The following is a 57038-nucleotide window of genomic DNA, read 5'->3' as shown; positions in this document are numbered from 1 at the left end:
CGCGCTGCGCATCCCCGCCCGCGGCGCCCCCGAGGGGCGGCCCGTCATCGTCGGCCTGCGCCCCGAGCATATCGAGATCGGCCCCCCCGAGCCCGGCCGCGACGGCTGGGAGGCCGAGGTCCGCGTGGTCGAGCCCACGGGCTCCGAAACCCACCTCGTCGCCGAGGCCGGCGGGCACGAGATCGTCGCCGTCTCGCGCGACCGGCTCTCGGTCCGGCCCGGCGACCGCGTGCCGCTGCGCGCCGACCCCTCCCGCGCGCATCTCTTCGACGCCGCCACGGGCGAGCGGATCAACTGACCGAAAGGGAATGCCTCCATGCTCAAGGGGATCGACAACCGGCTCAACGCGGACGTGCTCTATGCCCTGCGCGCGATGGGCCACGGCGACCTGCTCGTGATCGCCGACACGAACTTTCCGGCCGATTCGATCGCCCGCGACACCGTCCTGGGCGAGCTTCTCAAGATGGAGAACCTCTCCGCGGCCGAGGCCGTCGAGGCGATCCTGTCCGTCCTGCCGCTCGACACCTTTGTGGACGACTTCGCCTGCCGCATGGAGATCGTGGGCCATCCCGAGGAGGTGCCCCCCGTCCAGATGGAGGTGCAGCACGTCATCGACCGCGCCGACGGGCGCGAGGCACGCATGGTCGGCGTCGAGCGCTTTGCCTTCTACGACAAGGCGCGCACCGCCTATGCCGTGATCCAGACGGGCGAGCGGCGCTTCTACGGCTGCTTCATGTTCCGCAAGGGCGTGATCCCGCCCGACGCCTGAATCCCCCATCCTCGCCGGAGCCGTCCCGTGACCGCCAAGCCCATCGTCGTCCTCGGCGTGTTCGTCGCCGACACCGCCTATCGCGCCCCGCGCCAGCCCCGTCTGGGCGAGACGATCCTGGGCGAATCTTTCGCCCTCGGTCCCGGCGGCAAGGGCTCGAACCAGGCGGTCGCCGCGGCGCGGGCGGGGGGGCGCGTGCACATGCTCACGCGGCTGGCGCGCGATGCCTTCGGCGACCTCGCCCGCCGCACCTGGGAGGAGGCGGGGGTCCTGCCCGCCGTGATCGAATCCGACGCGGGCTACACGGGCGCTGCCTTCATCTTCCTCGAGGCGGGGACGGGCCAGAACGCCATCATCGTCTGTCCCGGCGTGGCCGGCGACATCGCGCCCGCCGACATCGACGCCCGGGCCGACCTGATCCGCGGCGCGGGCGTGTTCGTGACCCAGCTCGAACAGCCGATCCCGGCTGCGCAGCACGCGCTTGCGCTCGCGCGCGGGGCAGGGGTGACGACCGTGCTCAACCCCGCCCCCGCCGCGACCCTGCCCGAGGGGATGGTGGCCCTTTGCGACTGGATCACCCCCAACGAGAGCGAGGCCGAGGGCGTCACCGGCCAGCCCGTCACCGACCCCGCCTCGGCCGAGCGCGCGGCCCGCATCCTGTCCGACATGGGCGCGCGCCACGTCGTCGTCACGCTGGGCGGGCAGGGGGCGCTCCTGCTGTCGGGGGGCCGCGCCACCCATGTCCCCGCTCTCGACGCAGGTCCGGTGGTCGAGACGACGGGCGCAGGCGACGCCTTCAACGGCGGTCTCGCCGTCGCGCTCTCCGAGGGCATGGGCCCGGAGGAGGCCGTGCGCTTCGCCACCGCCACCGCCGCCATCTCCGTCACCCGCCCCGGCACCGCCCCCTCCATGCCGTCGCGGGCCGAGATCGACGCGCTCCTTGCCCGGACCCGCGCCGCCTGACGCGCCCGTCCCCGCGGCCCGGCCGGTCACGAGGCTCCCGCGGCCCTGCCCGTGGTCTCCGGCACGCGCTCCCCCGCTCGCCGCGGCGCCGCCGCCCCCCTCGCTGCAGCGCGGCGCAACACCACCGCGCGGTGGTGTAACGCTTTCTTAACCTCTCCGTGGCAGGGTGCCCCCACGCGCCCGATCCTTCCGTCCCGGCGGACCGGAGGGGCGGCGCGGACGACCGGGGCGGGACCTGCAACGATCAGGCGGCCGCCCGTGCTCTTTGCAGGGGTGGGGCGCCACGGACGCGCCCGAGGTTCCGCCGCATCCCACCGGGCCGCTTGGCTGCGCAGGTGCTCGTCCACGGCGCGGAGGCGGAGATCCCCGGCCGCCGCGCGTCGCAACGCGCCCGCCGCCCCCGGAGCGGCACCCTCAGGCCCCGCAGGGGGAGGACGGCTTGTCCTCTGCCCGGCGGTCGGGCCCTGTCGCTTGCCTTTCTGCCCGGCGGCCGTCTTGATCGGCCGGAGCGGGAGTCGGCCATGCCCTTCGGTCACAGCCTCATCGACACCCTGGTGGCGGGGTTCGCCCTGGCCTTCGGGCTGGGGCTTCTCGCCAACCGGCTGCGGCTGTCGCCGCTTCTGGGCTACATCCTCGCGGGTCTCGCCGTGGGGCCTCACACGCCGGGCTTCGTCGCCGACATCGAACTGGCTCCCCAGCTTGCCGAGATCGGCGTCATCCTCCTGATGTTCGGCACGGGGCTGCACTTCGCCCCGCGCGACCTGATGGCCGTCCGCTCCGTCGCCCTGCCGGGCGCGCTGGCGCAGATCGCGGTGGCGACCCTTCTGGGCTGGGTGCTGGGAGAGGCGCTGGGCCTCGGCCATGGCGAGGCGCTGCTGATGGGCTTCTCGGTCTCGGTGGCCTCCACCGTGGTCCTGGTCCGCGCGCTGGACGAGCGGCGCCAGATCCGCAGCCCCGCCGGCCGGCTCGCCGTCGGCTGGCTGCTGGTGGAGGACCTGGTGATGATCCTGGCCCTGGTGCTGCTGCCGCTGCTGGCGGCCGGGGCAGAGGCCCGCGGCTCCGCCGGCCTTGCCGCCCAGATGGGCTTCGTCCTGCTCAAGGTGGCGGCCTTCATCGGGCTCATGGCGGTTCTCGGCACGCGGCTGCTGCCCCGGGTCCTCATCCTCATCGCCCACGAACGCTCGCGCGAGCTGTTCACGCTCGGCGTGCTCGCCATCGCCCTCGGCATCGCATGGCTCGCCTATACGGTGTTCGATGCCTCCTTCGCGCTCGGGGCCTTCGTGGCGGGGCTGGTCCTCGCCGCCTCGCCGCTGGGCCAGACGGCGGCCGAGCGGTCGCTGCCGCTGCGCGATGCCTTCTCGGTGCTGTTCTTCGTGTCGGTCGGGATGCTGTTCAACCCTGCGGTCCTGATCGAGCGCCCGCTGGCGGTCGCGGGTCTCCTCGGCATCGTCATCGTCGGCAAGTCGCTCGCGGCGCTCGCCATCACCGCCGCCTTCGGACAGGATCGCGTCACCGGCCTGACCATCGCCGCAAGCCTCGCCCAGGCGGGCGAATTCACCTTCATCCTCGCCGGGCTGGGCCTCGCGCTCGGATTGCTGTCCCCGGGCACCCACGACCTCGTGCTGGCGGCCGCGCTTCTGTCCATCGCGACCAACCCCTGGATCTTCCGCCTCGCCGACCGCTGGGCGGGCCCCCGAGATGCGAGTCGTTCGCAATACCCTTGACGAGATGAGAACGAGTCGCAATATCCCGGCGGCTGGTCGAGGAGATCTCATGATGGTTCGGGCCCTGTCGCGCCGCACGGTTCTCGGGCTTCTCGCTCTCGGCCCGGTCCTGCCCGCCCGAGCCGCCTCCCCCGGAAGCGTGAACGTGGTCGCCACCACCGGCATGATCGCCGACACGGCGCGGACGCTCGGCGGGGAGGGTGCGACGGTGCGGGCGCTGATGCCGCCCGGCTCGGACCCGCACGCCTTCCGCCAGACCCGCTCCGACCTGGCGGCCCTGCTCGGGGCCGACCTCGTCCTCTGGAACGGTCTCGGGCTCGAGGCGCAGATGGAGCGGCTTCTCACGGATCTGGCCGCGCGCCGCCCGGTGGTGGCGGTGGCCGAGGCGATCCCCGCCGACTGGCTTCTCGAGGACGAGGATTACGGCCGCCCCGATCCCCATGTCTGGCTCGATCCCGCCCTCTGGTCCGAGGCATCCGTCGCGATCGCGGCCGCGCTGGAGGAGGCGGGTCTCCCGGCCGCCGGGGCCCTGCCCGCCTGGCAGGAGGAGCTGGCCGCGCTGCGCGACTATGCCGACGAGGTGCTCGCCACCGTGCCCGAGGAGTCGCGCATCCTCGTGACCGCCCATGACGCCTTCCGCTACTGGGGCCGTGCGCATGGCTGGGAGGTCGAGGGCATCCAGGGCATCTCGACCGAATCCGAGGCGGGGATCGCCCGCATCGAGGAGCTGGTCTCCCTTCTGGTCGAGCGGCGCATCGGTGCCGTCTTCGTCGAGAGTTCCGTTCCCGACCGCAACCTGCGCGCGCTGATCGAGGGTGCCGCCGCGCGGGGGCACGAGGTGGTGCTGGGCGGCACGCTCCTGTCGGACGCGATGGGCCCCGAAGGCACCTACGAGGGAACCTATCCCGGGATGATCGACCACAACGCCACCACCATCGCCCGCGCTCTCGGCGGCGAGGCGCCCGAGCGGGGCCGGCTGGGCCGGCTCGGGTCGTGAACGCGCCCGGCGCCTTTCCCGAGGTCGATCTGCGCGACAGCCCGCTGGCGCTGCGCGGCCTGACGGCTGGCTATGGCGGGCAGCCCGTCCTGCTCGGCGCGGACCTGACGGTGCCGCCGGGAACGATGACCGCGATCCTCGGGCCGAACGGGGCCGGCAAGTCCACCCTGCTGCGCGCCGCGCTGGGCCTTCTGCGCCCGGAGGCGGGCCGGGCGTTCTTCTGGGGCGGGGATCTGGACCGGATGCGCGGCCGCGTCGCCTATGTCCCGCAGCGGGCGAGCGTGGACTGGGACTTCCCCGCCACCATCGAGGATGTGGCGCTGATGGGACTTCAGCGCGAGCTGGGCCTGCTGGGACGGGTCCGCCCCCGCCATCGCGACCGCGCCCGCGCCGCCCTCGACCGGGTGGGGCTTCTGCCGCTGGCGGACCGTCCGATCGGCGCCCTGTCCGGCGGTCAGCAGCAACGGGTGTTCCTCGCGCGTGCCCTCGCGCAGGGGGCGGACCTGTTCCTTCTGGACGAACCCCTGGCCGGTGTGGACGCAGCGAGCGAGGAGTCCATCCTCCGGGTTCTCCGCGAGCTGCGCGACGAAGGTCGCACCGTCGTCGCCGTTCACCACGACCTCGGCACCGTCCTGCGCCGCTTCGACCGGGCGGTCCTGCTCAACCGGCGCGTGCTGGCCGAGGGGCCGGTGGCGCTCGCGCTGACGGCGCGGACCCTTCAGGCGACCTATGGCGGGCGGCTCGACCCGCTCGCCCTCGCCGGTCTGGACGGATGACGGCGCTTCTTCAGGCGATCGTGCTCCAGGCCGGTCACAACGCGGCCAGCGTCGTGCTGGGGGCGGCGCTCCTGGGCCTTGCGGCCGGGGCGGCAGGCAGCGTCATGGTGCTGCGCCGCCGGGCCCTCGTGTCGGACGCCATGGCCCATGCGGCCCTGCCGGGCCTGGCGGCGGCCTTTCTCCTGATGGCGGGCCTCGGGGGCAGCGGACGGTGGTTGCCGGGCCTCATGGCGGGGGCGGCGCTCACGGCCGGCCTCGCCCTTCTCGCCGTCGAGGCGCTCGCGGCGCGCACGCGGCTTCCGGCGGATGCCGCCATCGCGACGACCCTCTCGGTCGCCTTCGGCCTCGGTCTCGTGCTGCTCACCCTGATCCAGGGGCTGCGCTGGGGCGAACCGGCCGGGCTGGAGGGCTTCCTGGTGGGCTCGACGGCCGGGATGCTGCGCGCGGACGTGGCGGCCGTCGCGGCGGTGGCAGCCCTGGTGCTGGCGGCGGTCGCGCTTCTCCGGCGCCCCCTGGCCCTGCTCGCCTTCGACGAGGGTCATGCCGCCGCCTCCGGCCTGCCGGTCCGCCTGCTCGACCGGATGGCGATGCTCCTCGTCCTGCTGGTGGTGATCGCCGGCATCCGGCTGGTGGGCGTCGTCCTCGTCGTTGCCCTTCTCATCCTGCCCGCGCTGGCGGCGCGGGCCTGGACGCGGCGGGCGGGGCCGATGATGGCGCTTGCGGCCGTCCTGGGCGGGGCTGCCGGTTGGGTCGGCGCGGCCCTGTCCGCTGCCGCACCCGGCCTGCCTGCGGGTCCCCTCGTGGTTCTCTGCGCCGCCCTCCTGGCCGGGCTGTCGCTGCTCCTGCGCGGGCCGACCGCCCGCCGCCGACCCGATCGCCGTCCCCTGATCGACGCGGCCGAGGGGGCGCTCTGGACACGCCTGCGCCTGAAGGAGCCCCGATCGCCGCTGCTCGAGCGCGACGACGGCCGCACGCCCCTGGGCGCTGTCCTGCCGGCCGAGACGCTCGAGGCTCTCCGGCAGGGGCGCAGCTAGGATGGGGGCCGAGTTCGTCATCCTGACGCTACCGCCCCTGACGGCGGCCGTGCTGGCCGCGCTGGCCTGCGCGCTGCCGGGCAACTGGCTGCTGCTGCGGCGGCAGGCCATGCTGGGCGATGCCGTGGCCCATTCGGTCCTGCCCGGGCTCGTGGTGGCCTTTGTCCTGACGGGGACGCTGAGCCCGGTGCCGCTCGCCCTCGGCGCCCTGGCGGCGGCCCTGGTCGCGGTCGGGCTGGTCGAGGCGATCCGACGCCGGGGCCGGGTCGATCCGGGCACCGCCATGGGCGCGGCCTTTACCACGCTCTTCGCGCTGGGCGTGCTGCTTCTGGAGCTCTCGGGAGCTGCCCGGGTCCATCTGGACGTGGAGCACGCGCTGATGGGCAATCTCGAATCCCTCGTCTGGCTGGATGCCACGGGCTGGTCCTCGCTGCTCGACGGGGCGGCGCTTCGGGGCCTTCCGCCGCAGATCGGCGTCCTGGCCGCGACCCTTCTCGGCGTGGCGTCGGTCCTGTGGCTTCTCCGGCGTCCGCTGTTCGCCTCCACCTTCGACGAGGATCACGCGCGCGTCACCGGCCAGCGGCCGGCCCTGACGGGCCTGGCCCTCGTTGCGGCCACGGCGACCGCGGCGGTGGCGGCGTTCCAGGCCGTGGGCGCCATCGTCGTCATTGCGATGCTCACCGTGCCGCCAGCCGCGGCACGGCTCCTCACGGACCGCTTCGAGACCCAGCTGCGCCTGTCGCTCCTCTTGGCCGCCGGCTGCGCGGCCGGAGGCACGATCCTCGGCGGCTACGGGCCGCTCTGGCTGGGCGCGCCGGCCTCGGTCAGCGCCGCCGGAACCATCGCGGTGCTCGGCGGCCTCGCTCTCGCCCTGGCGGCAGGGTTCGGACCCCGGCGGCGTCCCGCCGCTGCAGGCCGCCCCGGTGCCGCGGCGTTGGACGGGCCATCCGGAGAGGCGTAAGTCTCGTCCGGCGGAGGAGAGAGCCATGGACCGCATCGTCGGGGGAGTTCCGAGGGACGACCGGAGGCTGGAGACCCTGATCGCCTGCCCCGAATGCGACGCCCTCTACCGGTCGGCCGAGATCCGCCCCGGCAGCCGCGCGTTGTGCGGCCGCTGCCACACCGTCCTCATCTCGCCGCGCCGCCATGCCGGCATGGCGATCATCTCCTTCGCGCTCGCCGCGACAGTTCTGGTGATGGGAGCCCTGTGGTTTCCGTTCCTGCGCATCGACATCCGCGGCCTGAGCCGCGAGGCGACGCTGTGGGAGGTCGCCACCAGCTTCACCGGCGGGCCGATGCTCCTCGTCTCGTTTGCGGTCGTGGCAGCGATCGTGCTTCTGCCGCTGGCGCGGGCAGCCCTGATCCTCTACACGCTCGTTCCCGTGGTCTTTGATCGTCCCCCCGCCCGCCACGCGCCCGCGGCCTTCCGTCTCGCCGAGGCCATGAGGCCGTGGTCCATGGCGGAGATCTTCGCGCTGGGCTGTGCCGTCAGCCTGGTCAAGATCGCCGATCTGGCCACGGTGTCCCTGGGTCCCGCCTTCTGGATGTTCGCGGCTCTTGTCGTGGTGACGATCGCGCAGGACCGGCTGGTATGCCGGTGGTCGGTGTGGAAGAGCCTCGAGCGACGCTGACGCCGCTGGCGGCCCTGACGGCGCGCGAGGCGGGCCTCGTCGCCTGCCGCCGCTGCACCCGCGTCTGGCCGGCCGGAGCCACGCTGTGCGGCCGCTGCGGGGCGCGCCTCGTGTCGCGCGACCCGCGGTCGCTCTCGCGGGTCTGGGCCTGGTGGGTCGCGGGCCTCATGGCCTACATCCCCTCGCTCGTCTGGCCGATGCTGCTGACGCGGACGCTCTTTGTCACCGAGGAGGCCACCATTGTCGGGGGCGCCATCCAGTTGTGGATATCGGGCAGCGCCGGCGTGGCGCTCATCGTCATCGTCGCCTCCGTGGGCATCCCGATCGCCAAGTTCCTCGCCATCGCCTTTCTGGCGCTGTCCGTCAGTCGCGCGTCCCGCGTCTCGGCGAGCCTGCGGATGCGCCTCTACGAGATCGTGGATTACATCGGGCGCTGGTCCATGATCGACGTGTTCGTGGTTGCGATCCTGGTCTCGCTCGTGCAACTCAACGTGGTCGCGTCCATCAATCCCGGACCTGCGGCGCTCGCCTTTGCCCTGTCGGTGATCTTCACGATGCTGTCTGCCCAAGCCTTCGACCCGCGTCTGATCTGGGACGGCATCGAACGCGAGGCGCTGCGCGAGACGGCGCCCCGGCCCTCGGGTGGTCGCCCCGCGGCATGAGCGAGCCTGACCCCCCTCCGATCCCCGTGACCTCGATGCGGCGCAGCATCTGGGATCGCGTCTCGGTCGTGTGGCTCGTGCCGCTCGCCGCCCTCCTGATCGCACTGGGTCTGGCCTGGCAGAACTTCCGCAGCGCCGGTCCCGTGATCCAGATCGCCTTCGACTCGGCCGCGGGCGTCACCCCGCGCGAGACGGAGCTGCGGTTCCGGGACGTCACGGTGGGTCTGGTCGAGCGGGTCCAGTTCACCGAGGGGCTGGGCCAAGTCCTCGTCTCCGTGCGGCTCGACCCCGAAGTGGCGCCCTATGTGGACGAGGATGCCCAGTTCTGGGTGGTCCGCCCCGTCATCTCCACCCAGGGGATCTCGGGGATCGAGACGGTCCTGTCGGGCGTGTTCATCGAGGGCGTCTGGGACGACGTGCCCGGCGAGCCGCTGGACCTCTACCAGGGACAGGCGACCCAGCCGCTGCTCTCGGCGGGCCAGCAGGGCCTGCGGCTGACGCTGCGGGCGACCGAGGGTCTTCTGACGGCCGCGGTGCCCCTTCTCTACAAGGGCGTAGAGGTGGGCCGCGTCGGCGATCCGCGCGTGGCCGAGGACGGGCTCTCGGTCGAGGCCGATGCGGTGGTCTATGCGCCCTACGACCGGCTGGTGACCCCGTTCACGCGGTTCTGGGATGCCTCGGGCTTCACCCTGTCGCTGGGTGCGGCAGGGGCGGAGGTCAACTTCGCCTCGCTTTCCTCGCTGATCGTCGGCGGCCTCACCTTCGACACCTTTGTGGCCTCGGGCGAGCCGGTCGAGGATGGCGCGGTGTTCTTCGTGCACTGGGACGAAGCCGCGGCACGCGCCTCCATCTTCGCCGAGCCGCAGGGTCCCACCCTCACGCTGATGGCCGAATTCGAGGGGTCGGGGACGGGTCTCGCCGCCGGGGCCCCGGTCGAACTCGAGGGATTGCGCGTGGGCGAGGTCACGGGAGTCTCCGGTGTCGTGGACGCCGAGCGGTTCGGCGATGCACGCGTCCGCGTTCAGGCGGTCCTGTCGATCCGTCCCAGCCGCTTCGGGCTGAGCGGCACGGAGGACGAGGCGCTGGCCTGGTTCGCCGAGCGCGTGGCCGAGGGCCTCCGCGCCCGACTCGCCACCGGAAACATCCTGACGGGGGGTCTGAAGATCCAGCTTGTGGATGTGGCCGACGCGCCGCCGGCCCGCCTCGATCCCGAGGCTCAGCCCTATCCCCTCCTGCCCACGACGGACCCCGACGTGACCGACGTGGCCGCGAGTGCGCAGAGCACCCTGGCGCGGATCGACGCGCTGCCCATCGAGCAACTGCTGGCCTCGGCGGTGGGCTTTCTCGACAACGCCTCCCGCCTCGTGGGCTCAGCCGAGACGCAGGCCATTCCCGGCGATCTGCGGGGCGTCCTGGCCGACATGCGCACGATCACCGCCGCTCCTGCGACCCAGGCGCTCCCCGCCGACCTGTCGCGGGCCCTGGCCGAGGTGGAGGGCGCCACCGCCGACCTGCGGGCGCTTCTGCTCCGGCTGGAGGAGGTCGATGCCGCGGGCCGCCTGGCTGCCGCACTCGACTCGGCCGCGACGGCAGCAGACCGCATCGCCGTGGCCTCGGACGGTCTGCCGGATCTGGTCTCGCGCCTGTCGGGCGTCGCCGCGCGGGTGGAGGCGCTCGACCCCGAGACCCTGCTGGCCGAACTGACGGGCGTGGCCCGGGATGCGCGCGCGCTGCTGGCGCAGCCGGGGGTTCAGGACTTCCCCCAGCGTCTGGCCGGCATCGGTGCCGAAGCCGAGGCTGCCGTGGCCGAAGCGCGCGCCGGTCTGGCCGACCTGCGTGCGTCGCTGGATCAGGTGGATGCCGCCGCGCTGGCCGCGCGGCTCGATGCCACACTGGCTTCGGCCGAGGCCGCTGCAGCCTCGGTCCGGTCGGCGGCCGAGGGCCTGCCGGGCATCGTCGCCCGGCTCGACAGCCTCGCCGCGCGCGCCGACGCGCTGCCCCTCGAGGAGGTGGCCGAGGAGGTCCGCGCGCTGGCGGCTGCGGCCAACGCGCTCGTGGGCTCTCCGGCCGCCCAGGCGCTGCCCGGCGATCTCTCGGCTGCCCTGAGCGAAGCGGAGGCCCTGCTGCGCGAGGTGCGGGAAGGGGGACTCGTGGCGAATGCCAACGCCACGCTCGCCTCCGCCCAGGCGGCGGCAGCATCCATCGAGACGGCGGCGCAGGGCCTGCCCGGCATCGTCGCCCGGCTTGACAGCCTCGCCGCGCGCGCCGACGCGCTGCCCCTCGAGGAGGTGGCCGAGGAGGTCCGCGCGCTGGCGGCTGCGGCCAACGCGCTCGTGGGCTCTCCGGCCGCCCAGGCGCTGCCCGGCGATCTCTCGGCTGCCCTGAGCGAAGCGGAGGCCCTGCTGCGCGAGGTGCGGGAAGGGGGACTCGTGGCGAATGCCAACGCCACGCTCGCCTCCGCCCAGGCGGCGGCAGCATCCATCGAGACGGCGGCGCAGGGCCTGCCCGGCATCGTCGCCCGGCTTGACAGCCTCGCCGCGCGCGCCGACGCGCTGCCCCTCGAGGAGGTGGCCGAGGAGGTCCGCGCGCTGGCGGCTGCGGCCAACGCGCTCGTGGGCTCTCCGGCCGCCCAGGCGCTGCCCGGCGATCTCTCGGCCGCCCTGAGCGAAGCGGAAGCCCTGCTGCGCGAGGCCCGCGAAGGAGGGGTGATCGCCAATGCCAATGCGGCGCTGGCGTCCCTCCGGGCGGCGGCCGACAGCCTGCCCGCCCTGATCGGCCGCACGGGCGGCCTTCTGGATCAGGCCGGCCTGGCCATCGAGGGCCTGACGGGCACCGCCGGCATCGTGCGCGAGGCCCAGATCGCCATCGGCGAGGTCGGCGCCGCCGCCCGCGCGGTCGCCGATCTGGCCCGCGCCATCGAGCGCAACCCCAATTCGCTCATCTTCGGGAGGTGACATGACGCTCCGCCTTGGTCTCGCGGCCGCCCTGGGCCTCCTTCTCGCCGGCTGCGGCACACCGCCGCTCCGCACCGCGGTCCCCGTTCTGGCGGCGGGCGAGCGCATCCCCTCGGCCTTCGCCTCGGTCGAGGTGCTCGAGGTCTCGCTGCCCGAATACGCCAACGAGGATGCCGTCTTCGTGCAGGGCGAAGGCGGCGCCATCGCACCCTTGGCCGGAACGCGCTGGGCCGACCGGCCATCGCGCGCCTTCACCCTGGACCTGACCCAGGCGCTGGCCGAACTGACCGGCGCCACGGTGGCCCCCGCCCGCTGGCCCTTCGACACCCCGCCCGAAGCGCAGGTGGACGTGCGCCTGGCCGAGGCGGTGGCCGATCTGGTCCGGGGCGAGTACGTCCTGCGCGGCCAGACCTTTGTCGCGGCCCGCGACGGGTCCGGTCGGGACCGCTCGCGCGCGTTCCGCGTGGCGGTGCCGCTTCCCCCCGAGGGTGGCGTCAATGCCATCGCCGCAGCGCGGGCGCAGGCTACCGTGCTTCTGGCGCGCGAGATCGCGGCGACGGGCCTGCGCTGACCGTCACGGCCGGCTGACGAGCCGATAGCCGGGCGCATGGCCGAGACGCACGGCCGTCACCCCCGTCGCGCCGAGCCGCGTGACGCGGTCGAGGACAAGGATGGCGGCGCCCGGTTCGCAGCCCAGCGCATCGGCCGTCCGGCCCTCCGCGGCCTCGGCCGACAGGGTCACCTCGGCGGTGGTGAAGGGAACATGGGTCACCAGCCATTCGTTGGCGCTGACGGCGGCGAAGTCCACATCCTCCACTCCCGGCGCGGCGGCGGGGTTGATCCAGCGGTCCTCGTGCGCCCAGGGTCGTCCGTCGGCCAGGTGCAGCGCCTCCAGCCGCAGCACGAGCGGCACAGCCCTGAGCCCCAGCCGCAAGGCTACCTCGGCCGGCGGAGGGCACAGCTCGCGGTCGAGCAGTCGGTAGCCATAGACCGCGCCGGAGGCCGATACCTCGTCCCGCACGAGCGGCAGGGCAAAGGTCGCGCGGCGCGTCGGACGGGCGGTCACGCGGCTGCCGGCGCGCCGGCGCCGGTCGATCAACCCTTCCTCGGCCAGCGCGCGCAGCGCCCGGTTGACTGTCGCCCGCGACACGCCGAACTCGCGCGCGAGAGCCGCCTCGGTCGGGATCGCCCCGCCGGCCGCCCAGTCGCGCGCGAGGATGCGCGCGCGCGCGATCTCGGCCACGTCCCGCCAGCCCAGAGAGCGGAGCGCCTCCCTCATCAGAGCGCTGCCCGCATTCTGCCCGCGACCGCGCGATAGGTCCGCAGGATCGCCTCCCGCCGCACATGGCGCCCGCCCGTCACGACATGGCGGCCTGCCGACCACAGGTCCGCGACCATGCCGCACCCCCCGGCCATGGCGAAGCTGTCCAGGATCGTGTCGCCCTCGAGACCCGCCAGATCCGGGTGTTCGTCGTCCAGGACCACGAGGTCGGCCCAGAGCCCCGGCGCAAGTGCTCCCGAATGCCGGCCAGCCGCCTGCGCGCCGCCGCGCGCGGCCTCCTCCCACAGGCGCCGGCCCGTGGACCGGCTGGCGGTGGCCAGCGCGGCACGGCTTCGGTCCCGCAGGCGCTGGGACGTCTCCAGCATCCGCATCTCCTCGGCCAGCGAGATGCGGATGCACGAATCCGATCCCAGGCCGAACCGTCCGTCCGCGGCGGCAAGGCGGACCGCGTCGAAGATCCCATCGCCCAGATTGGCCTCCGTGAGAGGACACAGCCCGATCACGGCACCCGTTGCGGCCAGGGCAAGCGTCTCCTCCGGCAGGGCTTGCGTGCAGTGGACCAGGCACCAGTCCGGTCCGACCGGGGCCTGCTCGAGAAGCCACCCGATCGGCCGTGCGCCCGTGGCCGCCACCACCTCCTCCACCTCGCCCACGGTCTCGGCCAGGTGCATGTGGACGGGCGCGATCCCCAGGCTCAGAAGGTCCTTCAGCCCCTCCGCCGATACGGCCCGGAGCGAGTGCGGCGCGACGCCCAGAACGGAATCCTCGGGCAGGTCGCGGACCACCGCCTGCGCGGCGGAGACGAGCCGTGCGAAGCCTTCGGAGTCGGTGCCGAAGCGGATCTGGCCCGGCCCGAGACCGCGGCGGTCGAGGCCTCCGAACCGGTAGTGGACCGGCAGCAGCGTGAGCCCGATTCCCGTCCTCTCGGCCGCGGCCGCGATCCGGCTCATCATCTCCGCCGGATCGTCGTAGGGTGTGCCGCCCGGAGCATGGTGGAGATAGTGGAACTCGGCCACGCAGGCCCAGCCCGCTTCCAGCATCTCCATGAAGGCAAGCGCGGCGATCGCCTCCACCTCCTCGGGTCCCAGCCGGTCGAGGAAGCGGAACATGAGATCCCGCCAGCTCCAGAAGCTGTCCACGGCCCCGGGGCTGCGGCGTTCGGACAGGCCGGCCATGGCCCTCTGGAAGCTGTGGGAGTGCAGGTTGGCAGGCGCAGGCAGGAGGATGCCGACGGCGCGGCCCCTCTCTGCCCGGTCGTCTGCAGGCCGGACGTCCACGATCCGTCCCCGCTCCACCTGCAGGACGACGTCGTTGGCCCATCCCGATGGCAGAAGGGCTGTCCGGGCGCGAAGGGTGAAGGAGGGCGAAGCATCCATGCAGGGCAGCATAGACAACCCTGCTCGATATGTATAGACATAACGCAGAATGCGAGGACCCCGGATGGACGTGGAGCAGTCGTTCGTCATCGTCGGATGCCGTCTGGCCGCCATGGTACCGGAGGCGGAGCCCCTTCTCCCCGATGCGGCGGTGGTGGTGGCGGACGGCAGGATCGGCTGGAGCGGTCGGCAGGAAGACCTGCCGGAGGCCTTCGCGCACCTCGAGCGCCGGCCCGTTCACGGACGACTGGTCACACCGGCCCTGATCGACTGTCACACGCATCTGGTCCACGGCGGCCATCGCGCGGCCGAGTGGGAGGCGCGGCTGCGCGGCGACGATTACGCTGCCATCGCCCGGCGGGGTGGCGGCATCCTGTCCACCGTCGCCGCCACCCGGGCCGCCGACGAAGACGCGCTTGTGGCCTCTGCTCTGCGCCGGCTCGATGCGCTGCTGGCCGACGGGGTGGCGACGGTGGAGGTGAAGTCGGGCTACGGGCTCGATCGCGAGACGGAGCTGCGCATGCTGCGCGCGGCGCGGCGGCTGGAAAGGGAACGGACCGTGACGGTGCGGACGACCTTTCTCGGCGCCCATGCCGTGCCGCCCACCCATGCTCATCGCCCCATGGACTACATCGCCGAGATCGCCGTTCCCGCCCTGCGCGCGGCCCATGCCGAGGGGCTGGCCGACGCGGTGGACGGCTTCTGCGAAGGGATCGCCTTCGGCCCGGCCGAGATCGCCCGCCTGTTCGCCGAGGCGCGGGCGCTGGGACTGCCGGTCAAGCTCCATGCCGAGCAGCTGTCGCATACCGGGGGGGCGCGGCTGGCGGCGGCGCACGGGGCGCTGTCTGCGGACCATCTGGAACATGCCACCGAGGAGGATGCCGAGGCGATGGCGCGGGCGGGCACGGTGGCGGTCCTCCTGCCCGGCGCGGCCTTCACGCTGCGCGAGACCAAGGCCCCGCCGGTCGAGGCGTTCCGCGCCCGCGGCGTGCCGATGGCGGTGGCGACCGACTGCAACCCCGGCTCCTCGCCGCTGGCCTCGCTGCGGCTGGCCATGACGATGGCCTGCACGCTCTGGGGCCTGTCGGCCGAGGAGGCGCTGGCGGGCGCGACCTGTCACGCGGCGCGGGCGCTGGGCCTGTCGGATCGCGGAGCGGTGGCGCCGGGCCTGCGGGCCGACCTTGCGATCTGGGACGCCGAGGAGCCGGCCGAGCTGCCCTACCGGATGGGCCAGCCCCTCCTGCACGGGCGGATCGTGGGGGGCGTGCCGTGCTGATCCTGCGCCCGGGCGAAGCCGCGCTGCCCGACCTCGAGCGGCTCTGGCGCGAGGGGCTGCCGGCCCGACTCGACCCCTCTGCGGCGCCCCTGATCGCCACCTCGGCCCGCCGGGTCGAGGAGGCGGCGCGCGGCGCGGCGGCGGTCTATGGGGTCAACACCGGCTTCGGCAAGCTCGCCTCCGTGCGGATCGCGGCCGAGGACACCGAGACGCTTCAGCGCAACCTGATCCTCTCCCACTGCGCGGGCGTGGGCGAGCCGATGGACCGGGCCACCGTCCGGCTGATGATGGCGCTCAAGCTCCTGTCGCTGGGCCGGGGCGCCTCGGGCGTCAGGCCCGGGACGGTGGCGCTACTCGAGGCGATGCTGGAGCGGGACGTGATCCCGCGCGTGCCGCTGCAGGGGTCGGTCGGGGCCTCGGGCGACCTCGCGCCGCTTGCGCACATGACGGCGGTGATGATCGGCGAGGGCGAGACGCTGGACGGCCTGACAGGGGCCGAGGCGCTGCGGCGCGCGGGCCTCTCGCCTGTGCGGCTGGGGCCCAAGGAGGGGCTCGCGCTCATCAACGGGACCCAGTTCTCGACCGCCTGCGCGCTGGCCGCGCTGTGGGAGGGCGAGCGGCTCGCGCTGGCCTCGGCCGTGACGGCGGCGCTCTCGACGGATGCGATCATGGGCTCGGACGCGCCCTTTGCGGAGGAGATCCACGCGCTGCGCGGCCATCCGGGCCAGATCCGCGTGGCCGCGATCCTGCGCGGGCTCCTCGCCGGATCGGCCATCCGCGACAGCCACCGCGAGGGCGACCGGCGCGTGCAGGACCCCTATTGCATCCGCTGCCAGCCGCAGGTGACGGGCGCGGCGCTCGACCTTCTGGCCCATGCCGGCCGCACGCTGGAGATCGAGGCCAACGCGGTCACCGACAACCCCCTCGTGCTCGAGGAGGGGATCGTCTCGGGCGGCAACTTCCACGCCGAGCCCGTGGCCTTTGCCGCCGACCTGATCGCGCTGGCGCTGGCCGAGATCGGGGCGATCGCGCAGCGGCGCGTCGCGCTGATGGTGGACCCGACGCTGAGCTTCGACCTGCCGCCCTTTCTGACGCCGGAGCCGGGGCTGAACTCGGGCTTCATGATCGCCGAGGTGACGACCGCCGCGCTGATGAGCGAGAACAAGCACCTCGCGCATCCCTGCTCGACCGATTCCACGCCGACCTCGGCCAACCAGGAGGACCATGTGAGCATGGCCGCGCACGGGGCGGTGCGGCTGGGGCGCATGGTGCGCAACCTGTCGGTGATCCTCGGCGTGGAGGCGCTGTGCGCCGCGCAGGGCATCGGGTTCCGCGCGCCGCTGCGAACCTCGGCCCGGCTGGAGGCGGTCGTGGCCCGCCTGCGCGAGGCCGTCCCGCCGCTGGGCCCGGACCGCCCGGTGGCGCCCGACCTGGAGGCCGCCGCCGCCCTGATCCGGGACGGATCGCTCATCCGGGCCGCCGGCCTGACCAGTACGGGAGACCTCGCATGACCTTTGACCGCCGCAATGCCCGCGAGGTGCGGCCCCCCACGGGACCCGAGCGGACCTGCCGGTCCTGGGGGACCGAGGCGGCGCTCCGGATGCTGATGAACAACCTGCATCCCGACGTGGCCGAGAACCCCGAGGAGCTGGTCGTCTATGGCGGGATCGGGCGCGCGGCGCGGTCGTGGGAGGCGTTCGACCGCATCGTGGCCACCTTGCGCGACCTCGGGGACGACGAGACGCTGCTGGTCCAGTCGGGCAAGCCGGTGGGCGTCTTTCGCACCCACCCCGACGCGCCGCGGGTGCTGATCGCGAACTCGAACCTCGTGGCGCGCTGGGCGACCTGGGAGCACTTTGCCGAACTCGACCGCAAGGGACTGATGATGTACGGCCAGATGACGGCCGGCTCGTGGATCTATATCGGCACGCAAGGGATCGTGCAGGGCACCTTCGAGACCTTTGCCGAGGCCGGGCGGCAGCATTACGGGGGCGACCTGTCCGGGCGCTGGGTCCTGACCGGGGGCCTGGGCGGGATGGGGGGCGCGCAGCCGCTGGCCGCAGTGATGGCCGGTGCCTCGTGCCTCGCCGTCGAGGTGGACGAGAGCCGCATCGATTTCCGCCTGCGCACCCGCTACCTCGACGCCAGGACGCGAAGCCTCGACGAGGCGCTGGAGATGATCCGGCGCTGGACCGCCGCGCGGGAGGCAAGGTCCGTGGGCCTTGTGGGCAACGCGGCCGAGGTGCTGCCCGAACTCCTGCGCCGCGGCGTGCGGCCCGACATCGTGACCGACCAGACCTCGGCCCACGATCCGGTCCATGGCTACTGCCCCGCGGGCTGGACCGTGGCCGAGTGGCGCGCCCGGCAGGAGACCGACCCCGCAGGGGTCGAGCGCGCCGCCCGCGCCTCGATGCGGGCGCATGTGGAGGCGATGGTGGGCTTTCACGACCGCGGTGTGCCGGTCCTCGATTACGGCAACAACATCCGGCAGGTGGCGCTGGACGAGGGGTTCGAGAGGGCCTTCGCCTTTCCGGGTTTCGTGCCGGCCTATGTGCGGCCGCTGTTCTGCCGCGGGATCGGGCCGTTCCGCTGGGCCGCGCTGTCGGGCGACCCCGAGGACATCCGCCGCACGGACGCGGCGATGAAGCGGCTCTTTCCCGACAATGTCCGCCTGCACCGCTGGCTCGACATGGCGGGCGAGCGGATCGCGTTCCAGGGCCTGCCCGCGCGCATCTGCTGGATCGGTCTGGGCGAGCGGCACCGGGCGGGGCTGATGTTCAACGAGATGGTCGCCTCGGGCGAGCTGTCCGCGCCGGTGGTGATCGGGCGCGACCACCTCGATTCGGGGTCCGTCGCCTCTCCCAACCGCGAGACCGAGGCCATGCGCGACGGGTCGGACGCGGTGGCGGACTGGCCGCTGCTCAATGCGCTGCTCAACACGGCGTCGGGGGCGACCTGGGTCTCGGTCCATCACGGAGGCGGCGTGGGCATGGGCTATTCCCAGCATGCGGGCGTGGTGATCGTGGCCGACGGCACCCCCGAGGCGGCGCGGCGGCTGGAGCGGGTGCTGTGGAACGACCCGGCGACCGGGGTGATGCGGCACGCCGATGCGGGCTACGAGGACGCGCTGGAGGCGGCGCGGCAGCACGGCCTGCGCCTGCCGGCGATCCTGTAGGGACGGCAGGCGCCGCCGCAACTCCGCCACAATTCGGCGTCACATCCCGCCCGAGGCAGGATTCCGGCACAAGCCGGGCGGAATACAGGCAATGGCAGTCCTTTACGGCGGCAGCGGCAACGATTCGCTCGTCGGCACCAATGGCGACGACACCATCTTCGGCAATGCCGGCAACGACCGGCTCTATGGCGGCCGAGGGAGGGACACGCTTCTCGGCGGATCGGGCGACGACACCCTGTTCGGCGGGGATGGCGACGACGTCCTGGAAGGCGGCACGGGGGCCGACTCGCTGGTCGGCGGCGGCGGCATCGACACCGCCGCCTACGAGTTCTCGTCCGCCGGCGTGACGGTGAACCTCGCCACGGGAACGGGGTCGGGCGGCGATGCCGAGGGGGACCGGCTCACCCAGATCACCAACATCTGGGGCTCGGCCCATGGCGATCGCCTGACGGGGGACTCGGCCGCCAACACGCTCTGGGGCAATGGCGGAGACGACACGCTCGACGGCGGGGCGGGCAACGACACGCTCTTCGGCGGCACGGGAGCCGATCACCTGATCGGCGGCGCGGGCAACGACACGCTCTTCGGCGAGGATGGCGACGACACGCTCGACGGCGGCGCGGGGGCGGACCGTCTCGACGGCGGGGCCGGCAGCGACTGGGTGGATTACGGCAGTTCGGGGGCCGGCGTCAGCGTCAACCTCGGCTCGGGCAGCGCCTCGGGAGGGGACGCGGCCGGCGATGTCCTCGTGTCGATCGAGAACCTGCGCGGCTCGGCCTTTGCCGACACCCTGACGGGAGATGGCGGGATCAACATCCTCGAAGGCGGCGCCGGCAACGACACGCTGTTCGGCGGCGGAGGCGACGACACGCTGCGGGGCGGAACGGGCAACGACACCCTCTACGGGGGGGACGGCCACGACCTGATCGAGGGCGGGGACGGCAACGACACGCTGTTCGGCGGCAACGGGGACGACATCCTGGTCGGGGGGGCGGGGGCCGATCGCATCGACGGTGGCGCCGGCCTCGACATCGTGGACTATTCGGCGTCCAATGCCGGGATTCACGTCAACCTGGCCACGGGCCATGCCTCGGGCGGCCATGCCCAGGGCGACACGTTCAGCGGCGTTGACGGGGTCATCGGCAGCGCCTTTGCCGACACGATCATCGGCTTCGACCATCAGGGCCTGGTCGGGGACGTGTACACCAACGTGTTCTGGGGCGGGGCCGGGAACGACTATCTGGACGGCGCCGGCGGAGCCGACACGCTGTATGGCGGCGACGACAACGACACGGTCCTGGGCGGGGGCGGCGACGACCTGCTCTCCGGCGATGCGGGCGACGACCTGCTCTATGGCGGCGCCGGCAACGATACCGTCTTCGGAGGAACGGGAGACGATCGGGCCTTCGGCGGGGACGGCAACGACAGCCTGTCCGGCGGCGGAGGCAACGACACCCTCTGGGGCGAGGCCGGCAACGACACGCTGGCCGGCGATGCGGGCAGCGACCTGCTCTATGGCGGCGCCGGCAACGATACCGTCTTCGGAGGAACGGGAGACGATCGGGCCTTCGGCGGGGACGGCAACGACACGCTCTGGGGCGGGACGGGCAACGATACTCTCTGGGGCGGAGCGGGCGACGACGTGCTGCACGCCGAGGCGGGGGACAACCGGCTCGAGGGCGGCGCGGGCAACGACATCCTCCATGGGGGGACCGGGCGCGACACGCTGATCGGCGGGGCGGGCAACGACATCATCTATGCCGGCGCCGGGGCGGTCGTGGACGGCTCGGAGAACGACGGCGACTGGGACGTGCTGGACCTGCGCGGCCGGGGACCCCTGCGGGTGCGCCACGATCCTGCCAACCCCGAGATAGGCATCGTCGAGTTCCTCGATGCCGAGGGCCGCGTGACAGGGACGTTGACCTTCGCCAACATCGAGCAGGTCGTGCCCTGCTTCACGCCCGGCGCCCGTGTTGTCACCGAACGCGGGCCGGTGCCGGTCGAGACCCTGCGGGCGGGAGACCGCGTCCTGACGCGCGACGACGGCTATCAGGAGCTGGCCTGGACCGGACGCGCTGCGATCGGCGCCGCGCGAATGACGGCCGATCCGCGCCTGCGCCCCGTGCTGATCCGCGCCGGGGCGCTGGGGCCGGGCGTGCCCGCGCGCGATCTGCTCGTCTCGCGCCAGCACCGGGTCCTGATCCGCGGGCCGCGCGCCGCCCTCCTGTTCGGCGAGTCCGAGGTTCTGGTACGGGCGGCGCATCTCCTCGGCCGTCCCGGCATCGCGGAAGGCCCCGCCGGTCCGGTCGAGTATGTCCATCTCCTGTTCGAGCGGCACCACATCGTGCTGACCGACGGCCTGTGGTCGGAGAGCTTCCAGCCCGGCGAGCGCACGCTCGGCCCGGCTGCACAGGCCGTGCGGGACGAGATCGTCCGGCTCTTTCCGGCCCTCGCCACGGTCGAAGGGCTGCGCGGCTATGGCAGCGCCCGGCCCACGCTCCGGTCGCACGAGGCGCGGCTTCTGGTGGCCTGACCGCGCGCCTTGTGGCCCGGCCGCCATAGGCGGACCCTTGCCGAGCGAGGCGCCCTTGGTGGGTGCGGACCTTCGCGTCTAAGCAGGGGCGGGCGGGGGCCCATGGGGAACAATGCGCATCATGTGGCTCTGGCTCTGCGTCTTTCTGGCGACCGTCACCCTTGCCGCCCCGGCCCCGGCCCAGACCTGGGCGGACCGCACCACGCTGGGGATCGGACGGCTCTTCTCGAACGACTTCTTCGGCGACGGCGGCGACCGCTGGCGCACCGGCTCCTATGCCGTCTCCGTGATGCGGGGCGACGGCTGGGACGGATCGCCGCCGGGCTGGGGAGAGGGGCCGCTCCTCGAATGGCGGTTCCGCTCGGAGATCATCGCGCCCCGCTCCCTCTCGGGCCCGCGCGCCGACGACAGGCCCTATGCCGCCTCCTTCGCGTTCGGGCTCCATTCGCACTGGTCCCTCGGCCCGGGCGAAGTGGCAGCCGGGGCGGATCTGGTGACGACCGGCCCCCAGACGGGCCTCGGCCGCCTGATGGCCAACCTGCACGAGCGGTTCGATCTGCCGCGCATCGACGACTCGGTGCTGCGCAGCCAGATCGGGGACGGGGTCCACCCCCATGTCTCCGTGGCCTATGCCCAGCCCGTCCGCATCGCCTCCTCGGTCACCCTGCGGCCCTTCGCCGAGGCACAGGCGGGTGTCGAGGATCTGGCGCGCCTGGGCGCCGATGTGATCGTCGGCGGCGCGGTGGACGGCTCTCTGTGGCTGCGGGACATTCCGTCCGGCCAGCTCTACCGCGGGATCGAGGGCCCCGGCCGGGGCGCGGCGCTGACCTTCGGGGCGGACTGGGCTTCGGTCGGAGGGTCGATCTGGCTGCCCGAGTCGCGCGGCATCCTTGCGGAGCCGGAACGCTGGCGCGCCCGGGCCGGGGTCCACTGGCAGGTCGCGCCGGACACGTCGTTCTTCTACGGCCTGTCCTGGCTCTCGCCCGAGGTCGTCGGACAGGGAGCGGGCCAGCTCACGGGGCAACTGAAGCTGAATTTCAACTTCTGACCGGAATCTTGTCGTCCGAAGCTGATCGCGCTTGAGCGATTCGCCGCCCAAGTCCACAACACGGCTGCAAATCCTGCGCGGCAGACGCGGGAAGCAGGCAGGACGGAACACGGCAGGACGGGCATGGACACGGGCTTTGGCACGTTTGTCCTCTCCTGGTCGCAGGTCGAGCTGGACGGGGAACGGGGCGCTGCCCTGTCCGCGATCCGGCGCGGCGCAACCTGGACATGGACAGGCGAGGCGGTGCGGCTGGCTGGGTCGCGGGGCGCCCTCGATCTGGGCGGGACGGAGGATCTGCGCGGGCATGCGGTGCCCCTGGCGCGGCGGCTTCCGGCCGCGACCGGTGTCGCACCGGCCGCGGGCGAAGCGGGCGAGCCCGACCGGCCGGGGGAGATCCGGCTGACGGACGGGCACCGGTGCTGGACCCTCGCCGTCCTGCCCCTCGGCGGGCGGCGGCAGCCCCTTGTCGTGGTGCAGGGGAGCCTGCCTCCGCGCGACACCGAGTGCTGGATCGTCTCGCACGGACCCCTGCCGGTCGGCCGCGAGGACCCGGAGGGCGGCGTGATCTGCTTCACTCCCGGCACCTGCCTTCTGACGCCCGACGGTCCGCGGCCGGTCGAATCGCTGCGCGAGGGGGACCGGGTGCAGACGGTGGACGACGGCCCGGCCGAGATCCTGTGGATCGGGCGGCGCCGCGTGACGGGCGCGCGGATGCAGGTGATGCCTCGTCTCGCGCCGATCCGTCTGCGGGAGGGAGCGCTCGACCGCGGCGTGCCGGATGCGGGGCTTCTCGTCTCGCCGGACCACCGGCTGGTCCTGAGGGGACCGCGCGCGCGCGACCTGTTCGGCGCGGAGGAGATCCTGGTCCGGGCGTGCGATCTGCTCGACGGCCGGCAGGTCCGCACGGAGCAGGTGCGGGACGTCACCTATATCCACCTTCTCCTGCCGCAGCACGGGATCGTGCTGGCCAACGGCGTGGAAACGGAGAGCTTCCATCCCGCCTCGGCGGCTCTGGCTTCGCTCGGGCCCGAGGACCGCGAGCGCCTCCTGCGCCGGCTGCCGACAGGATCGGACCCGCGCGCCTACGGACCCTTCGCCCGGCGTCTTCTCGATCCACGCGAGGCGGCGATCCTGCGCGCTGCCTGAGCGGGGTTGACCTCGGCCCGCCCCGGGGATAGGAGCGCGACCCTGGTGTTGGCGGGCCCCGCGAGGGGATCCCTGTCGCCCCCGGACAGGGGGAGAGGACAACGCCCTTCCACCCGGCCGCGCGCCCCGCGGCCCCCAGCGAAGGAGATCAGCGCGTGACCAAACGCACGGCTGCCAAGTACAAGCTCGACCGCCGGATGGGCGAGAACGTCTTCGGGCGTCCCAAGTCCCCCGTCAACCGCCGCGAATACGGCCCCGGCCAGCACGGCCAGCGCCGCAAGAACAAGCTGTCGGACTTCGGCACCCAGCTGCGCGCCAAGCAGAAGCTCAAGGGCTATTACGGCGACCTGACCGAGAAGCAGTTCAAGCGCATCTACGCCGAGGCCGCGCGGGTCAAGGGCGACACGGGCGAGAACCTGATCGGCCTGCTGGAGCGGCGGCTGGACGCGGTGGTGTTCCGCGCCAAGTTCGTCCCCACCATCTGGGCCGCCCGGCAGTTCGTCAACCACGCCCATGTCCTGGTCAACGGCAAGTCGGTCAACATCCCCTCCTACCGCGTCAAGGAAGGCGACGTGATCGAGGTGCGGCCCAAGTCCAAGCAGCTGGGCATGGTGCTCGAGGCCGTCAGCCTCGCCGAGCGGGACGTGCCCGACTACCTCGAGGTCGATCACCAGAAGATGACCGCAACCTTCGTGCGCACGCCCAAGCTCGGCGATGTGCCCTATCCGGTCATCATGGAGCCGAACCTGGTCGTCGAGTTCTACGCCAAGAACGGCTGACGCCACACCATCCGATGCCGGGGGGTCGCGCGGCGCCGGCCGTGCGGCCCCCCTGTCGTTTCGGGGGGCGGCTTGAAGATCCGCCCCGCCCCGCCAGACTCTGCGGCGGAGGCCGTCTCTGCCGCCTCAGGCCACAGGAAGGAACAGCATGGTCCAGACCGCCCCGCGCGGCCGCTCCGCGCCCAGCCACCCCGTGCATGCCCGCATCGACGGCTCGATTGTGCTGATCGGCTTCGGCTCGATCGGGATGGGAACCTATCCCCTGATCGAGCGGCATTTCGAGTACGACGCGTCGCGGCTGACGGTGATCGACCCGGACCCGGACATCGTGAACTTCCTGCGTCAGCACCGGATCAACCATCGCCACCTGGCCATCACGCGCGACAATTACCGCGAGGTGCTGGGCGAGCTGTTCGGAGACGGGGGCGGGTTCTGCGTGAACCTGTCGGTGGACACCTCCTCGCTCGACCTGATGCGGTTCTGCCGCGAGATCGGGGTTCTCTACATCGACACGGTGGTGGAGCCCTGGGCGGGCTTCTACTTCGAGACGCAGGACAATGCGGCCCGGACCAACTATGCCCTGCGCGAGGCGGTGCGCGAGGAGAAGCGGCGCAACCCCGGCGGGCCCACGGCCGTGTCCTGCTGCGGCGCCAATCCCGGCATGGTGTCGTGGTTCGTCAAGGAGGCGCTGCTGACACTGGCGCGCGACACGGGGCGCGAGGTCGAGGCGCCTGCCACGCGCGAGGGCTGGGCGCGGCTGATGCGGGACCTGGGCGTGCAGGGGCTGCACATCGCCGAGCGCGACACGCAGGCCCGGCCGCGGCCCCGGCCGCGAGGCACCTTCGTCAACACCTGGTCGGTGGAGGGCTTCATCGCCGAGGGCTTCCAGCCGGCCGAGCTGGGTTGGGGCACGTTCGAGCCGTGGTTCCCCGAGAACGGCCACAGGCACGGGCACGGCTGCAAGGCGGCGATCTGGCTGGAGCGGCCGGGCGCGATCACGCGCGTCCATTCCTGGTGCCCGACGCCGGGGCCGCAATTCGGGTTCCTGGTCACCCATAACGAGGCCATCTCGATCAGCGACTATTATACGATCGGGGAGGGGGACTCGCCCGAATACCGCCCCACCTGCCATTACGCCTATCACCCCTGCGACGAGGCGGTGCTGTCGCTGCACGAGATGTTCGGATCGGGCCGCCAGCAGACCCGCCACGAGATCCTGGGCCCGGACGACATCACCGAAGGCATCGACGAGCTGGGCGTGCTGCTCTACGGGCACGAGCGCAACGCGCTGTGGTACGGATCGCGCCTGTCCAACGAGGAGGCAAGGCAGCTCGCGCCCTGGCAGAACGCGACCGGGTTGCAGGTCTCCTCGGCGGTGATCGCGGGGATGGTCTGGGCGCTCGAGAACCCGGAGGCCGGGATCGTCGAGACCGACGAGATGGACCATGCCCGCTGCCTGGAGATCCAGAGGCCCTATCTGGGCCCGGTGGAGGCGCATTACACGGACTGGACCCCGCTGAGGGACCGCTGGGAGCATTTTCCCGAGGACATCGACGAATCGGTGCCCTGGGCGTTCCGCAACGTTCTGGCCACCTGAGGGGCGCGCGGGGGCGGGTCCGGGAGAGCCACCCCCGGCGTGCGGGGGGCGGGCGCGTTGCGACGCGCGGCGGCCGGGGATGTCCGCCTCCGCGCCGTGAACGAGCACCTGCGCAGCCAAGCGGCCCGGTGGGATGCGGCGGAACCTCGGGCGCGTCCGTGGCGCCCCACCCCTGCAAAGAGCACGGGCGGCCGCCTGATCGTTGCAGGTCCCGCCCCGGTCGTCCGCGCCGCCCCTCCGGTCCGCCGGGACGGAAGGATCGGGCGCGTGGGGGCACCTTGGCACGGAGAGGTTAACGAAGCGTTACACCACCGCGCGGTGGTGTTGCGCCGCGCTGCGGCGTCAGCGGGCGGCGCCGCGGGACAGGGCGGCCACGCCGGTGCGCGCAAGTTCCTGCAGGCCGAGCGGCCGCATGAGGTCGGCGAAGGCGTCCACCTTCTCGGGCGTGCCGGTGATCTCGAACACGAAGCTCTGGAGCGTGGAATCCACCACCTTGGCGCGGAAGATGTCGGCCAGCCGCAACGCCTCCACCCGGTGTTCGCCCGTTCCCGCGACCTTGAGCAGCGCGAGTTCGCGTTCGACCGCCGGCCCCTCCATCGTCAGGTCGTGCACCTCGCGCACCTGGACGATCCGGCCGAGCTGCGCCTCGATCTGGTCGATGATCTGGGGCGTGCCGGAGGTGACGAGGGTGATCCGGCTCACATGGCCCTGATGGTCGGTCTCGGCCACGGTTAGCGATTCGATGTTGTAGCCGCGCCCCGAGAACAGGCCGATGACGCGGGCGAGCACGCCGGGCTCGTTGTCCACGAGCACGGCGAGGACGTGGCGCTCCACCGTCTCGGCATAGCCCGAGCGGAGGTTGTAGGCGGAATGGCTGCTCGAGCCCTTGGCGATGTTGAGCGTCATCAGACCAGCACCGCGCCGCCGGCCTGGATCGCGCCCTCCGTGCTCGCCTCGCCCAGCAGCATCTCGTTGTGGGGCTTGCCCGAGGGGATCATGGGGAAGCAGTTCTCGTGCTTCTCCACGAGGCAGTCGAAGATGACGGGGCCGGGATGGGCGATCATCTCGCGGATGGCGTCGTCGAGGTCGGCCGGGTCCTCGCAGCGGATGCCCTTGGCGCCGAAGGCCTCGGCCAGCTTGACGAAGTCGGGCAGCGCCTCGGACCAGGACTGGGAATAGCGCTCGCCGTGAAGAAGCTGCTGCCACTGGCGGACCATGCCAAGGCGTTCGTTGTTGAGGATGAACTGCTTGACCGGCAGGCGGTACTGCACGGCGGTGCCCATCTCCTGCATGTTCATGAGCCAGGACGCCTCGCCCGCGACGTTGATGACGAGCGCGTCGGGATGGGCGAGCTGGACGCCGATGGAGGCGGGAAAGCCGTAGCCCATCGTGCCGAGGCCGCCGGAGGTCATCCAGCGGTTCGGCGCCTCGAAGCCCATGAACTGGGCGGCCCACATCTGGTGCTGGCCCACCTCGGTGCAGATGTAGCGGTCGTGGTCCTTGGTCAGCGCCTCGAGCCGCTGGAGGGCGTATTGCGGCTTGATCGTGGTGGCCGAAGGGCGGTAGCGCAGGCAGTCCACCGCGCGCCATTCGGCGATCTGCGCCTGCCAGCGGGCCAGCCCCTCGCGGTTCGTGCGCCGGCCGCGGGCGGTCCAGGCCCCGAGGATCGCGCGCAGCGCCTCGGCGCAGTCGGCGACGATGGGGACATCGACCCGGACGACCTTGTTGATGGAGGACGGGTCGATGTCGATATGCGCCTTGCGCGAACGGGGCGAGAAGGCGTCGATGCGGCCCGTGATGCGGTCGTCGAAGCGGGCGCCGACGGCGATCAGCAGGTCGCAGCCGTGCATCGCCATGTTGGCCTCGTAGAGGCCGTGCATCCCCAGCATCCCTAGCCAGTTCGGCCCCGAAGCCGGATAGGCCCCGAGGCCCATGAGCGTGGAGGTGACGGGAAAGCCGGTCGCATCGGCCAGCTCGCGCAGCAGGCGCGACGCCTCGGGGCCCGCATTGATGACGCCGCCGCCGGTATAGAGGACGGGCCGCTCGGCGCGCTCCATCAGATCGACCAGCGCCTCGACGGCGGCAGGGTCGGGATGGCGGCGGGGATTGTAGCGGGGGCGGTGCTCCTCGGGGCTCTCGTAGGCGGCGGTGGCGAACTGCACGTCCTTGGGGATGTCCACGAGGACGGGGCCGGGCCGGCCCGACCGGGCGACGTGGAACGCCTCGTGCAGCGTCCGGGCGAGGCGGTCGGTCTCCTTGACCAGCCAGTTGGCCTTGGTGCAGGGGCGGGTGATGCCGACCGTGTCGGCCTCCTGGAAGGCGTCCGAGCCGATCATGAAGGTCGGCACCTGGCCCGTCAGCACGACGAGCGGGATCGAATCCATCAGGGCGTCGGTCAGCCCGGTGACCGCATTGGTCGCGCCGGGTCCCGAGGTGACGAGGGCCACGCCGACCTTGCCCGAGGACCGGGCATAGCCCTCGGCCGCGTGAACGGCGCCCTGTTCGTGCCGCACGAGGATGTGGCGGATGTCGGCCTGCTGGAACAGCTCGTCATAGATCGGCAGGACGGCGCCGCCCGGATAGCCGAACACGGTGTCCACGCCCTGGTCGCGCAGCGCCTGCACCACCATGCGTGCGCCGGTCATCTCGCGCGTCCGGGTCTCGGTTGTTCCGTCCATTCTCCGCCTCCGCCGCCTCCGGCACGAAAAGGCCCCCGGGATCGTCTCCTCGGGGGCGCATGGGGACCGCAACCGGTCTGCCGTCACCGGCCCATGCGCCGCTCCGCTACGATGGCTGCTCCGAGGGTCATGCCGCCGCTCCCGCCAGGTGGGCGGGTTATGCCTGCCCGAGGCGGGACGGTCAACAGGGATGGCGGAGAAAAATGTCTCCCCGGCCGGGTTCGGCGCAAGATCGTTACTCGGGCGCGCCCGGCGTGACGGCCTTGGCGGTCTCGACGGGGGCAGTATCGGGGGGGCTTTCCTCCACGTCCTGGCGGGCGATCTCGTCGTTGAGCTCGGCCCCCATGAGGACGATGTAGGCCGACAGCCACAGCCAGGTGAGCAGGATGATGACCCCGCCCAGCGCGCCGAAGGAGGCATTGTAGTCGGTGAAGTTCGCCACATAGAGCGAGAACAGCCAGGTGCCGATCAGCCACAGGATGCAGGCCACGACCGCGCCGGGGCTGATCCAGTGCCAGGGCACGTCGCCGCGATCGGGCCCGTAGCGGTAGAGGACCGCAAGGCCCAGCGCGAGGATCACGAGCACGAGCGGCCAGCGCAGGAAGCGCAGGGCGGCATCCCCGAAGGGGCCGAGCGGCAGGGCGGCGATGACCACCGGCAGCACGGCCAGCACCGCGACGATGAGCAGGAAGCCCAGGATCACGCCCAGCGTCAGGGCGAACAGGGTCGCGTAGTAGCGCACGAGGCCGCGTGTCTCGCGCACCTCGTAGGCCACGTTGAGCCCCTCCATCAGCGAGGCCACCCCTCGCGAGGCCGAGTAGAGGGCGATCAGCAGACCGAGGATCGCGGCCAGACCCAGCCCCGTCTCGGTTCCGCCGGCCACCTCCACCGCCTGGTCGGTGATGATGACCGCCGCCTCGTCCGGCAGGACCTCGGCGAGGTTCTGGAACTGGGCCTGAACCGTGGCGGGGTCCACGAACAGCCCCGCGATGGCCATGGTCAGAAGCACCGTCGGAAAGATCGCCGCCAGCCCGTAGAAGGCCACGCCGGCCGCGAGCAGGCTGATGCGGTCCTCCGTCATCTCCTTGTAGACGTTGACCGCAAGGCTCCACCATCCCCGGCCCGAACGCTTGCGCTGGCCCAGGGGGCGGGGTTCGGAGGCGTCGGTCATCGGCGGTTCCTCGCTCAGGCTGGCGGCGCCCCAACGCGGCATCTCCCGTCGGCGTTCCCCGAGCGGTCACGCGGACGCGAGGGCATCCGCGTCCTGTCACCCAACTGTCACGCGAGGAGGGTAGCGCCGGGCGCGCAGAGCTTTGCGAGGGGAGCCAGCCATGCATCACGACCGCAGCCGATTCCTGATCGACTGGGATGCGCGCGACGAGCAGATCCGTCCCGCCCCCGAGACGGTGGATTTCGACCGCGTGGTGGAGGAGGCCATCTCGCGCCGCGGGTTCCTGGGGGGCGTGATCGCCTTCGGGTCCGGCGCGGCGGCGATGGGTCTGCTCGGCACGACCTCGGCCCAGGCGCAGACCGTGTCGCGCTTCGGCTTCACGCCCATTCCGATCGCAACCGATTTCGAGGTCCATGTCCCCGAAGGCTACACGCATCAGGTGCTGCTGCGCTGGGGCGATCCGCTGTTCTCGGACGCGCCGGCCTTCGACCACGCGACCGGCGGCACCGCCGAATCGACGCGCCGCGCGGTGGGCGACAACACCGACGGGATGGAGATGTTCACCATCGGCGAGCATCAGGTCCTGTGCGTGAACCACGAATACACCAACCTCGACACGCTGCTGCCCGAGACGGCCGCCCGTCTGGCCGCCGAGGCCGAGGCCAAGGCCGCGGCCGCGACCACCGAGGAGGAGCGCGCGGCGGCGCTCGACTACCGCATCCTGCCTGCCTCGGCCGAGGAGGTGGCCAAGGCGCAGGCGGTGCAGGGCGTCAGCGTCGTGGAACTGGCCGAGGGGCCGGACGGCTGGGCGATCGTGGTGGACAGCCCCTTCAACCGCCGCATCGACCACAACACGCCCATGCGCCTGAGCGGGCCGGCCGCCGGGCACGAGCTGCTGCGCACCGAGGCCGATCCCGAAGGGCTCAACGTGCTGGGCACGCTCAACAATTGCGGCTCGGGCCGGACGCCCTGGGGCACCTATCTGACCTGCGAGGAGAATTTCAACGGCTATTTCGGCTCCTCCGACCCCGACCTGACGCTGCCCGAGGGCTTCGACCGCTACGGGATCGGCACGAGCTCGGGCTACGGCTACGAGATGTTCGACCCGCGATTCGACATCGCCAAGAATCCCAACGAGCCCAACCGCCACGGCTATGTCGTGGAGATCGACCCGTCCAAGCCCGATTCGGTTCCTGTCAAGCGCACCGCGCTGGGCCGCATCAAGCACGAGAACGCGGCTCTGGTGATCGCGCGCGACGGACGGGTGGTCGTCTATCTGGGCGACGACGAGCGGGGCGAGTTCCTCTACAAGTACGTCTCGCGCGATCCCTATGTGCCCGGCGGGAACACCGACACGCTGCTCGACGAGGGCCAGCTCTATGTGGCGCGCTTCGACCCCGACGGGACGGGAACCTGGCTTGCGCTCACGCCGGAGGCGACGGGGATGGACCGGGCGCTGATCCACATCTGGACCCGTCAGGCCGCCTCGGCCGTGGGGGCGACGACGATGGACCGGCCCGAATGGGTCGCGGTCAACCCGCTGGCGGCCGAGGCCTATTGCTGCCTGACCAACAACAGCCGCCGCAAGCCCGGCGCCACCAACCGCGGCGGCGACCCGATGGAGGCCGTCGAGAACAGCCCCAACCCGCGGGACGAGAACCTCTACGGCCAGATCGTCCGCTGGTATCCCGACGGGCAGGACCATGCGGCCGAGGGCTTCACCTGGGATCTCTACGTGATGGCGGGCAATCCCGAGGTCCATCCCGACAGCCCCTATGCCGGCAGCCCCAATGTCACGCCGGGCAACATGTTCAACTCGCCCGACGGGATGATGTTCGACAGCAAGGGCCTGGTCTGGATCCAGACCGACGGCGAGGACAGCAACGAGGGCGACTATGCCGGCATGGGCAACAACCAGATGCTGGTGGGCGACCCGGCGACGGGCGAGATCGCGCGCTTCCTGACCGGGCCGAACGGGTGCGAGGTGACGGGGATGGCCTTCTCGGCCGACCGCCGCACGATCTTTGCGGGCATCCAGCATCCGGGCGGCCACTGGCCCGACGGGCACGGCCTGCCGCGCTCGGCCATCGTGGCGATCAAGCGCGCCGACAATGCCGTGATCGCCTGACGGCAGGCGGACGGATCGGCAGGGGCGGTCCGGCGCCGGGCCGCCCCCTTTTTCGTCCGCGCGACGCGTGACGCGAGGGCAGCACGCCACGCCGCGCTTGCGGGGTGACGGACCGCCGCTAAGGTGGCGCCACGGTTGCCCCCCCGCAGAGGGGGGCGTTCAGGGAGGTGTTCTCGATGGATCGTCGCAAGTTCCTCACCCGCGCGGGGCTGGGGGCGGCGGGGGCCGCCGCGCTGGCCGCGCCGGCGGTGGCGCAGTCCAATCCCGCCATCCGCTGGCGGCTGACCTCGTCGTTCCCCAATTCGCTCGACACGATCTATGGCGGCGCGGTGACGCTGTCGCGGATGCTGCGCGAGGCGACGGACGGGGCCTTCGACCTGCAGGTGTTCGCGGCCGGAGAGCTGGTCCCCGGCCTGCAGGCGGCCGATGCGGTGATGGAAGGCACGGTGGAGGCCTGCCACACCGTCTCCTACTACTACTGGGGCAAGGACCCGGCCTGGGCGGTCCCGGCGGCGATCCCGTTCTCGCTCAATGCGCGGGGGATGAACGCCTGGCACTACCACGGCGGCGGGATCGACCTGACCAACGAGTTCTACGCCAAGCAGGGGCTGATCGGCTTTCCGGGCGGCAACACGGGCGTCCAGATGGGCGGCTGGTTCCGGCGCGAGGTGAACACGCTCGACGACATCAACGGGCTGAAGATCCGCATCGGCGGCTTTGCCGGCAAGGTCATGGAGCGGCTGGGCGCGGTGCCCCAGCAGATCGCCGGGGGCGAGATCTATTCCTCGCTCGAGCGCGGGACGATCGACGCGGCCGAATGGGTCGGTCCCTATGACGACGCCAAGCTGGGCTTCGTGCAGGTCGCGCCCTACTACTACTATCCCGGCTGGTGGGAAGGGGGGCCGACGGTCCACTTCATGTTCAGCCGCGCCGCCTGGGACGAGCTGCCCGCGCATTACCGGTCGCTGCTGCGCACGGCCTGTCAGGCGGCGGATGCCAACATGCTCGCGCAGTACGACTACCTGAACCCGACGGCGATCCGCGAACTCGTGGCGCAGGGCGCGCAGCTGCGCACCTTCTCGCCCGAGATCCTGGAAGCCTGCTTCGAGGCCGCCAACACGGTCTATGCCGAGATGGAAGCCCAGTATCCCGAGTTCAAGACGCTGTGGGACTCGGTCAAGGCGTTCCGCGGCCCGCACTACACCTGGGCGCAGGTGGCCGAATACAATTACGACACGTTCCTGATGGTGAAGGCCAACGCCGGCGCGCTCTGACGCGCGCCGCGACCGCCGTGCGACCGCCCCCCCGGAGGCCCCGCCTCCGGGGGATTGCCGTTCAGGGCGGGGGGGCCAGAAGGGCGGGCGGCTGCCCCAGCGCTCCCGGTGCCGGGGCTGCCGCGGGGGGCTGACCGAAGGAGGGTTGCCCGAGCGCAGGCTGGCCCGGCCCCGCGCCCGGCTGGAGGGCCGCGCCCGGCGCCGCCAGGCCCGGCGGCGCGCCCAGTCCCGGCGGCGCCCCCAGACCGGGCGGTGCCCCGAGGCCGCCGCCGGGGGCGAAGCCGGGCACCTCGATGCGCACGTCGTCGAGGTTGATGCGCGGCGCCTGGGACAGGTTGCCGGTCACGAGACCCGGCCAGAAGATCACGATGACCACCAGAGCGAGCTGCATCCCCAGCCAGGGCAGCGCCCCGAGATAGATCTGCGAGGTGCGCACCTCGGGCGGGGTGATGGAGCGCAGGTAGAACAGGGCGAAGCCGAAGGGCGGGTGCATAAAGGCCGTCTGCATGTTCACGCAGAGCAGCACCCCGAACCAGATCAGGTCGATCCCGAGGCTCTGGGCCACCGGCGCGAGCAGCGGCACGACGATGAAGGCGATCTCGAAGAAGTCGAGAAAGAAGGCCAGGAAGAAGATGAAGACGTTGACGAAGATCAGGAACCCGAGCTGGCCGCCGGGCAGGTGCGACAGGAGGTGCTCGATCCAGCGGCCGCCGTCCATGCCCTGGAAGACCAGCGTGAAGATGGAGGCGCCGATCAGGATGAACACGACCATCGCCGTGATCCGGGCGGTCGTGGCCATCGCCTGGGACACGAGCGGCCAGGAGAGCCGCCGGTTCATCGCCGCGAGCACGAGCGCGCCGACCACGCCCAGCGCGCCCGACTCGGTCGGCGTGGCCAGCCCGAGGAAGATCGTCCCCAGCACGAGGAAGATCAGCACGAGCGGCGGCACGATCCCCCACAGGACCCGCAGCACGAGGGCGAAGGTCAGGTCCCCCCGCACCTCCGGCGGCAAGGGCGGCACGAGGTTGGGGCGGACCAACGAGACCGCCAGCACGAAGAGCAGGAACAGCAGGACCTGCATCCCCGCGGGCCCGAAGGCGCCCAGATACATCTGCCCCACCGGCTTGCCGAGCTGGTCGGCGAGGATGATGAGCACGAGCGAGGGCGGGATGAGCTGCGCGATCGTCCCCGAGGCTGCGATCACTCCGGTGGCGAGCTTCTGCGAGTAGCCGTAGCGCAGCATGATCGGCAGCGAGATCACGCCCATCGTCAGCACCGAGGCCGCGACGGTCCCCGTCATCGCCCCCAGGATCGCGCCCACCAGGATGACCGCATAGGCAAGCCCGCCGGGAATGCGCCCGAAGAGCTTGCCGGTGCCCTCGAGCAGGTCCTCGGCGAGGCCCGCGCGCTCGAGGATCGCACCCATGAAGGTGAAGAAGGGAATGGCGAGCAGGATGTCGTTGGAGACGATCCCGAACACCCGGTGGGGGAGCGCGTTGAGGAAGGTCGGCGCGAAATGGTCCGTGGCGATGCCGATCAGCCCGAAGGTCAGCCCCACCGCGCCGAGGGAAAAGGCCACCGGGAAGCCGTAGAGCATGAAGGCGACCATGCTCAGGAACATCAGCGGCGGCAGGGGGCCGTACTCGAACATCGGGGGACCCTTACTGCTGGGGCTTTTCGTAGGAGAGATCGAGCCGGATCGTGCCGCGCAGGGCCGCGATCCGCTTGATGAGCTCGGAGACGCCCTGCACGGCGACCAGCGTGAAGCCCAGCGCGATGATCGTGCGAACCGGCCAGCGGATCAGCCCGCCCGAGTTCGACGACATCTCGCCCCGCTGGAACGCACCCCACGCCACGGGCCAGCACAGCCAGGCCAGGAAGATCGAGAAGGGCAGAAGAAAGACGAGGATGCCGACGATGTCGATCCAGAGGCGCTTGCGCTCGGAGATGTTGGAATAGATGAGGTCCACGCGCACATGGCCGTTCTGGCGCAGCGTCTCGGCCGCGGCGAGCATGATGATGCCGCCGAACAGGTACCACTGGATCTCCAGCCAGGCGTTGGAGCTGAGCGCGAACAGGTAGCGCGAGGTGGCGTTGCCCGCGCTGATCAGCGCGGCGGCCAGCACGAGGACTGCCGCGATGCGTCCCAGCGCGATGGTGACGCGGTCGATCCCGCGCGAGAGTGCCAGAAGCGCGCCCAAGTCCCCCTCCCTCCGACCGCGGCGGATCTGCGCGCCAGTGTCATGCGGGGGCGCGAGGCGTCAACAGCAGCGTAGAACCCTTGTCGCAAGGTCAGGAAGGGGCGCGGTCAGCGGCGGGGGGCGCGGCCGTCGGGAAGCTGGATCCGGGCCACCTGCTCGGCGATGGGATCGACGGAGAGGGGGTGGATGCTGGTGGCATAGGAGGCCGGGTCGCCGATCGGCTGCCAGCGCCCGGCCTTGTACACCTCGAGCGCCCCGAAGCGCGACTTGTAGCCCATCTTGGCGCTGCCGGGCACCCAGTAGCCCAGATAGACGAAGGGAAGGTCGAGCTCGCGCGCGAGGCTGACATGGTCGAGGATGATGAAGGTTCCCGGCGAGTCCCGTTCGAGGTCCGGGTCGAAGAACGAATAGACCATGGACAGCCCGTCATCGAGCACGTCCGTGAGGCAGACCGCGCGCAGGACGCCGCTGCCGTCGCGGTATTCCACCAGCCGCGTGCGCACGGGCGTCTCCTCGATCATGGCGGCGAATTCGAAGATGTCCATGTCGGCCATGCCGCCGGTGGCGTGGCGGCTGTCGAGATAGCGCCGGAAGAGGGCGAACTGCTCCTCGGTGGCCCAGGGGGAGACGGCGCGGCGGCGCAGCCCGGCATTGCGGCGCAGCACGCGCGCCTGCGAGCGCGAGGGGGCGAAGTCGGCGGCGCGGATGCGGGCCGAATAGCAGGCCTGGCAATCGGCGCAGGAGGGCCGGTAGAGGACGTTCTGGCTGCGGCGGAAGCCCTGCTTGGAGAGCGCGTCGTTGAGCCGTTCGGCCCCGTCGCCGCCCAGCGCCGTAAAGAGCTTGCGCTCCATGCGGTTGTCGAGATAGGGGCAGGGCTGCGGTGCCGTGACGTAGAATTGCGGCGCGAGAGGGAGCGAGTGGCGCATCGGGCGTCGGGCGTTCCGGGACCGGCTGTGTCGGGGGCGTCCGGGGGATGCTAGCGCGCCCCCGGCGGTCCGCCAAGGGGCAGCCGGGGGTCTCTGCCCGTCCGCGCTCAGGCCGGGCGGTTGATTGCTGCCGTCCCCAGCACGAGGTCGGTCAGGCCCTGTCCGCGGCCGAGCCCCACCATCAGCGCGGCCGACAGGATCTGGAGCGGCACCAGCGCCACAGAGACCGTATAGCCGAGCGTGTGCAGGAAGGCCGTGACGGGGTCGAGCCGGGCCCCGTCCGGCCCGCGGATCGTGATCGCCATCACGCGCATGCCCCAGGTGGCCGACCCGGAGGAGAGCGTCGCCCAGCGATAGAGAAAGCCCACGATCATCCACAGCACGGGCCACCAGAACAGCGCCGTGAAGGCGGTCAAGGGCAGCACGAGCAGGCAGAGCCCGAAGGTGATCGTGGCATCCACGACCCAGGCGAGCGCGCGCTTGGCGGCGACGCCCCGGTAGAAGTCGGGCTCGCGGACCGGATCGGGCAGGCCGAGAAGAGTGGCGGACATGGCGGCTCCTGGGCGGCTCCTGGGGACGCGAAGGCCCCGGCCGGCGGCCGGGGCTGGCTCAGGTGGGGCCGGGGACCCGCCCGCGCAAGGGGCGGGGCGCCGGGGATCGCGGAAGGTCAGGCCGCGTCGGGCCGGTCGTCCTCGGGGCGCGGGTCGGCCTCGCGCGCGCGGCGGGCGCGGTCCTCCATGAACTGGTCGAACTCGGCCTTGTCCTTGGCCTCGCGCAGGCGGGCGAGGAATTCCTCGAAGGCGCGCTGCTCCTCCTCGAGCCGGCGCAGCGTCTCGGCCTTGTAGGCATCGAAGGCGGCATTGCCGGAGGGGCGCAGGGCGGTCCGGGCCATCTCCCAGGCCTCCTGGCGGCTCCGGCGCGAGGCGCACCCGTTGCGGCGGCGGTCGAGGGCGGTGGACGAGGGTCCGAACATGCGCTTGCTCCAGATCATGTAGGCGAGAACGGCCAGACCGATCGGCCAGAAGACCACAAAGCCGACGATCATCAGGACGAGCCAGGCCCAGCGGCCGCGCGCATCCAGCCAGTCCACCCCCTGGAGGAACCAGGCGGGACCGGACAGGTCGCGCCGCACGACGGCGGCGGAGGAGAGGTCGGTGGTGCTCATGCGGCGGTCTCCTTCGGGGCGGGGTTGATGTGAATGTCCTTCACATCACGCAACTGGGATGCCGGGACGAGCCTTTCAAGACGGCATGTGAAGGTTTTTGACATGCGGGCGGTCCGACGCCGGTGCGCCTGACGTTGACCCTGCGCGAGGGCCCCTCCAATCTCGCGCCCATGGCCCGTCCGCTCGCCGCCCGCGCCACGCGCGCCCCGCGTCCCTTCGATGCCGCGCTCGGGCGCGAGGCGCTGCTGCGTCTGCCCGCGCTGGACGGGGCCGTGGCGGAGATCGTCCGCGGCGCGGCCGGCTCCAGCCCGCATCTGGCGCAGCTCCTGCTGCGGGAGGGGGACTGGATCGCCGTCGCGCTCGACGACCCCGAGGGAGCGCTGGAGGCCGCGCTGGCCGAGGCGGGGGCGGCAGAGGGGCGGGCGCTCGGCCCCGCGCTGCGGCAGGCCAAGCGGCGTGTCGGCCTGCTGACGGCGCTGATGGATCTGGGCGGAGGCTGGAGCCTGGGGGAGGCGACGGGCGCGCTGACGCGGCTGGCCGACCTCGCGGTGGACCGCAGCCTGCGGCTGCTGGTCGCGGAGGTGGCGGGCCGGGGGCGGCTGCCCGTCCGGCCGGAGGCCGAGGCCGGGGGGATGGTCGCGCTCGCCATGGGCAAGATGGGGGCGTTCGAACTCAACTATTCGAGCGACATCGACCTCGTGCTGCTGTTCGACGAGGCGGCGGTGCGGGAGGACGACTTCGCCGCCGCGCGGGCGGGCTTCGTCCGCGTCGCCCGCGCGCTCTGCGCGCTGCTGCAGGACCGCACGGCAGAGGGCTATGTCTTTCGCGTGGACCTGCGGCTCCGGCCCGACGCGGCGGTGACGCCCGTCTGCCTCGGCATGGCCGCGGCCGAATCCTACTACGAGAGCCTGGGCCGCACCTGGGAGCGCGCGGCCTATATCAAGGCGCGGCCCTGCGGGGGCGACCGCGCGGCCGGCGACCGGTTCCTCGATGCGCTGCGCCCCTTCGTCTGGCGGCGCCACCTCGACTTTGCCGCCATCCGGGACGCGCACGACATCCGGCTGCGCATCCGCGACCATCGCGGGCTGCACGGGCCGCTCGCGCTCGACGGGCACGACCTGAAGCTGGGCCGCGGCGGCATCCGCGAGATCGAGTTCTTCGCCCAGACGCGCCAGCTCATCGCGGGCGGGCGCGACCCCTCGCTGCGCGTGCGCGGCACCCTCGAGGCGCTGCGGCGGCTCTCGGCGGCGGGCTGGGTGCCCGAAGGGGTGACGCAGACGCTCTCGGCCCATTACGCGCGGCTGCGCGAGATGGAGCACCGCGTCCAGATGATCGCGGATGCCCAGACCCATCAGCTTCCCGCCGCGCCCGAGGGCTGGGCGCGCCTGGCCGCGCTGGCGGGCGAGGAGGAGGGGGCGCTCCGGCGCGACCTGCGCGCGCGCCTCGAGGAGGTGGATGCGCTCACCGAAGGGTTCTTCGCACCCGGCCCTGCGGCGCCGGCCGCGGCGGAGGACGACTGGGGCGCCGAGGTGACGGCGCGCTGGCCGCGCTATGCGGCCCTGCGCTCGCAGCGGGCGGTCGAGATCTTCGGCCGCCTGCGCCCCGAGATCCTGCGCCGCCTGCGCGAGGCCGCCCGCCCCGAGGAGGCACTGGCGAGCTTCGACGGCTTTCTCGCCGGTCTGCCGGCGGGGGTGCAGCTCTTTGCGCTGTTCGAGGCCAACCCGGACCTGCTGCGCCTGATCGCCGAGATCGCCGCGACCTCGCCTGCGCTCGCGCGCTATCTCTCGCGCAATGCCGGGGTCCTCGACGCCGTGATCGGCGGGGGCTTCTGGGAGCCGTGGCCGGGGCGGGAGGCGCTCGAGACCGCGCTGGGCCGGGTGGTGGGGGAGGCCGCGGACTACGAGGCCGCGCTGGTCGCGGCACGGCGCTGGAGCAAGGAATGGTGGTTCCGCGTGGGCGTCCACCACCTTCAGGGCCTGATCGATGCCGAGGAGGCGGGACGCCTCTATGCCGACCTGGCGGGCGCCGTGCTGGGCCGCATCCTGCCGCTGGTCGCCGCCGATTTCGCGCGCCGCCACGGCGGGGGGCCGGGCTGGGCGGCCGTGGCGCTGGGGATGGGGTCGCTGGGCGCCGAGCGGCTCAACGCGGCCTCAGACCTCGATCTCATCCTGATCTACGACGCGCCCGGAGAGGCGTCGGACGGGCCGCGCCCGCTGCCGCCGCGGACCTATTTCGCGCGCCTCACGCAGGCGCTGGTGACGGCGCTCTCCGCGCAGATGGCCGAGGGGCGGCTCTATGCGGTGGACATGCGGCTGCGCCCCTCCGGGCGGCAGGGGCCGGTGGCCACCTCCTGGACCGCCTTCCGCGATTACCAGCGCCACGAGGCCTGGACCTGGGAGCACCTGGCGCTGACGCGCGCGCGCGTGGTGGCGGGGACGGGCGAGTGGGAGGAGTTGGGCATGGCAGTCGAGGCGTTCCGGCAGGACCTGATCGCGGGCCGGCGCGGCGACCGGCGCGTGCTGCCGGACGTGGCCGCGATGCGCGCCCGCCTCGCCGCGCATGGGGGGGCGGAGGGCGCCTGGGACGCCAAGGTGGGCCCGGGACGGCTGCGCGACGTGGACCTGTTCGCCCAGGGTCTCGCGCTGCGGGCGGGCTCGGCCGAGCGGAGCACGGCCGGGCAGGTCCGGGCCGGGGTGGAGGCGGGGCTGCTGCCCCCGGCCGAGGCGGAGCGGCTGCTCGCCTCCGAACGGCTGCTCTGGCGCGTGCAGGCGGCGGCGCGGCTGCTGACCCCGGACGCTCTCGACCCCGACCGCATTGGCGAGGGGGGGCGGCGCTTCCTGCTGCGCGAGACGGGGGCGGAGAGCCTCGGGGATCTGGCGGACCGCCTCGCGGAGGCGACGGCGGCGGCCGACCGCGTGATCGGCGGAGTTCTGGCGGAGGCGGCGGCATGAGTGGGACGGAAAGGGCGCGCGATCCCCACGACCCCAAGGGCCTCGTCCGGGAAGCCTATGCGATCGAGGGGATCACGGCGCCGGAATGCCGGTCGATCTTCCTGGACTGGGCCCTGTCGCTGCCGGAGGGCACGGCGGTGGAGGCGGCGGCGCGCGCCTGCCTCGCTCGGCACGGGCGCGAAGGCCATCCGATGACCGCCGTCCTGTCGGAGGCCGCCGCGCCCGCGCCCGCGCCGGGCCGGCGGGGCGGGCGGCGCGCGCGGCTCGGCCCGGCGGGCGGCGCGCCGGAGGGTGGAGGCGCCCCCCCTTGACCCTCGCGCCGTCCGGCGCGACAGGCGGCGCATGATCCCCGAAGACCGTCTGTCCGCCGTTGCCGAGCGGTTCGCCTTTCTGGAAGCCCGCATGCAGGAGCCCCTGCCGGCGGCCGAGATCGCGGCCGTCTCGCGCGAGTGGTCGGCGCTGCGGCCCGTGGTGGAGGCCGCCGCCGCCTGGCGCGCGCTCGGCTCCGAGATCGCGGCGGCCGAGGCCATGCTGGCGGACCCCGAGATGCGCCCGCTGGCCGAGGAGGAGCTGCCCGCCCTGCGCGCCCGGCTGGAGGAGGCCGAGCGGCGCCTCCGGCTGGAACTGCTGCCCAAGGACGCGGCCGATGCCCGGCCCGCGATGCTCGAGATCCGGCCCGGCACCGGGGGCGAGGAGGCCGCGCTGTTCGCCGCCGACCTCGCGCGGATGTACCAGCGCTATGCCGAGCGGCGGGGCTGGTCCTGGGACGTGATCGAGGAGCAGCCGACCGATCTGGGCGGTCTGCGCGAGCTGGTCGTGCGCGTCGCCGGCGAGGGGGTGTTCGCGCGCCTCAAGTACGAATCCGGCGTCCACCGCGTCCAGCGCGTCCCCGAGACCGAGTCGGGCGGGCGCATCCACACCTCGGCCGCCACGGTCGCGGTGCTGCCCGAGGCCGAGGAGGTCGAGGTGGCCATCGACCCGGCCGACCTGCGCATCGACACGATGCGCTCCTCTGGGGCGGGGGGGCAGCACGTCAACACGACCGACTCGGCCGTGCGGATCACCCACCTGCCTACCGGGATCGTGGTCACCTCCTCGCAGAAGTCCCAGCACCGCAACCGCGACCTCGCCATGCAGGTGCTGCGCGCGCGGCTGTTCGAGATGGAGCGCGCCCGCGCCGAGGGGGCGCGGGCGGCGGACCGGCGCGCGCAGGTGGGATCGGGCGACCGCAGCGAGCGCATCCGCACCTACAACGTGCCGCAGGGCCGTCTGACCGACCACCGCATCGGGCTCACGCTCTATCGGCTGGGCGAGGTGCTGGACGGCGATCTGGACGAGGTCATCGACGCGCTCTCGGCCGCGGCGCAGGCCGAGGCGCTGGCGGGGCTCTCGGGATGACCGACGGGGCGGCCCTGCTGGCCGAGGGCGCGGCCCGGCTGCGCGCGGCCGGGGTGGACTCGGCCGCGGGCGATGCGCGCCGTCTGCTGGCCGCCGCGCTGGGGGTCGAGCCCGGCCGCCTGACGCTGCGCCTGGCCGATCCGGTGGATGCCGTGGCGGCTTCGGCCTTTGCGGCGCTGCTCGACCGCCGGACCCGGCGCCAGCCGATGGGCCAGATCCTGGGCGAGCGGCTGTTCTGGGGGCGGCCGTTCCGCGTCACGCCGGACGTGCTGGACCCTCGTCCCGAGACGGAAACGCTGGTCGCCGCGGCGCTGGAGGCGCCCTTTGTCCGGCTGGCGGATCTGGGAACGGGAAGCGGGTGCCTGCTCGTGACGCTCCTGGCGGAGCGTCCGGCGACGACGGGCCTGGGCACGGACCTGTCGGAGGCGGCCCTGGAGGTGGCGCGCGGCAATGCGGACCGGCACGGCGTCCGGGTCCGTGCGACCTTTCGCCGGGCGGACTGGTGGGAGGGGGTGGAGGGGCCCTTCGATCTGGTCGTCTCGAACCCGCCCTATATCCCGGCGGCCGATCTGCCCGCCCTTGCGCCCGAGGTGCGCGAGTGGGAGCCGACGCTCGCGCTGACCGACGGAGGCGACGGGCTGGGGGCCTACCGCGCGATCCTGGCCGGAGCGGCCGGGCGGCTGGCGCCGGGAGGGCGGCTTCTGCTCGAGATCGGATCGGGGCAGGCGGAGGCGGTGGCGGCCCTGGCGCGACGGGCCGGGCTGCGGGACGAGGGGGTGCGCCGCGATCTGGACGGCCGCGCGCGGGTGTGCCTGTTCCGCCGCGCCTGAGCCCGGCCGCGCGCGGCGCGGCGGGGGCCTGCGATTTGCCCTTGCCCTCCGCGGCACGCCGTGCTTAGTGGCGCGCGTCGGACGGGCTGCGGGCGGCGATGGATGTCCTGCCCCTTATCGGTGCCCGCTCCAGCACGGTCATCACACTCTGGCCGATCCGCCGGGTCTGGGCGCCCCCGAAGCGTGATCGGACCCCGAGCGTTCCGACTCGAACCGAACAGGCAGGCCCCGGATCCCTCATGCGATCTTCCAAGCAGCGGCAGCGCAACAAGCAGAACCGCCAGAACCGTCCCTCGGGCGGCAACATCATCAATCGCGTCTTCGACAGTTCGGGGCCCGAAGGAAAGGTCCGCGGCACCCCTGCGCAGATCATCGAGAAGTATCTCCAGCTTCACCGTGACGCGCAGCTGGCGGGCGACCGGGTGGGCGCGGAGAACTTCGCCCAGCATGCCGAGCATTACACCCGCCTTCTCGCCGAGGCGCAGCGCGACATCGAGCGCGCGCGCGAGGAGCAGGAGCAGTGGCACCGCGAGCGTCAGGCCGAGCGCGAACGCCAGTTCGAGGCCAGCCGCGAAGCCCTTCAGCGCGATCGCGGCGAGCGCGACCCCTTTGCGGAGCGCCGTCCCGAGGAGCGGCGCGCCGACGACCGTCGTCCGGACGAGCGGCGCGAGGAGCGGCGGGACCGGCGCGGGCGTCACCGCGAGGCGGCGCCCGACGGGTTCGGGGCCGGATTTCTCGCCCAGCCCCTGTTTCCGGTGATGGTGGCCGAGCCCGAGGACGATCAGCCCGCCGCAGCCCTGGTCGAGACGCCGGAGGACCGGGGACACCGCCCCGACGATCAGCCCGCCCCGGCGCCGGCCGCCCCGTCCGAGGCGGCCACGCCCGGGACGGCCGCCGAGGCCGCCCCCGAGCCGGCCGATCTGTCCGCGCCCGCCGCCAAGCCGGCGCGTCGTCCTCGTCGCCCCCGGACCCCCAAGGCGGCGCCCGCGCCGGAACAGGACGCCGCCGAATAGCGCGTCCGCTCAGCCGGGCTGCGGCGCGTCGGCATCGAGGCTGCGGCTGAGCGCGCAGAACCCCTCGAGGCTCACGCGCTCGGCCCGCTCGGTCGGCGGGATGCCCGCCCGCGCAAGGTGGTCCTCGATGTCGGGCGCAAGGCCGCGCAGACTCGAACGCAGCATCTTGCGCCGCTGGTTGAAGGCCGCGGCGACCACACGCGACAGCGTGGCGGCCCGGGCCGGAAAGCGCGGCTCCGGCAGCGCCTCGATGTGGACGACCGAGGACGAGACCTTGGGCGGCGGCACGAAGGCGCCGGGCGGCAGGTCCAGCACGATCCGGGGGCTGGCCCGCCACTGCGCGAGGATGGCAAGGCGCCCGTAGGCGTCCTCTCCCGGCCGGGCGACGATCCTCTGGGCGACCTCGCGCTGGAACATCAGCGTGAGCGAGGTCCAGAAGGGTGGCCAGTCGGGCGGGGTGAGCCAGCGGACGAGCAGTTCGGTCCCCACGTTGTAGGGCAGGTTGGCCACCACGCGCACGGGCGGGCGCAGCAGGCCCGTGACGTCGGCCTCGAGCGCGTCGCCGTGGACGACCTCGAGCCGTCCCGGCCAGTGCGCGGCGATCTGCGCGAGCGCGGGCAGGGCGCGCGCATCCTTTTCCACCGCGACGACGCGCCGGGCGCCCTCCGACAGCAGCGCGCGGGTGAGGCCGCCGGGGCCGGGCCCCACCTCGAGCACGTCGCAGGCCGACAGGTCGCCCGCCGCGCGCGCGATCCGCGCGGTGAGGGTCAGGTCGAGGATGAAGTTCTGCCCCAGCGCCTTGCGCGCCGACAGCCCGTGCGCCGCGATCACCTCGCGCAGGGGAGGCAGGCCGTCCGCGCTCAACCCCGCCACGGCACCCCCCGGCGACGCGACAGCTCGTCCGCGAGCCGGAGCGCCGCCACGGTCGAGGACGGGTCCGCCACCCCGCGCCCGGCGAGGCCGAACGCCGTGCCGTGATCGGGCGAGGTGCGCACGAAGGGCAGGCCCAGCGTGACGTTGACCCCGCCCGCGAAGTCCAGCGTCTTGGCCGGGATCAGCGCCTGGTCGTGGAACATGCAGATCGCGGTGTCATAGCCCGCGCGCGCCTCCGGATGAAACAGCGTGTCGGCGGACAGGGGGCCGCGCAGGTCCATACCCCCGGCACGCAGGCGTTCGAGGACGGGAGCGATGGTGTCGATCTCCTCGCGCCCCATCCGCCCGTCCTCGCCCGCATGGGGGTTGAGTCCCGCGACGGCAAGGCGCGGGGCCGCGATGGCCCAGTCGTCGCGCAGCGCCGCATGCACGATGCGGATCGTCTCCTCCAGCAGCGCCGGGGTCAGGTGGCGCGCCACCTCGGCCAGCGGAATGTGCACGGTGACGGGGACGACGCGCAGGACGGCCGAGGCGATCATCATCACCGCGCGCGTTCCCCCCGCGAGGTGCGAGAGATACTCGGTATGGCCGGGAAAGGCGAAGCCCGCCCCCTCCATCAGGGCGGCCTTGGAGATCGGCGCCGTGCAGAGCGCGCGCGCGCGCCCGTCGCGGATCAGGTCCACCCCCTCGGCGATGGCGGCGACGATCCCCGGCGCATGGGCCGGGTCCGGGCGGCCGGGCCGGGCAGGGGAGCCGAAATCGCGCACGAGGACCGGCAGCGCGCGGGGAGCGATGGCGGCCGCCTCCTCGGGCATCGCCTCGGCCCAGGGGGTGCGGGGAGGCAGGTGGCGCGGGTCCCCGATCCAAAGGACCGGCAGGCGCGTCAGGTCCCAGGCCCGCGCGGCGACCTCGGGCCCGATCCCGGCGGGCTCGCCGCAGGAGATGGCGATGGGCCGGGTGTCGCTCACTCTCCGACGATGACCGCCTGCGCCCTGAGGCCGGCCAGGATGGCATCGGCCTGCGACTGGAGGCGCTCGCCCCGGATGACGTTGGCGACGGTCTCGCGGTCGGGGGCCCCTTCCGGCAGGGGGTAGGTCCGCGCGCAGAGCATCACGAACAGAAGCGTCGCCCCTCCGTCCGCGGTGAGGCCCCAGGTCGCCTCGTTGCGGTCGAGCGAGGCGAGCGCGAGGGCGATGTCCGACGGGATCGCGGCCGGGGCGCGGGTCTCGCGCAGCAGCCGGTCGGCAGGCAGGCGCAGGCCATAGAGGTCGTCGCAGGTGTCGGTGCGCGCGGCGATGCGCTGCGCCTCGGCCAGCGCCTCGGGCGAGAGACCGCCGGGGATGCGCAGCACGGCATAGTCGATCTCCGTGGGCTCGGCCGCGGGCACGGCCCCCTCGCGCAGGCCGCGGAACTGGATCACCGCCACCGCGCCGGTCAGCTGCAGGGGCGGCGTCGTCTCGCCGGGCGAGAGGGTCAGGAACAGGTTCTGCAGCGCCGCCGGATATTGCGACAGCGGCTGCCATCCCAGTCGCCCCCCCTGCTCGCGCGAGGGGACGGCCGAATATTCGCGCGCCGCCGCCTCGAAGGCCGCCTCCGAGCGGATCGTGGCGAACTGGCGCGCCAGCGCCTGGGTCTGGTTGGAGATGTCGGGCCGCTCGGGCGGCGAGGGCATGATGATCTCGGCCAGGTTGACCTCGAGCCCGGCCGCCTGCGTCTGCTCCTGGGCGAGGCGCTGGTCGATGTCGGCCTCCGTCACCTCGACGCGCGCGGCAAAGCGGGCGCGGATGTAGTCGCGCCAGGTCGCGCTGACCGCCACGAAGTCGCGCAGCGTCTCGGGGGCGACGCCCTGGCTGGCCAGTCGTGCCTCGAACTCGGGCAGGGTGGTGCCGGCGCGGGCGGCGAAATCCTCGAGCGCGCGGGCCAGCCCCTCGGGCGGCAGCGACAGGCCGACGCGGTCCAGCTCCTGCTGACGCAGCCGGTCCTCGACGAGCTGGGTGCGGGCGATCCGGTCCAGATCGCCGGGCGTGTTGAACGCCGCGAGCAGGCGGCGGCGCTGGTCGATCTCCCAGCCGGTCACCGCCTGATCGTTGACCACGATGGCCGGGGAGAACAGGTCCTGCGCCGGCACCGGCACGGGCGCGAGGCCCAGACCCACGGCGGCGCAGACGGCGCCCAGCCAGACCCTCGTCATGGTCGTGTCCCTCCTTCAGCCCGGACAGGCGCCGGGACGGGCGCCCCGACTGCCGGCCGAGAAGCCCAACAGGTTCACCGCAAGGCCGAAATCCGTCGAAGGCTCCATCGCCTCGGACGTGGTGTAGCGGCGCGTCGCCGAAACGTCCACCTCGACGCATTCGTTGCGCCAGCCGATGCCGACGCTCGCCCGTTCGGGCCGGTCGGCCGCGAGGTCGTAGCGTGCCCCCGCGCGCAGCGTCCAGCGGTCGGTCGGCCGCCAGACGCCATCGAGCGTCCACTCGGCCGCGCGGTCCGCCCGGCCCAGATCCGCGTCCGGCGGCAGGTGGACATAGGCGGCGGACAGGTCGAAGGCCGCCAGGCGCCAGTCGATCCGCGCCTCGGACTGGCCGAACCCGTCGGCCCCGAGGAGCGCGCGCGCGCCCAGCGCCGCCCGGCCGCGCCAGTCGAAGCGGGCCTCCACCAGCCCGTCCGACGACAGCCCCCCGAGACCGGAGGCCGCGGCCGTCTCCATCGGATCGTCCCGCAGGACCTGCCCGAAGGCGAGCATCGCCGCCCAGTCGGTTGCCGTGCGGGTCCAGGCCAGACCGTAGGACAGCCGCCCCCCCTGCTCGGTTCCGTCCTCGCCGGGCAGGCGGCTCAGGGCGTGGAGGTTGCCGCGATCCAGCTCCGGCAGCAGGCTGTCCTCGGGCTGCGGGCGGTCTCCGGCCTCGCCGGTCCAGCCGAGCGAGATCACCGGCTCGAGCAGGTCCGACCGGCCGCCGGCCCCATGCCGGACCAGCGGCCAGCGCAGGGTGACGGCGGCGGCGGACCGGCCGCGCAGCCCCTCCGGGGACGCGGCGGAGTCGTCTCCCAGATGCCAGGCGTCGAGCGCGAACCGGCCTTCTGCCGCCACCAGCAGGCCTGGCCCCACCACGGCATCGCCCCGCCAGCCGAGCGCCGCCAGCGCCCGCACGCGGTCGCGCCCCGCCTCGCCCGCGATGTCGGCCGTGCGGGCAAAGGCGTCGAGCGCCCCTTCGAGACGGAGGACGCCCAGAGGCAGCGGCAGGCGCCGCTCCCACGAGGCGCTGCCGAGGAGCGGCGGCAGTTCCCCGTCCGCCTCGCCCGGCCTGAGCGAGCGGACATGGACCGCCTCGGCGATCAGCAGGTCGCGCTCGCCCGCGCCCTCGAAGCGCAGGATCGACTCGATCCGGTCGCGGTCGAACAGCCCGTAGTCGCGCAGGTAGCGGTCGTCCGACGGCGCCGTGCCGGAGAAGGCGAGGGTCGCGCCGGGCCCGAGGTCGAACCGCCCCTCGACCGCGAGGAACCCCCGGGGGTCGCGGGGCATGAGGCTGTCGGAGCTGACCGCGCCGGAGATCGTGAGGTCGCCCCGGCGCAGAGCCTCGCGATAGCGCAGCTGGAGCGTCCGCGTCCCCGGGGCGAGATAGGGCGTCAGGGTCAGGTCGCGGCTGGGCCCCAGGGCGACAAAGACGGGCAGCTGGAGGCCCACCCCGAGGCGGTCGTCGATCCGCAGCCGGGGGATGAGCAGACCGGAGGCGCGCGGGTTGTCGGGCGCGGGCAGCCGCAGCCGCGGCAGCCACAGGATCGGCACCCCGCGCACACGGAAGGTCGCGCGGTCGAACCAGATCTGGCGGGCCACCTCGTCATGGACGACCTGCGCGGCGGTGATCTCCCACAGCGGCGCGCGGCCCGGACAGACCTGGCAGGAGGTGACCGCCGCGCCGGTCAGCGCGCTCGCCCCCTCCAGACGGTCCACGCGGTTGGCGGCCAGCTGAAGCTGGCGGTCGAGGATCAGGCGCGCACCGCGCAGCAGACCCTCGCGCAGGTCGGGATCGAGTTCGGCGCTCTCGGCCGCGAGGATCTGGCCCGACGCCTCGCGGATCAGGATGGGCCCCTCGATGACGAGGCGCCCCGCTGGCCGGTCATAGGTCACGGCCGAGGCCGTCAGGGTCGTTCCCTGATAGAAGACTTGCACCGTGCCGCTGGCGATCAGCCGGCCCGCGGCATCCACGAACAGCCGGTCGGCCACCAGCGAGGCATCCTGCGCCGCGGCGGCCAGAGGCCAGAGGCAGGCCAGAAGCGCGGCGAGAAGGCGCCTCATGTCTCCTCCTGCTGGAGCAGCATGGCGAGCGCCAGCAGGACGGCCGCGACGGGCGGCGCCCAGGCGGCGAGGGCCGGCGGGATCTGCCCTGTCTCGCCCAGAACCTGCGAGACGTTGCGCAGCACCCAGACCGCAAAGCCCGTCAGCACCGCCAGAAGCGCAAGGACACCGGTCCGCCGTCCCCTCGGATGATGCATGGTGAACACGGCCGCGATCAGCGTCATCGCAAGCAGCAGCACGGGCTGGGCGAGTTCCATGTGCAGGTAGGTGAGGTGCCGGCGCGCGGCGAATCCCGCCTCCTCCAGCCGCGCGATGAAGCGCGGCAGCTCCCAGATCGGAATGGCCGAGGGTGCGCCGAAGCTGTTGCGGATCTCGTCGGCGGTGAGCGTCGAGGGCAGGGCGAGCGTCGGGTGCAACCGGGCCGCGGCTTCGGGATTGCGCGCCTCGAGCGGCCAGGACTTGGCGTCCCGCAGCAGCCAGGCGCCGTCGCCCAGGCGGGCCTCGGCCGCGTCCACCCGCTCGCGCGGGCGGCCCTCGGCGTCGAGCAGCAGAAAGGACACCCCGCGCAGGAGCGTCCCGTCGAGATTGGCCCCCCGCGCGCGGATCACGGCCTGTCCCTCCGGCCCGCCCTGCCGCAGCCACAGCCCCTCGTCCGCGAGGGCGAGGGTGGAGCCGCGGCCGGACAGGCGGTCGAGCCGGGCCTCGTATTCGCGCGAGGTCGCGGCGACGATCGGATTGAGGATGCCCGCCGCCAGCGCGCCGGCCATGATTGCGACGAGGCCCGGCCCGAGCAGCGCCCGCAGCGCCGAGCGGCCCGAGCCGCGCACGACCACGAGTTCCGACGAGCGCGCGAGGCCGAGGAACAGGACGATCGCGCCGAGGATCGCCACCAGCGGCAGCGCCATGTGCAGCTCCGACGGCACCGCGAGCAGGGTCAGCGCCACCACCCCGCCCAGCCCCTCCGTCTGGTCGCCGAAGCGGCGGATATGCTCGATCAGGCCCACGAGCGTCAGCACGAGAAAGATCGCGCCGAAGGTGGACAGCAGCGTGCGCGCAAAACGGCGGGCGAGGTAGCGGTCCAGGATCACGCCGGCGCCTCCGCGGGATCGGCCCGCCCGGCGCGCCGCCAGGGACGCGCCGCCCGTGCCAGCAGCAGCGCCCCGACCGCGAGGCCGAACAGGGCGGGCGCATAGACGAGGGGCCAGAGGGCAGGGTCGTCGCGCGCGGCTTGAAGGGCGACGGCCTCCACGGCCTTGACCGCGATGGCGAGCAGGATGCCCAGCGCCACCTGTTTCCAGGCGCCGAAGCGGCTGAACCCGCCCTGCAACATGGCCGCCAGCGCCAGAAGCGCCGCGACCGGCGCCAGCAGCGTCTCGGCCATGCGGTTGTGCCCTTCGGCGCGCAGGCGGGCGGCGCTGCGACCGGTTTCCGCCTCGAGCGCGGGCGTGGGCCGGAGCAGCTCCAGCGTGCCCACCTCGCGCCAGGAGCGGGCATCGGAGCCGCCGGAGGGCAGAAGCGGGCTCAGGTCATAGACCAGATCGGCATAGCGCGTCACGAGAAGCCCCCCCGTCCGGGGGTCGATGCGCTGCATCTGGCCGTCCACCATGACGAGCTGCGGTCCCCCCTCGCCGCGCACGAGATAGGCGTGGCTCGCCGTGTAGGTCGTGGGTTCCCCGCCCTCGCGGCTGTCCGACAGCAGAAGCCCCCTCAGCTCGCCCTGCGCGGAGACGGAGGCGATGTAGAGCGTGACGCCGGGCACGGGGCTCACGAACTCCCCCTCGCGCAGCAGGCGGGCGGTCGCCGTCTCGGCGATCTCGGCCTGGCGCGAGTCGATCCGGCCGATGCTTGCCGGCACGAGGCCGTGCGACAGGACCGACATCAGGGCCATGACGATCAGGCCGAAGGCGAGCACGGGGCGGGCCAGCCGCCACGGCGAGGCCCCCGTCGCCTGCAGGACCACGAACTCGGAATCCCCCGTCAGCCGGTTGAGCGCCACGAGCGCTGCCACGAAGGCCGCGAGGGGCAGGACGAGCTTGACGACGCCCGGCAGCGCCAGGGCGGTGAACTCCAGGAACACCCAGGCCGACTGCCCGTCCGAGATCAGCTGGTCGAACAGGACCACGGCCCGGTTGACCCAGTAGATCATCACGAGCACGAGCGCGGTCAGCCCGAAGACGAGCATGAACTGCCACAGGATGTATCGGTCGATCCGGCCCAAGGGCCCCCTCCGCGCCGCGCCTCTCCAGCCCTAGCCCGGATCGCGGCCGGGTTGAACCGTCCTCTGGTCGCGGCCCGGACGGCGGGCTAGGAACGGCCGAGCCGAAAGGAGCCCCGATGACCGAGCCCGTCACGCCCCAGTTCCGCCCGCTGGACCCCGCCGCCCTGCCCGCCGTCGAGGGGCGGCTCGCGCTTCTCGTCCCGCCCGAGGGGCGTCTGCCCGCGGCCGCGCGGGCGGTGGACCGGGCCACGCGCAAGGCGCTGTCGCGGATGCTCGCCGCGCCCGCCTGGGCCAAGCTCAAGCCCGGAGAGGCCACGGTGATGGCCTGGCCCGGCGGCCTCGCGGCCGAGGCGCTGATCGTCGTCAAGGCGCCCCGCCGCCCCGGCCCGGCCGAGGCGCGCGCGGCGGGCGGCGCGATCGCCAAGCATCGCGGCACGGGCGCGCTGACCGTGGCCGCGGGCGATGCGCCCCTGCTCGAGGAGACGGTCATGGCGCTCACCTTGCGCGCCTACGACTTCGCCGCCCACAAGACCGGAGAACGCGAGGCGCCGGGCCCCGTCACGATCCTGTGCGCCGACCCCGAGGGGGCGGCGGCGCGTCTGGAGCCCTTCGCGGCCGTGGCCGAGGGCGTGTTCTTCGCCCGCGACCTGGTGAGCGAGCCTGCCAACGTCCTGACCACCACCGAGTTCGCCACCCGTCTCGAGGGGCTGCGCGATCTCGGCCTCGAGGTGGAGGTGCTCGACGAGGCGGCGCTCGAGCGGATCGGGATGCGGCTGCTGCTGGCGGTGGGGCAGGGCTCCGAGAGCCCCTCGCGCGTGGTCGTGATGCGTTGGACCGGCGGCGGGGACGAGGCGCCGCTCGCGCTCGTGGGCAAGGGCGTGTGCTTCGACACGGGCGGCATCTCGATCAAGCCCGCCTCCGGCATGGACGACATGACGATGGACATGGCGGGCGCGGCCACCGTCGCGGGCGTCATGCGCACGCTCGCCCGCCGCAAGGCCCGCGCCAATGTCGTGGGCCTTGTGGGCCTCGTCGAGAACATGCCCTCGGGGCGCGCCACGCGGCCCGGCGACGTGGTCCGCTCGCTCAAGGGCGACACGGTCGAGATCATCAACACCGACGCCGAGGGGCGGCTCGTGCTGGCCGACGTGCTCTGGCACGCGCAGGAGACCTATGCCCCTCGCGCCATCGTCAACCTGGCCACGCTGACCGGCGCCATCATCGTCGCGCTCGGCCACGAGAATGCGGGTGTGTTCTCCAATGATGACGCGCTCGCCGATGCCCTGGTGGCCGCCGCCCGCGCCGAGGGCGAGGGGGCGTGGCGCATGCCCATGGGCGACGCCTACGACGCCATGCTCAAGAGCGACGTGGCCGACATGAAGAACGTGGGCGGCCGCGACGGCGGCTCGATCACCGCGGCGCAGTTCCTCAAGCGGTTCATCCGCGAGGGCACGCCCTGGTGCCACATCGACATCGCCGGGGTGGCCAAGGTCAAGGCCGAGACGGCGCTCTCGCCCAAGGGGGCGACGGGCTGGGGGGTGATGACGCTCGACCGCCTCGTGCGCGACCGGTTCGAGGGCTAGGGGCAGGGGCCCGGACGGGATCGGCGCGATCATGGCCGAGGCGATGTTCTACGGCACCCGCGGCACCCCGCCCGACACGGCGCTGCCCCAGCTTCTGGACCGCATCCTGGCGCGGGGCTGGCGGGTGGAGCTGCGCGGGACCGACCGCGCGCGGATGGAGGCGCTGGACCTCGCCCTCTGGACGGACGGCGACGGCTTCCGCCCCCACGGCCTGGCCGGAGGTCCCCACGACGCGCTCCAGCCGGTCCTGCTGACCTGGACCCCGGCCGCGAGCGGGCGGGACTGCCTCGTCCTGATCGACGGCGCGGCGCTGGCCGAGGGCGAGGCCGCATCGGCGCAGCGGGTCTGCATCCTGTTCGACGAGGACGACGAGGCCGCGCGCCGCACCGCCCGCGACCAGTGGCGGGCCGCCGTCGCCGCGGGCGTCCCGGTGCGCTACTTCGTGCGCGAGGACGGACGCTGGACGCTCAGGAGCGAGCATCCCCCCCCGCGCTGATCCCGGTCCAGCGCGCCTCGTGCGCCTCGATGGCGGCGATGCGCGCCTCGGTCCTCGGGTGGGTCATCAGCCAGGCCGGCGGCTCGGCCCCGCGCCGCCCGGCCATCGTCCCCAGCTTGGCGAGCAGGCGCTTGAGCGGCGCCGTTCCCATCCCCGCCTTCATCAGCAGCGCCGCGGCGTATTCGTCCGCCTCGTATTCCGCCCGCCGCGACAGCCCCGCGGCGACCAGCCCCATCAGCCACTGCGCCACGAGAGGGCCCAGGCCGGGGATGATCCGCCCCAGCACCAGCGCCAGCCCCATCGCCGCCGCGTTCTGCCCCGTGAAGTCGATCAGCCGCCGTCGCGCATGGCCCAGCGCCACATGGCCCAGCTCGTGCGCCACCACCGCAGCCAGTTCCTCGTCCGTCACCTGCCCGGCGCGGAAGCGGTCATAGAGGCCCCGCGTGACAAAGATCCGCCCGTCATGCAGCGCCAGCGCATTGACCATCGGCACGTCATACAGGTGCACCCGCACCCGCGGGATGTCGAGCGCGGCCGCGAGCCGCCCCAGCGCGGGTCGCAGGGCCGGGTCGATCAGCTCGGCCGAGCGGGTGTCGAGTTCGCGCGCCGTGCGCCAGGCCATCAGCCGCGCATAGACCACGGCCGCCACCAGCGTAAGCAGGATGGGAAGAAACTTCATCATCGCCCGACCCATATGGGGCCGGGTCCGGCCCCCCTCAAGCGAGGCGTGTTGCCGCGATCGTGACAAAGACCCCCACGAGGCCCCCGATCAGCGCCCAGACTAGCGCCCACTGCACGAGATCGGCGGGCTTGCCGCCCCGCCGCCGCGCCGCCAGCGTGCCCAGGACGGCGCCGATCGCCAGGCCGAGAAGGGGAAGGATCATGGCAGCCTCACCGAAGGGCGACGGGGCGGAGCGAGCGGACCTCCCGAAGCCGCGCATCCACCGCCTCGGGACGGCCGAACCCGTAGCGTGCCCGGGCGAGGCCGTCCAGCCGCGCCGCCCTTGCCGCCGCCGGCCGGCCGAGGCTCTCGAGCGCCTCCGCACGCAGAAGCAGGATCGTCGCGGCCAGCGCGGCGTTGCCATGCGCCTCGGCCACGGGCAGCGCCTCGGCCGCCAGGTCGAGCACGGGCCCGGGCTCGCCTTCGGCGAGGGCGAAGGCCATCAGCTGCATGGCGGCATGGGCCCGGTGCAGCGCGGCCGCGGGCGAGCGGTCAAAGGCCCGATGGGCCGCCGCAAAGGTCGCCCGGGCCTCTTGCGGTTCGGCCGAGGCCTGCAGGCGTCCGAGCGCGAGAAGCGCCGAACCTTCGAGGCGGGGGGCAGGGCCGGCCGCGCGGGCCATGCCGACCGCGGCTTCCGCAGCCCGGCGCCTGCGGACGGGACCCGCGGCCTCGGCATGGGCCTCCTCCATCGCGCGGGCCCATTCGACAGGCAGGCGCGTCACCGGTCCCGCATCCCCCTGCTCTCCGGCAGGGTTGAGCCGGGCGAGGATGCCCGGCAGGCGCGCGGCCACCTCGGCCCGGCTCATGCCCGCGCGCAGCGCCCCGTCGTTCAGCGCCCGCAGCACGAGCATGTCGAAGCCCGTCAGCGTGCCGTGCACGTTGTCGTCGTTGAACACCGAATCCGGCAGGTGCCACAGGTCGTTGAGCGGGCCGAGCGCCTGGGCCACCTCCTCGTGCAGGCAATCGCGGATCTCCTGCGGGGCGGCGTCGGAGGGCACGAACACCGCCGCGCGGTGCCGGCGGACCACGCGGGCCCAGTCGAGCGCCCCGGTGCCCCGCAGGCGCAGGAAGTCGTCCCAGTCCTCGGCCTCGGGCACGACGAAGCAGGCCGCCTGCGGGGCCGCGCGGGCGATCTCGGCCGCGGGGACGGCCTGCACCGTGATCTCGGCCGGCCTGTCCGCCGCCACCTGCCGGATCGGAAGGCGCGCCTCGCTCCGCAGCCGCGCGAGAAGCAGCGACAGCTCGCGCCCGAGGCCGGGCGGGGCCGGACCCCGCACGCGCAGGCGCACCGGTCCCTCGAACCGGCTCAGCGCCGCCACCGGACGCCCGCCTTCGAGGGCAAAGGCCAGATCCAGGATGTCGCGGGCCATCTCGGCGTTGGAGCGCAGGGGAGGGCCGGCGGGACCGGCAAAGGGGAGCGGCCCGGAGCCGGGCGCGGCCTCGGGCAGGGCCCGCGCCGTCGGCACGGCGAGCGTGACCGGCGCGCAGGCCGCCAGAAGCCCGGTCAGGACGAGGGCTGCGAGCTTCATGGCGCGGCGACGGCGCGGCGGGTCATGGCGTGGCGGTCCTCCACCGCGACGGGCGGGGCGAAGGAGCGGCCCGATTGCGGCGAAATCGTGGCGCCACCCACCGGCCCGTCGGCATCCGTGGCCTCGGGGCCACGTCAGCATCGCGGCGCAAGCACCTGAATCGCCGGGAAGGCGCGCGCGACCAGAGCCTTGGGCCCGGCGCCGCTCTCCGCCGTCCGCCCGGCGGACGACAATCACGGAAAAGGGGGCGTGACAGGGGAGAGCACCCGAAGTAAGGAGCCCGCTAAGGACAGTGGGGTTGCCGGGACGGGCGCCTTCGTGGCCCCCCCGGATCGGGACAAGGGGAGCAGCCATGAAAGCCGAGGTCTTCCTTCCGGAGGATTACCGTCCCGCAGAGGACGAACCCTTCATGAACGAGCGGCAGCTCGAATACTTCCGCCGCAAGCTGCTCGCCTGGAAGGCCGAGATCCTCGAGGAATCCCGCGAAACCATCGAGGGGATGAAGGGCGCCACGCGCAACATCCCCGACATCGCCGACCGCGCCAGCGAGGAGACCGACCGGGCGCTCGAGCTGCGCACCCGCGACCGGCAGCGCAAGCTCGTCGCCAAGATCGACGCGGCCCTGCGCCGGATCGAGGATGGCGAATACGGCTATTGCGAGATTACGGGCGAGCCGATCTCGCTCAAGCGTCTCGATGCCCGCCCCATCGCCACCATGACGCTCGAAGCCCAGGAACGCCACGAGCGGCGGGAGAAGGTGCATCGCGACGACTGACGCCCTCATCGTCGGCGGGGGGATCGCGGGGCTGGCATCCGCCCTGACCCTGCACCGCCGCGGCCTGCGCCCCCTGGTCCTCGAGCGCGCTCCCGCCCTGGCCGAGATCGGGGCGGGCCTCCAGGTCACGCCAAACGGCATGGCGGTTCTGCGCGGCCTCGGACTCGACGCGCTCGTGGCGCGCAGGGGCGTTCCGGCCGAGGCGGTCGAGCCGCACGACGCGCTGACGGGGCGCAGGCTCGCGCGCTTTCCGGTTCCGTCGCCCGGCCGCTGGGTGTTCATCCGCCGCACTGCCCTTCTGGACGTGCTCGCGCGGGCAATGGACGAGGCCGGCCTGCCCCTGCGGACGGGAACGCCGGTGGACTCGTCCGTCCCCGGTGCGGTCGTGACCGCGGGGGGCGAGCGGCTGGCCGCGCCGCTGGTCGTGGGGGCGGACGGCATCCGCTCGGTCCTGCGGGCGGGCCTTCTGACCGAGGCGGGCCCGACCTTTGCGGGGCAGGTGGCCTGGCGCGCCCTCGTCCGCGCGCCGCACGACCCCGTGGCGCGGATCTGGATGGCGCCGGGCCGGCATGTCGTTACCTATCCCCTGGGGGAAGGGTGGACCAACCTCGTGGCCGTGCGCGAGGAGCGCGGCTGGGCCGAGGAGGGCTGGCACCTGCGCGACAGCCCCGACGCGCTGCGGGCGGCCTTCGCGGACGTGGCCCCGCCGCTGGCCGCGATCCTCGCGCGGGTGGAGGAAACGGGTCGCTGGGGCCTGTTCCGTCGCCCCGTCCCGCTGCGCTGGCACGATGCCACGCGCGTGCTGGTGGGGGACGCGGCCCATCCGACGCTGCCCTTTCTTGCACAGGGAGCGAATCTCGCACTCGAGGATGCCTGGGTCCTCGCACGCGAGGTGGGCCGCGGCGGACGGCTGGACGAGGCGCTGGCGCGCTATCAGGCCCAGAGGCGCCCGCGCGTGGTGCGCGCCGTCGCGGCAGCGGATGCGAATGCCCGCAACTATCACCTGCGCGGCCTGTCCCGGCGGGCGGCGGCCCTTGCGCTGACGGCGGTCGGCCTTGTCGCCCCGGCCGCCTTCCTGCGCCGCTACGCCTGGCT

Annotated in this window: 50 protein-coding genes (2 of these 50 cut by a window edge); 31 read left to right on the top strand and 19 right to left on the bottom strand. The window is 73.1% G+C overall.

Annotation, left to right across the window (positions count from 1 at the left end; translation table 11 throughout):
* The 12 genes from GT358_RS01300 to GT358_RS01245 form a co-directional block, all read left to right on the top strand.
* Nucleotides 1–298: the final stretch of an ABC transporter ATP-binding protein gene (locus GT358_RS01300; RefSeq protein ID WP_166580758.1), read on the top strand. The gene continues 761 nt to the left of window position 1, outside the view; 298 of the gene's 1059 nt are visible here — the last part of the coding sequence; its start codon lies off the left edge, out of view; it ends in the stop codon at nt 296–298.
* Between the two features lie 18 nt (nt 299–316).
* Nucleotides 317–769 (top strand): RbsD/FucU family protein, encoded by a 453-nt coding sequence (locus tag GT358_RS01295; protein WP_166580757.1) that lies wholly within the window; start codon nt 317–319, stop codon nt 767–769.
* Nucleotides 770–796: 27 nt separating this feature from the next.
* On the top strand, nt 797–1732 hold the full coding sequence (locus GT358_RS01290) for a ribokinase (RefSeq protein WP_166580756.1): 936 nt from the start codon (nt 797–799) through the stop codon (nt 1730–1732).
* A gap of 521 nt (nt 1733–2253) precedes the next feature.
* Nucleotides 2254–3456, top strand: coding sequence for a cation:proton antiporter (locus GT358_RS01285; protein WP_166580755.1), 1203 nt, complete (start codon nt 2254–2256; stop codon nt 3454–3456).
* Between the two features lie 49 nt (nt 3457–3505).
* On the top strand, nt 3506–4453 hold the full coding sequence (locus tag GT358_RS01280) for a metal ABC transporter solute-binding protein, Zn/Mn family (protein WP_371416188.1): 948 nt from the start codon (nt 3506–3508) through the stop codon (nt 4451–4453).
* Complete coding sequence (locus GT358_RS01275) at nt 4450–5229, top strand: metal ABC transporter ATP-binding protein (protein WP_166580754.1); 780 nt, start codon at nt 4450–4452, stop codon at nt 5227–5229. The genes GT358_RS01280 and GT358_RS01275 overlap by 4 nt, the downstream gene beginning before the upstream one ends.
* Nucleotides 5226–6263, top strand: a complete 1038-nt coding sequence (locus GT358_RS01270) for a metal ABC transporter permease (RefSeq protein ID WP_166580753.1) — start codon at nt 5226–5228, stop codon at nt 6261–6263. Before GT358_RS01275 ends, GT358_RS01270 begins: the two co-directional genes overlap by 4 nt.
* Nucleotide 6264: 1 nt before the next feature.
* Nucleotides 6265–7224 carry a metal ABC transporter permease gene (locus tag GT358_RS01265; protein WP_166580752.1) on the top strand — a complete coding sequence of 320 codons (960 nt, stop codon included), beginning with the start codon at nt 6265–6267 and terminating at the stop codon, nt 7222–7224.
* A 25-nt stretch (nt 7225–7249) separates the two neighbouring features.
* Nucleotides 7250–7894: a paraquat-inducible protein A gene (locus GT358_RS01260; RefSeq protein WP_166580751.1), complete on the top strand. Its 645-nt coding sequence runs from the start codon at nt 7250–7252 to the stop codon at nt 7892–7894.
* Complete coding sequence (locus tag GT358_RS01255; protein WP_166580750.1) at nt 7855–8556, top strand: paraquat-inducible protein A; 702 nt, start codon at nt 7855–7857, stop codon at nt 8554–8556. Before GT358_RS01260 ends, GT358_RS01255 begins: the two co-directional genes overlap by 40 nt.
* Nucleotides 8553–11510 (top strand): intermembrane transport protein PqiB, encoded by a 2958-nt coding sequence (locus GT358_RS01250; RefSeq protein ID WP_166580749.1) that lies wholly within the window; start codon nt 8553–8555, stop codon nt 11508–11510. The genes GT358_RS01255 and GT358_RS01250 overlap by 4 nt, the downstream gene beginning before the upstream one ends.
* A gap of 1 nt (nt 11511) precedes the next feature.
* A complete protein-coding gene (locus GT358_RS01245; protein WP_166580748.1) occupies nt 11512–12081 on the top strand; it encodes a membrane integrity-associated transporter subunit PqiC in 570 nt (189 codons plus the stop codon).
* A 3-nt stretch (nt 12082–12084) separates the two neighbouring features.
* On the opposite strand, the gene GT358_RS01240 is transcribed toward GT358_RS01245, so the two are convergent.
* The gene (locus GT358_RS01240; protein WP_166580747.1) at nt 12085–12789 is read right to left on the bottom strand and encodes a GntR family transcriptional regulator; all 705 of its coding nucleotides are present in this window, start codon (nt 12787–12789) and stop codon (nt 12085–12087) included.
* Nucleotides 12789–14168 (bottom strand): formimidoylglutamate deiminase, encoded by a 1380-nt coding sequence (locus GT358_RS01235; protein ID WP_166580746.1) that lies wholly within the window; start codon nt 14166–14168, stop codon nt 12789–12791. The genes GT358_RS01240 and GT358_RS01235 overlap by 1 nt, the downstream gene beginning before the upstream one ends.
* Nucleotides 14169–14232: 64 nt before the next feature.
* On the opposite strand from GT358_RS01235, the gene hutI reads away from it, so the two are divergent.
* The 8 genes from hutI (at nt 14233) to GT358_RS01195 (ending at nt 25722) form a co-directional block, all read left to right on the top strand.
* On the top strand, nt 14233–15444 hold the full coding sequence (gene hutI, locus GT358_RS01230; RefSeq protein WP_166580745.1) for an imidazolonepropionase: 1212 nt from the start codon (nt 14233–14235) through the stop codon (nt 15442–15444).
* On the top strand, nt 15438–16955 hold the full coding sequence (hutH, locus tag GT358_RS01225) for a histidine ammonia-lyase (RefSeq protein ID WP_166580744.1): 1518 nt from the start codon (nt 15438–15440) through the stop codon (nt 16953–16955). The genes hutI and hutH overlap by 7 nt, the downstream gene beginning before the upstream one ends.
* Nucleotides 16952–18619 carry a urocanate hydratase gene (gene hutU, locus GT358_RS01220; RefSeq protein WP_166580743.1) on the top strand — a complete coding sequence of 556 codons (1668 nt, stop codon included), beginning with the start codon at nt 16952–16954 and terminating at the stop codon, nt 18617–18619. Before hutH ends, hutU begins: the two co-directional genes overlap by 4 nt.
* Nucleotides 18620–18710: 91 nt before the next feature.
* Nucleotides 18711–21152, top strand: a complete 2442-nt coding sequence (locus GT358_RS16840; protein ID WP_166580742.1) for a Hint domain-containing protein — start codon at nt 18711–18713, stop codon at nt 21150–21152.
* Between the two features lie 112 nt (nt 21153–21264).
* Nucleotides 21265–22200, top strand: coding sequence for a lipid A-modifier LpxR family protein (locus GT358_RS01210; RefSeq protein ID WP_166580741.1), 936 nt, complete (start codon nt 21265–21267; stop codon nt 22198–22200).
* Between the two features lie 123 nt (nt 22201–22323).
* Entirely contained in the window at nt 22324–23346 is a 1023-nt protein-coding gene (locus GT358_RS01205; RefSeq protein ID WP_166580740.1) for a Hint domain-containing protein, read from the top strand.
* A 155-nt stretch (nt 23347–23501) separates the two neighbouring features.
* Nucleotides 23502–24125, top strand: coding sequence for a 30S ribosomal protein S4 (rpsD, locus tag GT358_RS01200; RefSeq protein ID WP_166580739.1), 624 nt, complete (start codon nt 23502–23504; stop codon nt 24123–24125).
* A 148-nt stretch (nt 24126–24273) separates the two neighbouring features.
* Nucleotides 24274–25722: a homospermidine synthase gene (locus GT358_RS01195; protein ID WP_166580738.1), complete on the top strand. Its 1449-nt coding sequence runs from the start codon at nt 24274–24276 to the stop codon at nt 25720–25722.
* Between the two features lie 342 nt (nt 25723–26064).
* Here GT358_RS01195 and ilvN read toward each other — a convergent pair whose 3' ends face one another.
* From ilvN to GT358_RS01180, 3 genes are all read right to left on the bottom strand, one after another.
* Entirely contained in the window at nt 26065–26628 is a 564-nt protein-coding gene (gene ilvN, locus GT358_RS01190) for an acetolactate synthase small subunit (RefSeq protein WP_371416187.1), read from the bottom strand.
* Nucleotides 26628–28400 (bottom strand): acetolactate synthase 3 large subunit, encoded by a 1773-nt coding sequence (locus GT358_RS01185; protein ID WP_166580737.1) that lies wholly within the window; start codon nt 28398–28400, stop codon nt 26628–26630. Before GT358_RS01185 ends, ilvN begins: the two co-directional genes overlap by 1 nt.
* 235 nt (nt 28401–28635) lie before the next feature.
* Entirely contained in the window at nt 28636–29571 is a 936-nt protein-coding gene (locus tag GT358_RS01180; protein WP_166580736.1) for a YihY/virulence factor BrkB family protein, read from the bottom strand.
* A gap of 160 nt (nt 29572–29731) precedes the next feature.
* On the opposite strand from GT358_RS01180, the gene GT358_RS01175 reads away from it, so the two are divergent.
* Nucleotides 29732–31699, top strand: coding sequence for a PhoX family phosphatase (locus tag GT358_RS01175; protein WP_166580735.1), 1968 nt, complete (start codon nt 29732–29734; stop codon nt 31697–31699).
* Between the two features lie 176 nt (nt 31700–31875).
* Nucleotides 31876–32973 (top strand): TRAP transporter substrate-binding protein, encoded by a 1098-nt coding sequence (locus GT358_RS01170; protein ID WP_166580734.1) that lies wholly within the window; start codon nt 31876–31878, stop codon nt 32971–32973.
* A gap of 61 nt (nt 32974–33034) precedes the next feature.
* Here the strand turns inward: GT358_RS01170 and GT358_RS01165 are convergent, their stop codons facing one another.
* From GT358_RS01165 to GT358_RS01145, 5 genes are all read right to left on the bottom strand, one after another.
* Nucleotides 33035–34624: a TRAP transporter large permease subunit gene (locus GT358_RS01165; protein WP_166580733.1), complete on the bottom strand. Its 1590-nt coding sequence runs from the start codon at nt 34622–34624 to the stop codon at nt 33035–33037.
* Nucleotides 34625–34634: 10 nt separating this feature from the next.
* Nucleotides 34635–35174 carry a TRAP transporter small permease subunit gene (locus GT358_RS01160; RefSeq protein WP_166580732.1) on the bottom strand — a complete coding sequence of 180 codons (540 nt, stop codon included), beginning with the start codon at nt 35172–35174 and terminating at the stop codon, nt 34635–34637.
* A 107-nt stretch (nt 35175–35281) separates the two neighbouring features.
* Nucleotides 35282–36100, bottom strand: a complete 819-nt coding sequence (locus GT358_RS01155; protein ID WP_166580731.1) for an arginyltransferase — start codon at nt 36098–36100, stop codon at nt 35282–35284.
* Between the two features lie 107 nt (nt 36101–36207).
* Nucleotides 36208–36651, bottom strand: a complete 444-nt coding sequence (locus GT358_RS01150) for an RDD family protein (protein WP_166580730.1) — start codon at nt 36649–36651, stop codon at nt 36208–36210.
* Nucleotides 36652–36767: 116 nt separating this feature from the next.
* Entirely contained in the window at nt 36768–37265 is a 498-nt protein-coding gene (locus GT358_RS01145) for a DUF2852 domain-containing protein (protein WP_166580729.1), read from the bottom strand.
* Between the two features lie 170 nt (nt 37266–37435).
* Here GT358_RS01145 and GT358_RS01140 point away from each other — a divergent pair, with 170 nt between their 5' ends.
* The 5 genes from GT358_RS01140 to GT358_RS01120 all read left to right on the top strand — a co-directional run bounded on the left by GT358_RS01140 (nt 37436) and on the right by GT358_RS01120 (nt 43457).
* Nucleotides 37436–40216 carry a glutamine-synthetase adenylyltransferase gene (locus GT358_RS01140; RefSeq protein WP_166581059.1) on the top strand — a complete coding sequence of 927 codons (2781 nt, stop codon included), beginning with the start codon at nt 37436–37438 and terminating at the stop codon, nt 40214–40216.
* Nucleotides 40213–40527, top strand: a complete 315-nt coding sequence (locus GT358_RS01135) for a hypothetical protein (RefSeq protein WP_166580728.1) — start codon at nt 40213–40215, stop codon at nt 40525–40527. Before GT358_RS01140 ends, GT358_RS01135 begins: the two co-directional genes overlap by 4 nt.
* 31 nt (nt 40528–40558) lie before the next feature.
* Nucleotides 40559–41614: a peptide chain release factor 1 gene (gene prfA, locus GT358_RS01130; RefSeq protein WP_166580727.1), complete on the top strand. Its 1056-nt coding sequence runs from the start codon at nt 40559–40561 to the stop codon at nt 41612–41614.
* A complete protein-coding gene (gene prmC, locus GT358_RS01125) occupies nt 41611–42444 on the top strand; it encodes a peptide chain release factor N(5)-glutamine methyltransferase (RefSeq protein ID WP_166580726.1) in 834 nt (277 codons plus the stop codon). Before prfA ends, prmC begins: the two co-directional genes overlap by 4 nt.
* A gap of 239 nt (nt 42445–42683) precedes the next feature.
* Complete coding sequence (locus GT358_RS01120; protein ID WP_166580725.1) at nt 42684–43457, top strand: DUF4167 domain-containing protein; 774 nt, start codon at nt 42684–42686, stop codon at nt 43455–43457.
* A 9-nt stretch (nt 43458–43466) separates the two neighbouring features.
* On the opposite strand, the gene rsmA is transcribed toward GT358_RS01120, so the two are convergent.
* Genes rsmA through lptF form a run of 6 tightly spaced genes read right to left on the bottom strand, consistent with a single transcriptional unit; the run spans nt 43467 to nt 50839 of the window.
* The gene (gene rsmA / locus GT358_RS01115) at nt 43467–44321 is read right to left on the bottom strand and encodes a 16S rRNA (adenine(1518)-N(6)/adenine(1519)-N(6))-dimethyltransferase RsmA (protein WP_166581058.1); all 855 of its coding nucleotides are present in this window, start codon (nt 44319–44321) and stop codon (nt 43467–43469) included.
* A complete protein-coding gene (gene pdxA / locus GT358_RS01110) occupies nt 44318–45298 on the bottom strand; it encodes a 4-hydroxythreonine-4-phosphate dehydrogenase PdxA (protein WP_371416186.1) in 981 nt (326 codons plus the stop codon). Before pdxA ends, rsmA begins: the two co-directional genes overlap by 4 nt.
* Nucleotides 45295–46521: a peptidylprolyl isomerase gene (locus GT358_RS01105; protein WP_166580724.1), complete on the bottom strand. Its 1227-nt coding sequence runs from the start codon at nt 46519–46521 to the stop codon at nt 45295–45297. Before GT358_RS01105 ends, pdxA begins: the two co-directional genes overlap by 4 nt.
* A 15-nt stretch (nt 46522–46536) precedes the next feature.
* Entirely contained in the window at nt 46537–48621 is a 2085-nt protein-coding gene (locus GT358_RS01100; protein WP_166580723.1) for an LPS-assembly protein LptD, read from the bottom strand.
* Complete coding sequence (gene lptG / locus GT358_RS01095; protein WP_166580722.1) at nt 48618–49709, bottom strand: LPS export ABC transporter permease LptG; 1092 nt, start codon at nt 49707–49709, stop codon at nt 48618–48620. The genes GT358_RS01100 and lptG overlap by 4 nt, the downstream gene beginning before the upstream one ends.
* Nucleotides 49706–50839 carry an LPS export ABC transporter permease LptF gene (gene lptF, locus GT358_RS01090; RefSeq protein WP_166580721.1) on the bottom strand — a complete coding sequence of 378 codons (1134 nt, stop codon included), beginning with the start codon at nt 50837–50839 and terminating at the stop codon, nt 49706–49708. Before lptF ends, lptG begins: the two co-directional genes overlap by 4 nt.
* 116 nt (nt 50840–50955) lie before the next feature.
* On the opposite strand from lptF, the gene GT358_RS01085 reads away from it, so the two are divergent.
* Together GT358_RS01085 and GT358_RS01080 are read left to right on the top strand one after the other, a co-directional pair.
* Nucleotides 50956–52422 carry a leucyl aminopeptidase gene (locus GT358_RS01085; RefSeq protein ID WP_166580720.1) on the top strand — a complete coding sequence of 489 codons (1467 nt, stop codon included), beginning with the start codon at nt 50956–50958 and terminating at the stop codon, nt 52420–52422.
* A gap of 31 nt (nt 52423–52453) precedes the next feature.
* A complete protein-coding gene (locus GT358_RS01080; protein ID WP_208103255.1) occupies nt 52454–52918 on the top strand; it encodes a DNA polymerase III subunit chi in 465 nt (154 codons plus the stop codon).
* Here the strand turns inward: GT358_RS01080 and GT358_RS01075 are convergent.
* The 3 genes from GT358_RS01075 to GT358_RS01065 are packed head-to-tail and all read right to left on the bottom strand — an operon-like array spanning nt 52890 to nt 55168.
* The gene (locus tag GT358_RS01075) at nt 52890–53600 is read right to left on the bottom strand and encodes a M48 family metallopeptidase (protein ID WP_166580719.1); all 711 of its coding nucleotides are present in this window, start codon (nt 53598–53600) and stop codon (nt 52890–52892) included. The two genes, GT358_RS01080 and GT358_RS01075, sit on opposite strands and share 29 nt — an antisense overlap.
* 34 nt (nt 53601–53634) lie before the next feature.
* Nucleotides 53635–53802: a hypothetical protein gene (locus tag GT358_RS01070; protein WP_166580718.1), complete on the bottom strand. Its 168-nt coding sequence runs from the start codon at nt 53800–53802 to the stop codon at nt 53635–53637.
* A gap of 7 nt (nt 53803–53809) precedes the next feature.
* The gene (locus GT358_RS01065; protein WP_166580717.1) at nt 53810–55168 is read right to left on the bottom strand and encodes a DUF2927 domain-containing protein; all 1359 of its coding nucleotides are present in this window, start codon (nt 55166–55168) and stop codon (nt 53810–53812) included.
* Nucleotides 55169–55520: 352 nt separating this feature from the next.
* On the opposite strand from GT358_RS01065, the gene dksA reads away from it, so the two are divergent.
* Nucleotides 55521–55943 (top strand): RNA polymerase-binding protein DksA, encoded by a 423-nt coding sequence (gene dksA / locus GT358_RS01060; protein ID WP_166580716.1) that lies wholly within the window; start codon nt 55521–55523, stop codon nt 55941–55943.
* A protein-coding gene (locus GT358_RS01055; protein WP_166581055.1) for an FAD-dependent oxidoreductase crosses the window boundary here: on the top strand, nt 55930–57038 show its 5' portion. It continues 31 nt past the right edge of the window; the window shows 1109 of its 1140 coding nt (coding positions 1–1109); it begins with the start codon at nt 55930–55932; its stop codon lies off the right edge, out of view. Before dksA ends, GT358_RS01055 begins: the two co-directional genes overlap by 14 nt.

Origin of the sequence: Rubellimicrobium sp. CFH 75288 (assembly GCF_009904055.1) — a bacterium.
Taxonomy (GTDB): Bacteria; Pseudomonadota; Alphaproteobacteria; order Rhodobacterales; family Rhodobacteraceae; genus Rubellimicrobium.
This window is presented reverse-complemented; position numbering and strand designations above follow the sequence as displayed.

Bases quoted from the DNA above. Each gene is read 5' to 3' on its own strand.
- GT358_RS01295 (WP_166580757.1), top strand. From the start codon at position 317: ATGCTCAAGGGGATCGACAACCGGCTCAACGCGGACGTGCTCTATGCC.
- GT358_RS01285 (WP_166580755.1), top strand. From the start codon at position 2,254: ATGCCCTTCGGTCACAGCCTCATCGACACCCTGGTGGCGGGGTTCGCC.
- GT358_RS01280 (WP_371416188.1), top strand. From the start codon at position 3,506: ATGATGGTTCGGGCCCTGTCGCGCCGCACGGTTCTCGGGCTTCTCGCT.
- GT358_RS01270 (WP_166580753.1), top strand. From the start codon at position 5,226: ATGACGGCGCTTCTTCAGGCGATCGTGCTCCAGGCCGGTCACAACGCG.
- GT358_RS01265 (WP_166580752.1), top strand. From the start codon at position 6,265: ATGGGGGCCGAGTTCGTCATCCTGACGCTACCGCCCCTGACGGCGGCC.
- GT358_RS01260 (WP_166580751.1), top strand. From the start codon at position 7,250: ATGGACCGCATCGTCGGGGGAGTTCCGAGGGACGACCGGAGGCTGGAG.
- GT358_RS01255 (WP_166580750.1), top strand. From the start codon at position 7,855: ATGCCGGTGGTCGGTGTGGAAGAGCCTCGAGCGACGCTGACGCCGCTG.
- GT358_RS01250 (WP_166580749.1), top strand. From the start codon at position 8,553: ATGAGCGAGCCTGACCCCCCTCCGATCCCCGTGACCTCGATGCGGCGC.
- GT358_RS01245 (WP_166580748.1), top strand. From the start codon at position 11,512: ATGACGCTCCGCCTTGGTCTCGCGGCCGCCCTGGGCCTCCTTCTCGCC.
- GT358_RS01240 (WP_166580747.1), bottom strand. From the start codon at position 12,789: ATGAGGGAGGCGCTCCGCTCTCTGGGCTGGCGGGACGTGGCCGAGATC.
- GT358_RS01235 (WP_166580746.1), bottom strand. From the start codon at position 14,168: ATGGATGCTTCGCCCTCCTTCACCCTTCGCGCCCGGACAGCCCTTCTG.
- hutI (WP_166580745.1), top strand. From the start codon at position 14,233: ATGGACGTGGAGCAGTCGTTCGTCATCGTCGGATGCCGTCTGGCCGCC.
- hutU (WP_166580743.1), top strand. From the start codon at position 16,952: ATGACCTTTGACCGCCGCAATGCCCGCGAGGTGCGGCCCCCCACGGGA.
- GT358_RS16840 (WP_166580742.1), top strand. From the start codon at position 18,711: ATGGCAGTCCTTTACGGCGGCAGCGGCAACGATTCGCTCGTCGGCACC.
- GT358_RS01210 (WP_166580741.1), top strand. From the start codon at position 21,265: ATGCGCATCATGTGGCTCTGGCTCTGCGTCTTTCTGGCGACCGTCACC.
- GT358_RS01205 (WP_166580740.1), top strand. From the start codon at position 22,324: ATGGACACGGGCTTTGGCACGTTTGTCCTCTCCTGGTCGCAGGTCGAG.
- GT358_RS01195 (WP_166580738.1), top strand. From the start codon at position 24,274: ATGGTCCAGACCGCCCCGCGCGGCCGCTCCGCGCCCAGCCACCCCGTG.
- ilvN (WP_371416187.1), bottom strand. From the start codon at position 26,628: ATGACGCTCAACATCGCCAAGGGCTCGAGCAGCCATTCCGCCTACAAC.
- GT358_RS01185 (WP_166580737.1), bottom strand. From the start codon at position 28,400: ATGGACGGAACAACCGAGACCCGGACGCGCGAGATGACCGGCGCACGC.
- GT358_RS01180 (WP_166580736.1), bottom strand. From the start codon at position 29,571: ATGACCGACGCCTCCGAACCCCGCCCCCTGGGCCAGCGCAAGCGTTCG.
- GT358_RS01175 (WP_166580735.1), top strand. From the start codon at position 29,732: ATGCATCACGACCGCAGCCGATTCCTGATCGACTGGGATGCGCGCGAC.
- GT358_RS01170 (WP_166580734.1), top strand. From the start codon at position 31,876: ATGGATCGTCGCAAGTTCCTCACCCGCGCGGGGCTGGGGGCGGCGGGG.
- GT358_RS01165 (WP_166580733.1), bottom strand. From the start codon at position 34,624: ATGTTCGAGTACGGCCCCCTGCCGCCGCTGATGTTCCTGAGCATGGTC.
- GT358_RS01155 (WP_166580731.1), bottom strand. From the start codon at position 36,100: ATGCGCCACTCGCTCCCTCTCGCGCCGCAATTCTACGTCACGGCACCG.
- GT358_RS01150 (WP_166580730.1), bottom strand. From the start codon at position 36,651: ATGTCCGCCACTCTTCTCGGCCTGCCCGATCCGGTCCGCGAGCCCGAC.
- GT358_RS01145 (WP_166580729.1), bottom strand. From the start codon at position 37,265: ATGAGCACCACCGACCTCTCCTCCGCCGCCGTCGTGCGGCGCGACCTG.
- GT358_RS01140 (WP_166581059.1), top strand. From the start codon at position 37,436: ATGGCCCGTCCGCTCGCCGCCCGCGCCACGCGCGCCCCGCGTCCCTTC.
- GT358_RS01135 (WP_166580728.1), top strand. From the start codon at position 40,213: ATGAGTGGGACGGAAAGGGCGCGCGATCCCCACGACCCCAAGGGCCTC.
- prfA (WP_166580727.1), top strand. From the start codon at position 40,559: ATGATCCCCGAAGACCGTCTGTCCGCCGTTGCCGAGCGGTTCGCCTTT.
- prmC (WP_166580726.1), top strand. From the start codon at position 41,611: ATGACCGACGGGGCGGCCCTGCTGGCCGAGGGCGCGGCCCGGCTGCGC.
- GT358_RS01120 (WP_166580725.1), top strand. From the start codon at position 42,684: ATGCGATCTTCCAAGCAGCGGCAGCGCAACAAGCAGAACCGCCAGAAC.
- GT358_RS01105 (WP_166580724.1), bottom strand. From the start codon at position 46,521: ATGACGAGGGTCTGGCTGGGCGCCGTCTGCGCCGCCGTGGGTCTGGGC.
- GT358_RS01100 (WP_166580723.1), bottom strand. From the start codon at position 48,621: ATGAGGCGCCTTCTCGCCGCGCTTCTGGCCTGCCTCTGGCCTCTGGCC.
- GT358_RS01085 (WP_166580720.1), top strand. From the start codon at position 50,956: ATGACCGAGCCCGTCACGCCCCAGTTCCGCCCGCTGGACCCCGCCGCC.
- GT358_RS01080 (WP_208103255.1), top strand. From the start codon at position 52,454: ATGGCCGAGGCGATGTTCTACGGCACCCGCGGCACCCCGCCCGACACG.
- GT358_RS01075 (WP_166580719.1), bottom strand. From the start codon at position 53,600: ATGATGAAGTTTCTTCCCATCCTGCTTACGCTGGTGGCGGCCGTGGTC.
- GT358_RS01070 (WP_166580718.1), bottom strand. From the start codon at position 53,802: ATGATCCTTCCCCTTCTCGGCCTGGCGATCGGCGCCGTCCTGGGCACG.
- GT358_RS01065 (WP_166580717.1), bottom strand. From the start codon at position 55,168: ATGAAGCTCGCAGCCCTCGTCCTGACCGGGCTTCTGGCGGCCTGCGCG.
- dksA (WP_166580716.1), top strand. From the start codon at position 55,521: ATGAAAGCCGAGGTCTTCCTTCCGGAGGATTACCGTCCCGCAGAGGAC.